Origin of the sequence: Komagataeibacter saccharivorans (assembly GCF_004348195.1) — a bacterium.
GTDB classification, from domain to species: domain Bacteria; phylum Pseudomonadota; class Alphaproteobacteria; order Acetobacterales; family Acetobacteraceae; genus Komagataeibacter; species Komagataeibacter saccharivorans.
In genome coordinates, this window is sequence record NZ_CP036406.1 from 1 (window position 1) to 56775 (window position 56775).

57 protein-coding genes and 4 pseudogenes (1 of these 61 only partly in view) are annotated in these 56775 nt (G+C 60.1%); 33 read left to right on the forward strand and 28 right to left on the reverse strand.

The genetic code is table 11. The features are described 5' to 3' along the window. The first annotated feature begins 97 nt into the window (after window positions 1-97). The 23 genes from KSAC_RS15175 to KSAC_RS15285 all read left to right on the forward strand — a co-directional run bounded on the left by KSAC_RS15175 (window position 98) and on the right by KSAC_RS15285 (window position 24023). A complete protein-coding gene (locus KSAC_RS15175; protein WP_132306564.1) occupies window positions 98-1081 on the forward strand; it encodes a TrbG/VirB9 family P-type conjugative transfer protein in 984 nt (327 codons plus the stop codon). After that, a complete protein-coding gene (locus KSAC_RS15180; protein WP_132306566.1) occupies window positions 1081-1881 on the forward strand; it encodes a toxin co-regulated pilus biosynthesis Q family protein in 801 nt (266 codons plus the stop codon). Before KSAC_RS15175 ends, KSAC_RS15180 begins: the two co-directional genes overlap by 1 nt. Next, window positions 1881-3602 (forward strand): pilus assembly protein PilN, encoded by a 1722-nt coding sequence (locus KSAC_RS15185; protein ID WP_132306568.1) that lies wholly within the window; start codon window positions 1881-1883, stop codon window positions 3600-3602. The genes KSAC_RS15180 and KSAC_RS15185 overlap by 1 nt, the downstream gene beginning before the upstream one ends. Then, the gene (pilP, locus tag KSAC_RS15190) at window positions 3599-4291 is read left to right on the forward strand and encodes a type IV pilus biogenesis protein PilP (protein ID WP_132306570.1); all 693 of its coding nucleotides are present in this window, start codon (window positions 3599-3601) and stop codon (window positions 4289-4291) included. The genes KSAC_RS15185 and pilP overlap by 4 nt, the downstream gene beginning before the upstream one ends. Window positions 4292-4298: 7 nt before the next feature. Next, window positions 4299-5483, forward strand: a complete 1185-nt coding sequence (gene pilO2, locus KSAC_RS15195; RefSeq protein ID WP_165927365.1) for a type 4b pilus protein PilO2 — start codon at window positions 4299-4301, stop codon at window positions 5481-5483. Between the two features lies 1 nt (window position 5484). Next, window positions 5485-7164 carry a GspE/PulE family protein gene (locus tag KSAC_RS15200; RefSeq protein ID WP_132306574.1) on the forward strand — a complete coding sequence of 560 codons (1680 nt, stop codon included), beginning with the start codon at window positions 5485-5487 and terminating at the stop codon, window positions 7162-7164. Between the two features lie 68 nt (window positions 7165-7232). Next, on the forward strand, window positions 7233-8357 hold the full coding sequence (locus KSAC_RS15205) for a type II secretion system F family protein (protein ID WP_132306576.1): 1125 nt from the start codon (window positions 7233-7235) through the stop codon (window positions 8355-8357). 49 nt (window positions 8358-8406) lie between these two features. Then, on the forward strand, window positions 8407-8919 hold the full coding sequence (locus KSAC_RS15210; protein WP_132306578.1) for a type 4 pilus major pilin: 513 nt from the start codon (window positions 8407-8409) through the stop codon (window positions 8917-8919). Between the two features lie 18 nt (window positions 8920-8937). Continuing rightward, complete coding sequence (gene pilM, locus KSAC_RS15215; protein ID WP_132306580.1) at window positions 8938-9411, forward strand: type IV pilus biogenesis protein PilM; 474 nt, start codon at window positions 8938-8940, stop codon at window positions 9409-9411. Continuing rightward, window positions 9411-11054 carry a shufflon system plasmid conjugative transfer pilus tip adhesin PilV gene (pilV, locus tag KSAC_RS15220; protein ID WP_132306582.1) on the forward strand — a complete coding sequence of 548 codons (1644 nt, stop codon included), beginning with the start codon at window positions 9411-9413 and terminating at the stop codon, window positions 11052-11054. The genes pilM and pilV overlap by 1 nt, the downstream gene beginning before the upstream one ends. 4 nt (window positions 11055-11058) lie before the next feature. Next, window positions 11059-11781 carry a transglycosylase SLT domain-containing protein gene (locus KSAC_RS15225; RefSeq protein ID WP_243705406.1) on the forward strand — a complete coding sequence of 241 codons (723 nt, stop codon included), beginning with the start codon at window positions 11059-11061 and terminating at the stop codon, window positions 11779-11781. A gap of 7 nt (window positions 11782-11788) precedes the next feature. Then, a complete protein-coding gene (locus KSAC_RS15230; protein WP_132306584.1) occupies window positions 11789-12232 on the forward strand; it encodes a DotD/TraH family lipoprotein in 444 nt (147 codons plus the stop codon). Next, entirely contained in the window at window positions 12225-13163 is a 939-nt protein-coding gene (locus KSAC_RS15235; RefSeq protein ID WP_132306586.1) for a type IV secretory system conjugative DNA transfer family protein, read from the forward strand. The genes KSAC_RS15230 and KSAC_RS15235 overlap by 8 nt, the downstream gene beginning before the upstream one ends. Next, window positions 13160-14320, forward strand: a complete 1161-nt coding sequence (locus KSAC_RS15240; protein WP_132306587.1) for a secretion/conjugation apparatus DotM-related subunit — start codon at window positions 13160-13162, stop codon at window positions 14318-14320. The genes KSAC_RS15235 and KSAC_RS15240 overlap by 4 nt, the downstream gene beginning before the upstream one ends. After that, the gene (locus KSAC_RS15245; protein ID WP_132306589.1) at window positions 14310-14681 is read left to right on the forward strand and encodes a hypothetical protein; all 372 of its coding nucleotides are present in this window, start codon (window positions 14310-14312) and stop codon (window positions 14679-14681) included. Before KSAC_RS15240 ends, KSAC_RS15245 begins: the two co-directional genes overlap by 11 nt. Next, window positions 14678-15796, forward strand: a complete 1119-nt coding sequence (locus KSAC_RS15250; protein ID WP_132306591.1) for a type IV pilus twitching motility protein PilT — start codon at window positions 14678-14680, stop codon at window positions 15794-15796. Before KSAC_RS15245 ends, KSAC_RS15250 begins: the two co-directional genes overlap by 4 nt. A 2-nt stretch (window positions 15797-15798) precedes the next feature. Beyond that, window positions 15799-16047, forward strand: a complete 249-nt coding sequence (icmT, locus tag KSAC_RS15255; RefSeq protein WP_132306593.1) for an IcmT/TraK family protein — start codon at window positions 15799-15801, stop codon at window positions 16045-16047. After that, entirely contained in the window at window positions 16044-16412 is a 369-nt protein-coding gene (locus KSAC_RS15260; protein WP_132306595.1) for a hypothetical protein, read from the forward strand. Before icmT ends, KSAC_RS15260 begins: the two co-directional genes overlap by 4 nt. Before the next feature lie 59 nt (window positions 16413-16471). Next, window positions 16472-16912 carry a hypothetical protein gene (locus tag KSAC_RS15265; protein ID WP_132306597.1) on the forward strand — a complete coding sequence of 147 codons (441 nt, stop codon included), beginning with the start codon at window positions 16472-16474 and terminating at the stop codon, window positions 16910-16912. Window positions 16913-16914: 2 nt separating this feature from the next. Continuing rightward, the gene (locus tag KSAC_RS15270; protein ID WP_132306599.1) at window positions 16915-19188 is read left to right on the forward strand and encodes a type IV secretory system conjugative DNA transfer family protein; all 2274 of its coding nucleotides are present in this window, start codon (window positions 16915-16917) and stop codon (window positions 19186-19188) included. Between the two features lie 299 nt (window positions 19189-19487). Further along, the gene (locus KSAC_RS15275) at window positions 19488-20663 is read left to right on the forward strand and encodes a hypothetical protein (RefSeq protein ID WP_165927366.1); all 1176 of its coding nucleotides are present in this window, start codon (window positions 19488-19490) and stop codon (window positions 20661-20663) included. Window positions 20664-20697: 34 nt separating this feature from the next. Beyond that, a complete protein-coding gene (locus KSAC_RS15280; RefSeq protein ID WP_132306603.1) occupies window positions 20698-21297 on the forward strand; it encodes a hypothetical protein in 600 nt (199 codons plus the stop codon). A 341-nt stretch (window positions 21298-21638) separates the two neighbouring features. Beyond that, window positions 21639-24023, forward strand: coding sequence for a hypothetical protein (locus KSAC_RS15285; protein WP_132306605.1), 2385 nt, complete (start codon window positions 21639-21641; stop codon window positions 24021-24023). Between the two features lie 583 nt (window positions 24024-24606). On the opposite strand, the pseudogene KSAC_RS15290 reads toward KSAC_RS15285, so the two are convergent. From KSAC_RS15290 to KSAC_RS15340, 11 genes and pseudogenes are all read right to left on the reverse strand, one after another. Next, window positions 24607-24882, reverse strand: a pseudogene (locus tag KSAC_RS15290) (transposase); the annotation flags it as partial. A 16-nt stretch (window positions 24883-24898) separates the two neighbouring features. Beyond that, entirely contained in the window at window positions 24899-26467 is a 1569-nt protein-coding gene (tnpC, locus tag KSAC_RS15295; RefSeq protein ID WP_075594768.1) for an IS66 family transposase, read from the reverse strand. Window positions 26468-26532: 65 nt separating this feature from the next. Next, on the reverse strand, window positions 26533-26880 hold the full coding sequence (tnpB, locus tag KSAC_RS15300) for an IS66 family insertion sequence element accessory protein TnpB (RefSeq protein ID WP_019092242.1): 348 nt from the start codon (window positions 26878-26880) through the stop codon (window positions 26533-26535). Next, on the reverse strand, window positions 26877-27365 hold the full coding sequence (gene tnpA / locus KSAC_RS15305) for an IS66-like element accessory protein TnpA (protein ID WP_061276868.1): 489 nt from the start codon (window positions 27363-27365) through the stop codon (window positions 26877-26879). Before tnpA ends, tnpB begins: the two co-directional genes overlap by 4 nt. A 60-nt stretch (window positions 27366-27425) precedes the next feature. Further along, window positions 27426-28361: pseudogene (locus KSAC_RS15310) on the reverse strand (IS91 family transposase); the annotation flags it as partial. 19 nt (window positions 28362-28380) lie between these two features. Further along, entirely contained in the window at window positions 28381-29292 is a 912-nt protein-coding gene (locus KSAC_RS15315) for a tyrosine-type recombinase/integrase (protein ID WP_053323831.1), read from the reverse strand. A gap of 242 nt (window positions 29293-29534) precedes the next feature. After that, on the reverse strand, window positions 29535-30047 hold the full coding sequence (locus KSAC_RS15320) for a hypothetical protein (RefSeq protein WP_165927367.1): 513 nt from the start codon (window positions 30045-30047) through the stop codon (window positions 29535-29537). A gap of 207 nt (window positions 30048-30254) precedes the next feature. Continuing rightward, window positions 30255-31472 carry an HNH endonuclease gene (locus tag KSAC_RS15325; RefSeq protein WP_132306609.1) on the reverse strand — a complete coding sequence of 406 codons (1218 nt, stop codon included), beginning with the start codon at window positions 31470-31472 and terminating at the stop codon, window positions 30255-30257. A gap of 388 nt (window positions 31473-31860) precedes the next feature. Next, the gene (locus tag KSAC_RS15330; RefSeq protein WP_132306611.1) at window positions 31861-32181 is read right to left on the reverse strand and encodes a hypothetical protein; all 321 of its coding nucleotides are present in this window, start codon (window positions 32179-32181) and stop codon (window positions 31861-31863) included. A gap of 42 nt (window positions 32182-32223) precedes the next feature. Continuing rightward, on the reverse strand, window positions 32224-35409 hold the full coding sequence (gene mobF / locus KSAC_RS15335; protein WP_132306613.1) for a MobF family relaxase: 3186 nt from the start codon (window positions 35407-35409) through the stop codon (window positions 32224-32226). Further along, window positions 35406-35681, reverse strand: a complete 276-nt coding sequence (locus tag KSAC_RS15340; protein WP_132306615.1) for a hypothetical protein — start codon at window positions 35679-35681, stop codon at window positions 35406-35408. Before KSAC_RS15340 ends, mobF begins: the two co-directional genes overlap by 4 nt. Before the next feature lie 422 nt (window positions 35682-36103). Here KSAC_RS15340 and KSAC_RS15345 point away from each other — a divergent pair, with 422 nt between their 5' ends. The 4 genes from KSAC_RS15345 (at window position 36104) to KSAC_RS15360 (ending at window position 38861) form a co-directional block, all read left to right on the forward strand. Continuing rightward, complete coding sequence (locus KSAC_RS15345; protein WP_132306617.1) at window positions 36104-36931, forward strand: hypothetical protein; 828 nt, start codon at window positions 36104-36106, stop codon at window positions 36929-36931. An 87-nt stretch (window positions 36932-37018) separates the two neighbouring features. Next, the gene (locus KSAC_RS15350; RefSeq protein WP_132306619.1) at window positions 37019-37801 is read left to right on the forward strand and encodes a hypothetical protein; all 783 of its coding nucleotides are present in this window, start codon (window positions 37019-37021) and stop codon (window positions 37799-37801) included. Next, the gene (locus KSAC_RS15355) at window positions 37789-38421 is read left to right on the forward strand and encodes a hypothetical protein (protein ID WP_132306621.1); all 633 of its coding nucleotides are present in this window, start codon (window positions 37789-37791) and stop codon (window positions 38419-38421) included. The genes KSAC_RS15350 and KSAC_RS15355 overlap by 13 nt, the downstream gene beginning before the upstream one ends. A 128-nt stretch (window positions 38422-38549) precedes the next feature. Beyond that, a complete protein-coding gene (locus tag KSAC_RS15360; protein WP_132306623.1) occupies window positions 38550-38861 on the forward strand; it encodes a hypothetical protein in 312 nt (103 codons plus the stop codon). Window positions 38862-39194: 333 nt separating this feature from the next. On the opposite strand, the gene KSAC_RS15365 is transcribed toward KSAC_RS15360, so the two are convergent. The 4 genes and pseudogenes from KSAC_RS15365 to KSAC_RS17375 all read right to left on the reverse strand — a co-directional run. Continuing rightward, entirely contained in the window at window positions 39195-39476 is a 282-nt protein-coding gene (locus KSAC_RS15365) for a hypothetical protein (protein ID WP_132306625.1), read from the reverse strand. A gap of 56 nt (window positions 39477-39532) precedes the next feature. Beyond that, entirely contained in the window at window positions 39533-40189 is a 657-nt protein-coding gene (locus KSAC_RS15370; protein ID WP_132306627.1) for a hypothetical protein, read from the reverse strand. Between the two features lie 788 nt (window positions 40190-40977). Further along, window positions 40978-41322: an HVO_A0114 family putative DNA-binding protein gene (locus KSAC_RS15375; RefSeq protein ID WP_132306629.1), complete on the reverse strand. Its 345-nt coding sequence runs from the start codon at window positions 41320-41322 to the stop codon at window positions 40978-40980. Beyond that, window positions 41319-41492, reverse strand: a pseudogene (locus KSAC_RS17375) (toxin-antitoxin system TumE family protein); the annotation flags it as partial. The gene KSAC_RS15375 and the pseudogene KSAC_RS17375, both read right to left, overlap by 4 nt. A 77-nt stretch (window positions 41493-41569) precedes the next feature. Between KSAC_RS17375 and KSAC_RS15380 the strand changes: the two are divergent. The 4 genes and pseudogenes from KSAC_RS15380 to KSAC_RS17610 form a co-directional block, all read left to right on the forward strand. Beyond that, on the forward strand, window positions 41570-41944 hold the full coding sequence (locus tag KSAC_RS15380; protein WP_132306631.1) for a hypothetical protein: 375 nt from the start codon (window positions 41570-41572) through the stop codon (window positions 41942-41944). Window positions 41945-42522: 578 nt separating this feature from the next. Beyond that, a complete protein-coding gene (locus KSAC_RS15385) occupies window positions 42523-43434 on the forward strand; it encodes a tyrosine-type recombinase/integrase (protein WP_006560376.1) in 912 nt (303 codons plus the stop codon). A 19-nt stretch (window positions 43435-43453) separates the two neighbouring features. Further along, complete coding sequence (locus KSAC_RS15390) at window positions 43454-44644, forward strand: IS91 family transposase (RefSeq protein WP_053323893.1); 1191 nt, start codon at window positions 43454-43456, stop codon at window positions 44642-44644. Between the two features lie 449 nt (window positions 44645-45093). Continuing rightward, window positions 45094-45222, forward strand: a pseudogene (locus KSAC_RS17610) (IS5/IS1182 family transposase); the annotation flags it as partial. A gap of 18 nt (window positions 45223-45240) precedes the next feature. On the opposite strand, the gene KSAC_RS15400 reads toward KSAC_RS17610, so the two are convergent. Both KSAC_RS15400 and KSAC_RS15405 read right to left on the reverse strand, forming a co-directional pair. Further along, window positions 45241-45663, reverse strand: coding sequence for a hypothetical protein (locus tag KSAC_RS15400; protein WP_165927369.1), 423 nt, complete (start codon window positions 45661-45663; stop codon window positions 45241-45243). 84 nt (window positions 45664-45747) lie between these two features. After that, complete coding sequence (locus KSAC_RS15405; protein WP_132306635.1) at window positions 45748-46881, reverse strand: AlbA family DNA-binding domain-containing protein; 1134 nt, start codon at window positions 46879-46881, stop codon at window positions 45748-45750. 378 nt (window positions 46882-47259) lie between these two features. Between KSAC_RS15405 and KSAC_RS15410 the strand changes: the two genes are divergently transcribed. Beyond that, on the forward strand, window positions 47260-48054 hold the full coding sequence (locus tag KSAC_RS15410) for a hypothetical protein (protein WP_132306637.1): 795 nt from the start codon (window positions 47260-47262) through the stop codon (window positions 48052-48054). A gap of 313 nt (window positions 48055-48367) precedes the next feature. Next, window positions 48368-48838: a YaiI/YqxD family protein gene (locus tag KSAC_RS15415; RefSeq protein ID WP_132306639.1), complete on the forward strand. Its 471-nt coding sequence runs from the start codon at window positions 48368-48370 to the stop codon at window positions 48836-48838. 198 nt (window positions 48839-49036) lie between these two features. Here the strand turns inward: KSAC_RS15415 and KSAC_RS15420 are convergent, their stop codons facing one another. From KSAC_RS15420 to KSAC_RS15470, 11 genes are all read right to left on the reverse strand, one after another. Further along, a complete protein-coding gene (locus tag KSAC_RS15420; RefSeq protein WP_132306641.1) occupies window positions 49037-49495 on the reverse strand; it encodes a hypothetical protein in 459 nt (152 codons plus the stop codon). 12 nt (window positions 49496-49507) lie between these two features. Further along, complete coding sequence (locus tag KSAC_RS15425; protein ID WP_007396083.1) at window positions 49508-49786, reverse strand: DUF2312 domain-containing protein; 279 nt, start codon at window positions 49784-49786, stop codon at window positions 49508-49510. Next, on the reverse strand, window positions 49779-50303 hold the full coding sequence (locus KSAC_RS15430; protein ID WP_132306643.1) for a transcriptional regulator: 525 nt from the start codon (window positions 50301-50303) through the stop codon (window positions 49779-49781). The genes KSAC_RS15425 and KSAC_RS15430 overlap by 8 nt, the downstream gene beginning before the upstream one ends. Window positions 50304-50313: 10 nt before the next feature. Next, window positions 50314-50802, reverse strand: coding sequence for a hypothetical protein (locus KSAC_RS15435; protein ID WP_225063437.1), 489 nt, complete (start codon window positions 50800-50802; stop codon window positions 50314-50316). A 174-nt stretch (window positions 50803-50976) separates the two neighbouring features. Then, on the reverse strand, window positions 50977-51576 hold the full coding sequence (locus KSAC_RS15440; protein ID WP_165927370.1) for an HD-GYP domain-containing protein: 600 nt from the start codon (window positions 51574-51576) through the stop codon (window positions 50977-50979). A gap of 127 nt (window positions 51577-51703) precedes the next feature. Next, window positions 51704-51895: a hypothetical protein gene (locus tag KSAC_RS15445; protein WP_132306646.1), complete on the reverse strand. Its 192-nt coding sequence runs from the start codon at window positions 51893-51895 to the stop codon at window positions 51704-51706. A gap of 23 nt (window positions 51896-51918) precedes the next feature. Next, window positions 51919-53934, reverse strand: coding sequence for an ATP-dependent helicase (locus tag KSAC_RS15450; RefSeq protein ID WP_243705407.1), 2016 nt, complete (start codon window positions 53932-53934; stop codon window positions 51919-51921). Next, on the reverse strand, window positions 53906-54589 hold the full coding sequence (locus KSAC_RS15455; protein WP_132306648.1) for a hypothetical protein: 684 nt from the start codon (window positions 54587-54589) through the stop codon (window positions 53906-53908). Before KSAC_RS15455 ends, KSAC_RS15450 begins: the two co-directional genes overlap by 29 nt. Before the next feature lie 12 nt (window positions 54590-54601). Continuing rightward, window positions 54602-55558, reverse strand: a complete 957-nt coding sequence (locus KSAC_RS15460; RefSeq protein WP_007396075.1) for a DUF3991 and TOPRIM domain-containing protein — start codon at window positions 55556-55558, stop codon at window positions 54602-54604. A 627-nt stretch (window positions 55559-56185) separates the two neighbouring features. Beyond that, a complete protein-coding gene (locus tag KSAC_RS15465; RefSeq protein ID WP_132306650.1) occupies window positions 56186-56437 on the reverse strand; it encodes a hypothetical protein in 252 nt (83 codons plus the stop codon). A 10-nt stretch (window positions 56438-56447) separates the two neighbouring features. Beyond that, a protein-coding gene (locus KSAC_RS15470) for a DNA/RNA non-specific endonuclease (RefSeq protein WP_243705408.1) crosses the window boundary here: on the reverse strand, window positions 56448-56775 show its end. It continues 497 nt past the right edge of the window; 328 of the gene's 825 nt are visible here — the last part of the coding sequence; its start codon lies beyond the right edge, outside the window; its stop codon occupies window positions 56448-56450.

The following is a 56775-nucleotide window of genomic DNA, read 5'->3' on the forward strand; positions in this document are numbered from 1 at the left end:
ACGAAATCATCAACGGCACGGGGCTGGGCACGGTCATCCGCGAAGAAAAAGCGTGACGCATGTCCGGACCCACAAACGATGCCGTGATACTGTCTTCATGAAACGAAACCACCTTCTGCTCGCGGCGCTGCCGCTCCTTGCCGGATGCGCGGCGCATCCGGACACGGCGCCCGTCGATGTGACCACACCGGGACTGCCTTCGCCCGAACTGGCGCTCCAGCACAGTATCGACCGCGTTCACAGTTTCATGGGGAGCCTGAACCAACGGCTGGACGTGCCATCCCCGGTAGCGGCCCCACCCGGCGCGGCCGAAGCCGCGCTGGCGAAGACGGCTCCCGCTGCCGCGCCATCCGCATCACCCGCGCTGCCTGCGCGGGCCGCCACGCCGCAGGCTGCCCGTCCCGATCCCGCGCCCGTCTACGGCAAGGGCGGTATCGTATGGTTCGCCTATGCGGATGGCTCTCCTGTCATCACCTGTGCTGCGGGCGATCTGTGCATTGTGCGGCTGCAGGCGGGCGAGACGGCATCGCAGGATGCGGCAGTACTGACCGGAAGTGCCGGCTGGCGGGCCGATGTGGTGCGCGGCACGAAGGGCGTGCACGCAGGTTGGGCAGTCGCCATTTCAGCGACATCACAGGCGACCGGGGCCGTCCTGCGACTTGTGACCAACCGGCGTTCCTACATCCTGCGCCTCACACCCCATGCACCGAGCATGCGGACGGTGGCCTTTGCCTATGGCGCGAATGATCCGGTTTCCCAGCCGGAACCGGCCTGGACACCCGCCAGCGGGACACAAGACAGGTCGCCTCCCGACTTTTCCTACCGCATGAGCGGTGCGGAACCATCATGGAAGCCCATGCGCGTGTATCGCGACGGCGGCCGGACATACATCCAGTTTCCACCGGGGGGCATCAATGCCGCGCCCCGCCTGGTCATCGTCTCTCCGCAGGCATCAGGCGTGCAGGATTACGCGACGACCGGAGATTCCTACATCGTCAACCGGCCCGTCGATGAGGCCCTGCTCATCGGACGCGAAGCCGGTTCCCCCACAATCCGCATTGTCCATGGAGGAAAGCAGTAATGCGACTGCGCCATCATGCCGCCGGCCTGTCCATTGCCGTAGCCCTCGGCGGCTGCGCAGGGCAGGCCCCTGACGCGACCTCCCATATTTCGGGCGCGACGTTTCGCGATACGTCGGCATTGACCGTCTTTATTGCCGATATTCTTGCCAACAGCATGGACGCGCCCCAGTCGACGATCCAGCTTCTGCCGTATTCGGGTCCGGATACGGACCACGCACAGATCCTGCTGAGCGACACACTACGCGAGCGCGGCTTTGCCATCTCACCGGAAGGCATGCGTTATCCGGGCGCCCACGGCGTGCGATACGCCGTCTCGCCGGTCGGCCAGAACCTGCTGCTCGAACTCGATGTCGATGACGCGGATGCAACCTGTCTTTACGGCCATGACGAAGACGGCGCCCTCCAGCGCGTGGGCAGTTGCACATTGCGCGCAGGCTCCACCCTGACCCTGCGCATCCCCAGGGCAGGACCGGCCGGTATGGCGATCCACCCGGTCAGTCATTCGGTCGCAACACCGACCGCACCCGCTGCGCCGCCTGTCGAAATCTGGTCGCTTGTCGAAGGCCAGCCCATCCGCGACCAGATGATCGCATGGGGCGACCGCGCCGGATGGAAAGTCATCTGGCCGCATTCCCTGAACTGGACCGTGCCAGCGATGACCTCCTTCACCGGCGACTTCGTCAAGATCATGGGCGACGTCGTGCGCACCATCTCGGACGAAGGCAAATCCATTCACGCCGACTTCCATGCCTCGAACCGCATGCTGGTCGTCACATCCCCGGGCGGAGACAGCCGATAATGAAACCGTTCCGCACCCTTGTCGGATCCTGCGCCCTTCTTGCCCTTCTCGCAGGCTGCAAGGATTTCAACACCGCGCACCGAAGCGAAGACGACATCCGCAAGTTCGCGCGAGAAAACCACGTCCCTGACCAGCCGGTCGTCACATTCAGCGACAAGCCCTGGCTTCTGGGGGACAGCATCCGGGACGTGGATCCGGTGCCCGAAACCCTGCTGCGACCGGCCGGCCTGACATTCGCACGCCCCATGTCGCTGCGCGATCTCGTCATGGCCGCAAGCCGGGTGACGGCAATCCCTGTAAGGATAGCCCCGGATGCCGACGCCGATGACAGCGGCGGGGAAACCATGGCCACTGCCATGCCGGTGGCGTTCAACGGGACGACACTCCCCCCGCCCCCGGGTGCAACGACGGCCGCCAGCGCCACGCGCGGTTCGGGCAGTGCTGCCCGAAGTGGCAGTTCGAGCTGGAGCCGGAGCGGCACATGGTTCGATTATCATGGCACCCGTGAAGGACTGTTCCAGACGATCGCCACACGCTTCGGCATCTCGCAGCGCTGGGCCGACGACCATATCGAGTTCTTCCGCTACCAGACCAGGACTTTCCCCATTCCTGCATTCGCGGGCGAAACCACGTCGAGCAATTCCATCATCGCCTATACGGGCGGCGGCGGTGGCGGTTCATCCGGCGGGATGGGCGGCGGCATGGGGAGTATGGGCGGCGGCATGTCTTCGGGCGGCATGGGTAGCGGTGGAGGCATGGGCGGCAACAGCGGTTCGTCCGGTCAGTCCATGGGCATGGGTGGCATCTACACCCAGACGAAGACCGATCGCTGGAAGAACCTCGAAAAAACCGCTCGGACCGTCTCGAACGGGGCACAGGTGGTCGCGGATGACGGCCTTGGCACGCTCTCTGTAACGGGCACGCCGGACCAGATCGCGCGCGTCGAGGACTGGGTACACGCCCTTAGCGACAATATGCTCAAGCAGGTCGCGGTCGAGGTCCATGTCTACACCGTGAAGGTCTCGCGCGAGAGCAATTACGGCTTCAGTCCTCAGGTCTCCTTCACCTCCCATGGCGGACTGGTCGGGTTGACCTCAACGCCTGCCTCCATCCCGGCATTGCAGACTTCCGACACGCCCTTCTCGTTCGGCGCTTCCATCCTCGATACCGGCAAGGGGACCGGTGGCCTTTTCTCGGGCTCGAAGGTGGTGGTGCAGGCCCTCCAGCAGATCGGCAATGTCACGGAACAGTATGACCGCTCGGTCGTCACCACCAATGGGCTCGTGGCGCCATTCCAGAACGGGATCAACACGACCTATCTTGAAAACTCCAGCTCCATGCTCGCCACCAATGCCGGGTCATCCAGCACCCTCTCTCCCGGCGTCGTCATGTCCGGGTTCATGGGGTCGGTCACTCCCAAGGTCATCGACAACCGCATTCTGCTTCATGTGAACTTCCTGCTGCAGACACTGCTGTCGATCACCACGATCACCAGTAATGGGTCCTCCATTCAGGCGCCCAAGACGTCGAGCACTTCGCTCGACGACACGGTAACGCTCCAGAACAATTCGACCCTCGTCCTCAGCGGCTACGTCGACGACGCCACCCAGCGCACCCGCAACGGCGTGGGCTCCGCAATGAACTGGCTCTTCGGCGGCGGCGGGGACGCCGTGGTCCAGAAAACCCATGTCGTCGTAACCGTGGAGGCGCACACGCTATGAAGAGGACCCTTCTGGCCGCGACCATGATGGCAGCCCTTCCGGCGACCTGTCCCGCAGCGGATATCCCGCTGCCCTCATGCGCCCTCCATCTCGCGCAACCGCCCGTCGGCGGCGTCCTGACCGAGGAGCAGATCGACACGAACAATGCCTGCATCCTGACCATGCAGCAGGAGACGTCGGTTGCGGAAGCTGCAGCCAAGATCGAGGAGGCCAACCGGCGCGCTTCAGGGAAACAGGAGAAAGCTTCCGTCGCAGCACCTGTCGGGTATCCCGCGGTCGCCAGCCGCGTCATGGCACCGCCGCAACCGGCCATGCCGCAGCATCATATGGAGGCGCCAACGCCGCAGGCCGCAAAAGCGGCCACGCCGGTCGCAGCGCCTCCCCCGCCCCCGCAGCCGCCGGTCGTCACGGGGATCATGTGGGACGGCGCGACCTACAGCGCCGACCTGATTTTCCCTGATGGCGGCTCCATGGAAGTCCGTCGCGGGACAACCCTGCCCGACGGATCATCGGTCGTCATCGTATCGCAGGGCGGGGTCTATACGCAGGCGGACGGGGCGATCCGTCCCCTGCGTTTCGAGAGTGGAGAAACCCCGGCGCCGGCCGCGTCATCCGCGCCAGCGCCCCACCCGGCGCCATCCGCCCCACCCGTGCCGTCCATGCCCCCATCCTATCCTGTAATGCACTGAGGTCATCGTGGGATTTTTCATCAAGGACGGGGCGCGGATCTGGTGTGGTGACCTGCGCTGGAAACAGTATCCGCGCAAGCCCTCCTTCCGCACCATCCGGCGTGATGCGCTGGCGATGGACATGACGCATTTCGTGCGTACTGCCCAGCTACCCAACCGGATCGGGTATCTCAGGCTGGACCAGCAGCGCAACAAGATCCATCCCGACAGCCTGCTCCTGTCCGTCGCGGACCATTTTGGCGCGCAGTATTTCGGCGAATATGAAGTCGGCCCCGACCAGCACTGGCTGATCGCCACCGATGATGCCGGGATACCGCTGCTCGGTTCGGACGGGATCTACACGAGCGCGGAGATCGACGCGGTCAGGACGTCTTTCGCAGGGCACACATTCACCCGTGAAGGCATCCTGTCGGAAGACGAGTTCGCGACGCTTCAGAAAGCACTGCCCGCCGCGCCGATCGCCCTTCGGTCAATATCCCTGCGGCCCTACTATATTACTGCCTCGGCCGTCCTTGTCTCCGTCCTGGTCGTGTTGCAGGTGGCCCGCATCGTCCAGCAACACCGGATGGAAGCCGTCCGTCTTGCCGCACAGAAAAGCCTCAACCACACCACGCGCCCGTTCAGGCCGCCGCCGCCGATTGCTCCCGCCGACTGGGTCGGTACCTGCCTGCGGGCTGCGCACTCATTCCCGGTCTTCGCCCGCGGCTGGACACTCGGGCACTGGGAATGTCTCGACCATGGCCTGACCGTCACCTGGCAGCGCAGTGGCGGCACGCTCGCCTCTGCCCCAGCCGGTGAAATACAGGACAGCGGCAATACGGTCGCAAGTCACATTCTCCTTGGTGTTCCTCCAGCAGACCCGGCCCTGCCGGCCCCGACGCTGGATGAACGCCAGTTCCTCGCCTTCATCCAGAAGGCCGGCGCGACCCTGACTGTCGGAAAGCCGTCATCGGGAGCCGCGCGCAAGGGGGCCGGTGGCCCCGTGCCAGTCCTGTCCGCCAGCTTTACCTGGCAGACCGATCCGCAGGAGATCCCGTGGAATCAGTTCCGCGGTCTCCACGTCATGCAGATCGCGCGCGTGGTGAGCGCCTCTACCGGTAGCGGATCAAAGGACACATCGACCGGCGGATACCAGATCCAGGTGATGCTCGACAGCTCCGCCGACCCATCCTCCCGACACACAGGACCATAATATGCCCGGACGGCTACTGAACGGTCTCTTCAGGAAAAAGGATCGGGGACATGGCGAGGCACTCGTCGTTCCCGGGGACCTTGAGGGGCAGATCTATATTGACCAGATCAATCAGGTGGTGCTCGCCAGCGAGAACCTCAAAAGGAAAACCAGCTTTCTGGAATGGCTTGATGACACCCGCCGTCACAGGAACATGCGTCTTGTCCGGGTGCAGTGGGTGCCACTCAGCACGGTGACAGACAGGCTGGACCATGAACACCATGCCGGCGGCGTCCACGATGAAGAGGCTGCTGACGAGGAAGTCCGGGACCACGCTCTCAACCTCCTCAGGGAAGCCGCATCCTGGCGCGCCACCGACATTCACATCATGCGCAAGGACCGCCATACGGAAATCCAGTTCCGTATCAATGGCAGCCTTGTCACGTCGAACCGGTTCGAACTCGACAATACCTACGCCGATCGCCTCATGCGCGCGATGTATTCGCTCGGGGCATCGCGTGAAACCGCGTACAGCGACCTGTCCTTTCAGGACGGCAGCATCGCGGGCGATGTCCTGCGCGGCATGGGCCTGTCCAACGTCCGTATTGTCCGTGGCCCGTGCTTCCCGGTCTCGGAAGGCGGAAAGTTCATGGTGCTGCGTCTTCAGCCAGCCGGTGAATACGCAAGGAAACCCGCCGCCCCGATCAAGGTGGATTTCAGGCCACCGCGCAGGCCGCCGGGCAAGCTCAGGCTGGAATCCTACGGGTTTTCGCCCGAACAGATAGAACGTCTCCTCAATATCGTGAACGCCCCATCAGGGATACTGATCTGCACGGGACCAACCGGTTCTGGAAAAACGACCCTGCTCTTCGAGCTTGCCCGCAACAAGGCGGATATGCAGCCCGGCCGCCGTCTGGTCACCATCGAACATCCTGTTGAACTGCCAATGCCATGGGCCATCCAGCTCGATATCGCGAATACGGGCGGTGATTCCGGTCGCGATGCCGAGGCCGTGGGCCAGGCGTTCAGGGCCAGACAGGTCACAAGCCTGCGTATGGATCCCGACGATCTCGTTGTCGGTGAAATCCGCGATGCCGAAGTGGCGCTGACAACATTCGCAGCCGCGCAGACCGGCCATTTCGTGATGACGACACTTCACGTCGACGACCCGTTCGACGCACCGCTCCGGCTGCGCAATCTCGATTATGACCGCCTGAATTTCGGGATCACCTGCAACGCCTCGGTCGTTCGCGGGATCGTGGCGCAGCGCCTCCTGCCGCTGCTGTGTCCACACTGCGCGCAGCGGTGGACGGTCAGTGACGAACGCATGACCCGCCGTGCCCGTGAGGCCGTGCTGACATGGGGAGACGACCCGTCCGCCATACGCAGGATGGGACCCGGATGTGAACACTGCAACGGCACCGGCATTGCCGGACGCACCGCGGTCGCCGAGGTGGTGGAAACCGACGAACAGCTCATGTCGGATTTCGTCGAATATGGGACAGCCGTAGCGCGCCACCGCTTCCGGGCACGGAAAGATGTCGATCCTCCCATGGTCGAGACCGCGATGGGGCGCGTGTTCCGGGGGCTCGTCGATCCCTACACCGTAACACAGACCGTCGACCGCATCCGCGCGCGCGACGTGGTGCTGGCCGAACGCGAGGCCGGTGCGAGGCATGTCAGGGGAGAGCCGAGGCGGTGATCCCCTCCCTGTCCGGACCCACAACCACCTGCGCGACACTATCGACGAACAGACGGAACCCGTGAACCATGGCTCTGAAAATTGTCTATTCGGACGTGTCACCAACAGGTGCCAGCCACAGAACAGCCGTGGCGGAATGGCTCGACGCAAACCTGTCCTTCAACTGGAAGGCGAGGGCGACCCTTTACCAGATGATTTCCCTGCGCATGGGCTGGGGGCTGTCCCCGGAAAGCGTGCTGGAACTCTATGCACGCCAGCTACGCCGTCGCCGCAAACGCTCCGTGCCAAACATTCTCGACAGCATCCGTGAGCGCATGAACACGAAAGGTCTCTCCTTCGCCGAAGCCATCCGGCCGTATGTCCCCGATGATGAATACATGATGATCGTATCGGGCGATAAGGCGAACAATATCCCTGCAGCGCTGGACCTTGTCTGTGACGTCAAGTCACGCATCCGCAAAATCATGCAGGCTATTCGTAGCGCCCTTTACCAGCCCGCCAGTTATCTGGGGGTCCTGTTCGTGTCCCTCTACGTCATCGCGAACTGGGTCGTGCCAAGCCTCGTCACGACATCTTCCATCATGAAGAGCGACGATACGTCGCTTCATATTCTCGTCCTCGCCTCAGGCATGGCGACCGGAAAAATGGTTTTCGTATCCGGGGGCGTGATGCTCGTGCTGGTCGTGCTGCTGTGGTTCAGTCTTACACGGCTGACCGGCCCGTTACGGCTGCTTCTCGAACATCTGCCGCCATGGTCCACCTATCGCAATGTCCAGGGATATGTCTGGCTGGCAGGATTCATCGCGCTGGTACGCGCCGGCATGCCCGATACCGAGGCTCTGCAGCACCAGGCCAACAGCGCAACACCGTGGCTGCGCGAACGTCTTGAAGCCATCCTCGCCAATCTCGGGCCACGGGGACAATCGCTTCCCGAGGCCATGTCCGTCACCGGATACAACTTCCCGTCGCCCGAAATGATCGACGATATCGAAGCAAGCTGGGGCGGCAAGGGCGCTTACGAGCGCCTCCTGAGCAACAGCCGTGCCTGGGCGGACGCGCTTGAGCAGCAGGCGCTGGCGGGCGCGAACATGGCACGCTCCGTGTTCTCCATCGTCATGATGCTGCTCGCGGCGGGTCTTGCCGTCATCGGAAGCAATATCGGCTCCGGATCCGGGTCAATGGGCGGCATGTAAATCCCCTCCCCCCCGAACAACCCCTGAATACAGAAAGGAAGATCACGTAATGGACACCATTGTCCCTATTGTCGTCAAAGTCGTTACAGCCCTGCTGGCACTCGCAGCCCTGCTGGGCCTCATCTACGAACTGTTCCACAAAAGCAGCGCCGAAACGGCGGCCGGCTACCAGAGCAATCTCTTCACCAATATCGAAGGGCTCTACCATGGCGGCATGTCAGCCGCCAATTACTCCGACCTCTCCAATTCGGTTGCGATCAAGGCTGCCGCTGTCCCACATGGCATGACCAACGGGGACGGCAGCAGCATCACGGGCCCATGGCCCAACTCCACCGTAACCCTGAGCAGCGCCAATGGCGGTGCGGGCTGGCAGGCATTGTGGAGCAATGTGCAGAGCGATGGCTGCGCCTCGTTCGTCCGTTCACAGGCCGCATCCAACATTACCGTCGGCGGCACGACGATCACCCCAACCGATACCTCGTCAACGAGCGAGATCGCCAACGCCTGCAACGCCATCGAGTCCGGAGCCACGACGACCATTATCTTCGAGTATGACGGCTAGGCGTAAAGGACATCCGCGATGCCTTTCCTGATCCTCGCGCTGGCGATGCTTGTCATCGTCGGCGCCCTCTCGCAAGGGCTTGGCGTCACCAACCGGCAGATCCGGCCGGTCGCTGACATCGTAGCCGACCCCGCCGCGCTCTCATGGCTTGCTTACAAGGATGCCGTGCAGACCTATGTCGAACGCAATCCCGCCTTCTCCGGTACCGTCCCCCTTGACCAGATTGGCGTGCCAGCAGACGGCCCCGGCCTCTCTACGGCCGGAAATTTCGTCACACGCGATGCCGGGACAACGCAGGTCGTCACCTGGATGGCGCTGTCCGGATCCGCCATCTCCAGTGCCCGCCGTCTTGCGGCGGGCGACCAGAGCATAGGCATCTCCGAGGGGAACACCTGGGAGACCCCTTCATATGGGAACATGGGACCTCTGCCGGTCACGGTACCGACAGGCGATGTCGTCTCCTGTGTATCCTTCACCGGAACAGATTTCTGATGGAAAATATTGTTGGTGTCCTGATCGCAACGATCGTAGGCATGATGATCCTGCCTCATTTCCAGTCCATGGTGCAGCAGGGCACCGGCTTTTCCGTCGATGCGACCACGTCGGGACAGTTCCGCTCCCTTCTCGAAGCAGGACAGAAATACACGGACAAACATAGCGAGGAACTCGCAAACTCGGTTCCGGTAAACGGCTCCGCGGTTTCTGTTCCCCTCTCGACGCTTGTCAGCGACAGCGATCTCCTGCCCGGCTTCACGTCCATAAACCCATACGGCCAGACGTGGGCGGTCTATCTCATGCAGCCCGTATCCGGAACGCTGTCCGTGGTGGTTGAATCACAGGGCGGCAGCACGATCAACGGGACGGACGAAGTCCGCATCGCCTCGGGCACAGGGGCGCAGGGTGGATACGTCCCGTATGACGGCATGTTCGGCCACCTGAGTTCATCAACCGCCACCGGGGCCAGCGGGAGCTGGAGCCTGCCCCTGACATCGGTACCCAACCCCGGCGCCGGCCATCTGGTCGGACTTCTGCAGTATTCGAACGCCCCCGTTACAAACCCCGATTACATCTATCGCGATCAGGTGCAGGGGCATCCCGAATTCCAGACCATGAACGCAGCACTCGACATGAACGGGAACAACATCAATGCCGCCAACGATGTGAACGCAACGCGTGGCCTGTTCGCAGGCGGCAACCCCAATGGCGGCTATGGCGGCGTGCAGGTAGGGAACGCCTGGGTCTATGGCGACGACACCAACGCCGCGATCCGTGCCCCCTCGTCGGGCGGCGTCTTCATGCAGCATACCGACGGAAGCAATGCGGACCTGACGGCAGGACACGGCCGTTTTTCGGGCAATATAGGGACCCACGGATATGATCCGGAGAACGGTCTTCCAGAGGGCTGGTTCGGTGGTGTGCACAGCTGGGATGGTTACTTTGAAGGGACCGTGGCAGTTGGCACGCAGGGATCGGTGGTCGGCTTCCTCGATACATCTGGCTACGGCTACGTCCATGATACAATGACAAGCGGCAACCAGATGGTGACGAAGACCAGATTCTATGTCCAGGACCCGGGATGTGGCTTTCAGGTGGGCGACGTCCAGTTCTGCGGCGACAGCTACAACGCGGTGATCAATGCTCCGGGGGCCACGTATTTCCATCACGGGGATGGAACCAACGGAGACATCGTCGCCGGTTCGGCGAGCCTTGAGGATGTCCAACTGGGAACGGCCAATGGAAGCGCGGTTCGCGGAAACGGCTGCTCGCCAAACGGCATGATCGCGCAGCAGGCGTCCGGGGATGGCACCATCATGACCTGCCTGAACGGGTTGTGGACTCCCCTCTCGGCCGGCCTGCACATAACCACATACGCACTGAATGATGGCGACAGTGAAATCGCCGACCTTGGCGAACACCTCATGTGTGCCCTTGCCGGTACATTCGAAGAAAATGCCTCCAATACGTCGCCGAACGCCACCCGCGTCCTGCCCGGCGGTGTCGCACCCGATGGCGGTGTGACATGGCTGCTTTCGCGCGGCGCCAGAAACCCTCTTGGCGGCACGGCCGTATGTATCGACCTCGACGGGACGGCCACGGTCCAGGCCACGAACGCCACCGTCAGCTATGCCAACTGACGCCGTGACGACACTTCCGGACTGTGCCGCCGTGGCGGCTGGATACTACGGCGTCCCACTGGCGATCGTGGAACATGTCAGCAGCAGCACGCCCCATTCGGGCGGCATCGGCCCAATGGGTATACAGCCCGGCTGGCTGCCCGTTCTGGAAAAGGCGGGATTTTCACCGGACGCCATAAAAACCGACATCTGCATGAACATTGCCGCCGGGGCATGGATCCTCAGATGGAGTGGCGCTGCCCAACAGCGCAAACCGCCGCCCGATGCGTCACATGACGGCCGGCCACAACCCGCGTTCGCGCCGCCGGGGAAACTTCCTCCCGGTCTCGACGCCTGCGTCTCGGACGCGGCCGGTCGCTACCGTCTGCCCGAAGTGCTGTTCCGCGCCATCCTGCTTACCGAAGGAGGACAGGTCGGACACATAAGCGGCAACCGCAACGGCAGCTATGACATGGGACCGGCACAGGTCAATTCGACGCACCTTCCCGAACTGGCCCGCATGGGGATCACACGCGAACAGGTCATCAATGACGGCTGCCTCAACATCCAGATAGGCGCATGGATACTCGCCCGTGCCCTGAACGGACAGACGCCCGCCAACCCGGCCGAGTTCTGGCGTCGGGTCGGAAACTACAACAGCACCACTCCGGAACATAACCGGGCCTACCAAGCGAAAGTCTGGAAAAATGTCGTAGTGGCGTCGCACCCACAACAGCCTGCGGGATGATCCCCGCATGATGAGATCATCCCCTTTCATGGCCTGCACGCTGCTCGCCACCGCACTGGCCCTGACCGCGTGCAGCGGACACCCGGCCGCACCGCCACCGACCACTCCGACCATGGCGCAGGACATGTCGGGCCTGCTTGAAACCATGGACAGTCTCGGACAGATCCGTTTCCCGATGGTGCGCCCGGGATCGGTCCTGCCCGCGGAAATGAACCGCCCCATGAGCTGGCACTGGTCCGGACCGCTGGACGATGCGGTCAGGATACTGGCCCGCCGGGTGGGTTACGCCGCCGTCACCCCGGCCGCCGCCCATGCCATCACGGTGCGCGTGGACGACGACAACACCACGGCGGGACGCCTGTTCGACCACCTTGCGGCTGCTGCCGATCCCCGTGCCGAAATCGACATCGACGTGCCCCGGCACACCATCAGGATAATCTGCCATGCGTAAGCCCCTGCACGCCCTGCCGCTGCTTGTCGGCCTGTCACTGCTCCCGGCCATGGCATGGGCCGCGGACGTATCGGGCAAAGGTCCTGCCGACCTGCCCGTGCCGGCGATGCCCGCCACACAGAATGCCGCGGCGGGCGCGATCAACACGCCACTGACAGGCGCGCTCATCGCACCGGTCATCACCGACGTGAACCGCCCGCCCTCCATGGAAGCCCTGATGGCCATCCGTCCCGGATACTCTCCGAAACAGGAAGCCGGAAACGGTCGTGACGATACCGTCCGTCAGGCCGCGTGGGCCTATGGGGCGCAGGGTGGTCTGGCCGCACGCTCATACGCCATAAACCTCATGCTCGAACGCGAAAGCGCCATACTGGACCGGGAGTTTGATTTCCGGCCACTGGTGCTGCCGATCAATAACGGCACACTCCTCCTGCGACCGCCGGTCGTCACCAGCGCCCAGATGTCCGTCGCCCTCGATCCATCGGGACAGACAGCACAGTTCGCCGAACAGATATACGAAGTCACGCGGCAGGCGCAGGTCGTCACCGCCATTCCCCAGTGGCGCACATGGCTCACGCGCCGGTACGCGATGCCGTCGGCCCCCAACGATGCCCTACGCCCCCGCACGACGCACGAAGTCGAAGTCTGGCGCGAGGGCGTAGCCCGCGGGTTCGCGGCGGGCGAACGGCAGGCGGTCGAAATCTTCCTCGACGATCTGGCGCGCCTCGAGCGCGAGATCATCGGCATGGCGCGCTATCGGGCGCTGCTGAAGGCGGGCAAGGTCGAAGCGCCACAGGTGGCGCTGCTCAATCATCCGACACAGGGCGGCCATGACCTCATGCGCGTCAACGTGCAGGATATCCGCATCCGCACCCAGCCCGGGCTCGATGCGAACCGTGCCCACTGGCATGTTACGGGAGACGGCCAGTGACGCCCGGAACGTCTTCGTCCAACGCATGGGATCATGGACGGGCCGCCAGCCTGATCGGCGGCATGGGGCTGGCCTGTGTCATCCTGACACTTCTGGCGTGGTTGCGCTTCCATACGCAGATCGCGCAGGTGATCCTGTTCGTTCAGGATATCGAACTGGATGTCATCGGCCTGTTCACCCACCGCTACGACCAGATCCATGACAGCCTGCATCACGCCGTCCCCGAGCTGGTGTCGTGGAATACGCTGTGGCGTCTGTGCACAATGACGGGACTGGCGCTACGCATTCCCGCCATTGTCCTCATCATTGCCCTTGCCGCGCTCTGTCTCGCCCGTGCACCCCGCAGCCGCTACCGCGAACGTTTTGGCCTCGATGGCATGCAGGCCGTGCTCGCACGCATCCATCCCCTCGGTGCGGCGTGGGTTGGCGGGAAACTGCCCCTCTCCGAGCCTGCACCGCCGGGCAGGGCACTGCGTCCCCTCGATCCGGCGCTGCGGCCCATGGAATGGCTTGACCGTTACTGCCCGGGAGATGCCGGGGCACCTGACTGGGGGCAGACGGCCCGCGACGCCCTCGCCCGTCAGCTCGGCCAGCCATGGAGCGCTCCGAAAGCCCTCCCGCCTGCCGAACTGTGTCTGTTCATGGTGTTCGCCTTCTTCGGCCAGCGCCGCAAGGAGGATGCCCGGAACCTTCTTGAAGCCCTGTCGCGGGCCGTCGCAGGCAACCTGAAGAAAGGCGCGCCAGCAGCCCCGGTCGCAGCCCCCGAACGCTTCATCCGGCATCTTCACCGGATCCATGACGCCAATACATGGGATGACGCCATCGCCATGGCGAACGCACACGCATACAGCCGTCCGGCCCTGCTTACCCTGCTGCAGCATGCCCGCAGCCGCAGCGGTGTCGTCAATCCGGGTGTCTTCTGCGCGGTGCAGTTCCTTGACCGCGATCTGTGGCTCGCGCTCTCGGCCCCTTCCTACCCCCAGCACGGCTCTCCGCCATACGTGCTGTCCACCACTGTCTGCGTGGAAGCACAGGCGCTCATCGAACACTGGCAGGCCGAAGGCATGCAGGGAGGCCCGATCGGGGAACCCCGTATCGGTCGCACCTTCACCACCCTGAAATCAGTAAAGGCTGGCATTTCTACCCATGACGCCTGAAGACACGAAAACCGGGATGCTCTTCCTCGGCGCACGCAGCGCCGTAACCGAGCTGCGCCACTGGGTGCTGCGCACCTATCTGCTCGAAGACAACCAGCTCGACACCAGCATGGTGATGACCCTGCCGCAGCTCGACCATGTGGCGCGACATGGCACTTTTTACGGCTACGACGTCTCACGCGCGCCAGAAACCCTGATTACACCGGTGCGGGACTATATGAGCGCCATCCGCGAAGGTCGTCAGCCCCGCAGCGGGCGTGAACTGCCGCGCAGGCTTTACCAGGCGCACCGGCGGATCTGCGAACTCATGGAAGGCTCGCTTCGTCCCGGCAGCCGGGGCGGCAGGAGGCCCTCGCCATGAACGCGCAGTACTGGCCCGAAGACGGGGTCTCACCGAGAGCCGACGCGCTCGACCGGATGCTCGTATGGTGCGCCCGGCAGGACGCCTCGCGTATCCAGTTGCAGACCGACAGACCCGTTGTCATGAGGGTCCACGGTCGCAACCGCACGATCACCCGCGATGTGCTGCTGCCGGGTGTCGTGGAAGACGCCATCAATTACATGTTTCGTGACAGCACCGCGGTTACCCACCTGCGACAGTCCAGGGCGCTGGATCTGTCCCATACCGTATGGCCGGACCGGCGTGCGCGACGCCACTCCTTCCGTATCAACGCCGTCTCGACCCTGGTCGGCCCGACACAGGCGGTTGGCATCACGATCCGGCCTCTGGTCGATATTCCCCGCCCGCTCAGCGACCAGAACATCGAGCCCAGTCTTCTCGAGGCACTGGAAGGCGATAATGGCATGTACCTGGTCTGCGGCGCGACAGGCAGCGGCAAGACCACGCTGCTCGGGGGGATCAACCGCAAGCGGCTCGAAGATCCCGACTGTCATATGGATCTGGTGGAGGGCTCGGCCCCGCTGGAGCTGCTCTATGATCTCGTGCCAACCATCAATTCCACCGTCATGCAGATCGAGATCCCACGCGGCCTGCCGACTTTCGCCGAATTCATCCGGGCAGCCATGCGACAGGAACCAACGGATATCGTCGTGGGAGAAATTCGTGACCCCGAAACCGTGACGGCCGCGATTCAGGCTGCGATTTCCGGGCATCGCCTTCTCTCGTCAATGCACACCTTCGACTGCGCTTCGACGATGCGCCGTATCGCCGCGCTATGTCCTGCCGACCAGCGCGACAGCCTGACCATCTCGTTCGTGGAAAACCTCAGACTGATCGTCAACCAGCGCCTGTTGCGCTCCACGGATGGACGGCGCACGCCCGTACGTGAATTCCTCCCCGTCACCCGCGCGTTCCGCGACCGGCTGCTCGACGCGGACCTGAAACGCTGGCCTGAACTGACCCGGGAGGCGGTCGAGACATCGGGACAGACATTCGCGCAGTCGATCAACGCGGCCTTCGGTGAAGGCCGGATCACCGAGGCGGTTGCCGCCGCCGCCCTGAAACAGGAGGCATAACCATGTGGCGCTTTACAGCCGACCCCGTGCGGCTACTCATCATTGACTGTCGTGCGATGGCGCCCATGGCACTGTGGCTGGTCCACATGCGCGAATGGACGTTCATCACCGCAATCATCGGCGTAGCGTTCTTCGGTCTGCTGGCATGGCTGGGCCTGACCCTTCCGGTCGCATGGCGCATGTTCCGGGTCTTCGTGTCAGGGCCGCGACGCCCTCTCCTGCCTGCGTGGAAACGGCGGGACTACGCGTGAGCGACATGGAAACCGTAATTGACGCCGTAAGCGACATGCTCCGGACAGGCGGTTATGTCTTCACCCTGGAGGGTGCGAGTCAGTCTTTCCTGACGCCCAGACAGATCGCCGCCCCCGACTCCCTGCTGCCGGTTCTGACCCGGCTGGCCGAAGAACTGTGGCGCCGGGATACCGGAAACGGTTTCGGACTGCTGATCGAGCCAGACCCGGAAGCACTCGCGGGGCATGCGCTGGTCGCCATTCATCATGCGCCGCTTTCTCTGGTCGTATTAACCATGGACGAAGTCCTGCGCCGCGTGGGCGATGGTGGTTCAGAGATCCCACTTGAGGCCCTTCATCAGTACGCAGCCGCACTGTACCCGTAAACGCACCCACAACCGTCCGCCGCATAACAGGTTTCCTACATCGTGCAGAGGAACGACCTGTGATCATCATTCTGAAGAGCGGCGACAGTCCTGTCACCATCGTGCCGGGCGAGGGCGGTGTCAGTATCATAAGCGAACCCGATATGACATGCGGCAGCGCCGCCACTGCTGCGGCGCTTATCCGCCAGCGCGGCACGGCCGTCTCACAGCCCGCCGGTCGGAACGTGTCCGTGGCGCATGGAAAACGGCGTCTGGGGGTTGGCCTGTGCCTCCTGTCCTTCTGTCTCATCGGGCTGGCATTCGGTCGGGGGCTCCTGTCCGGCCATGCCAGTCCGTCCGTCCCACCAGCCGCGCCCGCCCATAACGTCGCGGGTCCTCAACGACATGCGGAAGACCTGCCCTTCCCGCCGCCCGCCCCCGGCGTGCCACGCACATCTGATCCGGCGCCATCACGGCCGGACACGCCCGCCACCGTCAACACCCCGTTCGGGCTGCAGTAGCCATGGCCGTCATCCAGCGTCGCATCGACGGTCCGCAGGATTTTCACGAACAGCGCGGCGGGATCGCCTACCGTGACACCCGAACCGTCGGCGTACACCTTAAGGAATCCCTTACAACCGGCGCATCCGCCATCGGACTGGTGGGCATGGCCGCGACGGTTTTCGCGGCACCCGCACTGACGACCGCGATCCTGCCCCTTGCACTTGCCTATGCGGGCTATGTCATGACCCGCCCCATCACGATGCCGCTCCGCCTGCCCGCCGATACCCGGCGCAAGGATTACGGCAATCCCGTACCCGACCCGAAACGGGTCGGCGTCCAGCGCCCCGGTCCCGCGAAAGGAGACTGGTTCCTCGGCTGGGATGATACGACCGGACAGCAGATATGGCTTGCGGGCGAGGACATGACGATGCACGCCGTCCTGCCTGGTGCTACGGGATCGGGCAAGACGCAGTTCCTATACAGCCTGCTCTGCAACGCCCTTGCGCAGGGCAGCGGCTTCACCATTGTCGACGCGAAAGGGTCGAACAATCTTGTTTTTTCCGTCGCCGCACTCCTGCAGCGCTGGGGTATGGGGGCCAATCTTCGCATCATCAACCTGATCGTCTCGGACGGCGACAGGAAAACCAATACGTGGAACCCGTTTGGCAGCGTCAATGCCGAGGGCATGACCGAACTGCTCCTGACCCTGTTCCTGCCCGAAGATGAAAACGGCGGTGGCAACTCGCAGCACTTCAAGGATCGGGCGGATGCCCTGATCCGCAGCATGGCGCATGTCTTTGTCTGGCTGCGCGATCACTGCGGCATACCCGTTACGGCGGAGACGATCCGGGCCAACTTCTCCGACATCCAGTCCCTTATCGACCTGACGCGTTCTCCCGACCATTCAAACGCACAACGCCGGTTCCACTTTTACAATGATACCGCGGGGAAGATCGAGACGATCCCCCTGCCCCCGGAGTTTCCCGCGAAAGTCCTCAACCCCGTTCGGGCCTATGTTGCGGAAACGGGTGGGTATTCATCCGAAAAGGGCGACGCATCCGGTCAGGACAAGGTGCGCGAACAGCATTCCTATGTCGTGGGCGGCTTTGCGCGGACATTCACCCAGATGACCACGACACTGCGCCATATCTTCCAGTGCGCGGTGCCCGATATCGACTTTCGCGACATCATCTTCAACCGGCGTGTCCTCGTCGTCCTGATCCCTTCGCTCGAAAACTCGACCTCGACCAATGCAGCGCTGGGCAAGACCATCATTACCGCCCTGCGCTACGCTCTCGCCGGCGCCCTCGGCACATCGCTGGAGGGCAGTTACGAGGATCTGGTCACCAACCGCCCGTCCGCATCCGCCACACCCTATCCGATCATCATCGACGAAGGCGGATATATCGCCACCCGTGGCCTTGATGTCATGATGGCGCAGGGCCGTGAACTCAACATCAGCCTGCTCCTGTCATTTCAGGAAGTAGGATCGTTCTACGCAACGCTGGGGCGTGACCGGAGCGTGCCGCTCCTGGGCAACCCGAAGCTCAAGATCATCGAAAATCTTGAGGATTCCGGTCCCACGCGCGAATGGATCGAGCAGACGGCCGGCACGATGCAGGTCAGTGTTCTGCCCGGCTATGACACGTCGACGGCGCTCGGCGTCTATACTGACCAGACACGCGCCGATATCCGGGAAGTCAAACGGGTATCATGGAGTGACGTCCAGTCCCTGCAGCAGGGGCAGGCGATCGTCCTGTTCCGGGGCAAGCGTATTTATACCCGCCTGTTCTATGCAGGCGTAAAACCGTCCGGCGTCAACCGTGTCTTCCCGATGCTGTCCCTTGCGCGACCCTCGCAGACCGCATCCGCCATCACATCCGGCAACGCCCCGGACCCGGACGCCGCCATCCGGCAGCATCTCGTGGCAGGTGATGACATTGTCACGGCATCGCGCCTGCCTGCGCTGCCCGGATCACTCGGCGCGGTTTTCGACCGGCTGGCGACAATCATAGAGGTTCAGGCGACACCTTCCGAAGACGTGCAGGAACTGTTCGGCTCGGGAATGCCATCTCTCCCGGCAGCACCCTATGCCTGCCTGTTCCAGAGCCTGCCAACGCCCTATCCGCGACGCCATGATGCCGCCGTCAGCCTGATCGACCCGGAAATCAACCGCGCACTGTTCGAGACGATGGTTGCTTTCGAGATCCGCATGGGTGCCGCCGAGGCGCAGGCCCGTAACGCCGTAGCCACCGCATTGAATGCGGCCGCAGGTAGCCCGGCCCAGAAATGATAAAGATGAAATCGTTCTTCCAGTTTTTCCTGCCGCCCCTTTTCCTGCTCGGGTTTGCCGCCGCTCTGAGGATCAATACCTTCGGAAATCCGATGCTCGACTGGGACGAGCAATATTATCTGTTCGGCGGGGGACGGCTCCTGCATGGAGACATTCCCTATGTGGACTTCTGGGACAGGAAACCGGTCGGACTGTTCCTGATCTATGGGTTTTTCCATCTGTTCGGCCCTTACCGGATCGTGGCCTATCAGACGGGTGCGCTGCTGGCTCTATGGGCTACCGCGCTGCTGATCCGCCGTATGGCCCGGATCATCGCGCCTCCCGGCGGGGCATTCATGGCCGCCGTCATTTATGAAATCTGGCCTATACTTGCGCGAGGCGAGAGCGGACAGTCGCCGATCTTCTATAACCTTCCTGTCGCAGGCGCGATGGCGCTCATCATGACGCATATCGCCGATCTGCGGACCACCGATACTGCGTATCGCAGGAAGATCGGCACACTGGCCATGCTCCTCTTCGGGCTGGCAATACAGATAAAATACACCGTCATCTTCGAAGGTATATTTGCCGGGGTCTATCTACTGTATTTCTCCATCACATCAAGGGATGGTTTGTACCGCACAATGCTGAATGCTCTGGTGTGGATCAGTGTGGCCCTTGCCCCAACCGTTGCGGTCTACCTGTTCTATGCCGTGATCGGCCACGGGCATGAATGGATCTACGCAAACATCCTCTCAGTCTTCGGCCGCACCCCCGAAAGCGCGCAGGTCCTGCTTCACAGGGTATACAGAATCCTGCTGCTGATCGCGCCGTTTGCCGCCGCGATCCTGCTTCGGCGGGCACTTCGCATCCCGCAGCCACACGACAGGGCAGCGGAGATCGGTTTCCTGAACATGTGGACCGTGGTCTCCATTGCCGCCGTCGCTGTCTTCGGCACCTGGTATATTCATTATGTCCTGCCGGTTTTCGTGCCGCTGTCGATCGAGACTGCGCCGCTATTCTGCAAGGGCACCGGCAAGGTCATGCTGTACCTGATGTGTGGCACGGGCATCATCTGGGGGCAGTTCATGATAGCCAGGCACCTCGGAAGCGAGGGCAACAGCGCCCTGTTCCACACACTGGAAAAGCAGGTCGCCTATGGCAGGGACGGATGCTTCTTCATCTACAAGGGGCCGGTGTCGCTCTACGACGACCTGCCTTACTGCCATCTGACGGATCATCCCTTCCCATCCCATTTTTCCCTTGAGAAGGAAGCACAGTCCACAGGTATGGATCCGGTAAAGGAAATGGGCGCAGTCCTGTCCCAAAAACCGGCATATATCATAACCGGCGGAGAGGAAGTCCCCGGGGAAAATCGTGCGGTCCGGGCTGCCCTCTATGACGCCCTGACACGACAATACACGATGATATATGGATGGACGCCAAAGCACGCGAGTTCGAATGATCGTGTCACGGTCTATAAAAGAGTGGACTGATGCCCGTCGACCTGCGTGCATGTCGTAACCCGCAGTGGCTACGCAGGATGGTGGTTACAGGGCCCTTCGGCTGCCGCTCGCTTTACAGAACGCGCAGGTCAGCAACAGTCCGCCTGCAGCAGACAAAACAAACTGGATGCTATCGCTCTCCTGTCAGGTATATGACGTCAAATCCATTAAGCAGATACCGGTTACTCAGGCTTTCTGCGCTACCATTGCATTGATGCGTTCGTCTGGCGAAAATGGATATATGACCGACCGCTTGAACACGCTCGCCGATAGTTATCTCGATCACATTCGGATCGCAGTAAAAGCCATGGCGATCATGGCCCACGCCCGGAGTGCTCCCGATGAATATCGACTCAAATATGCTGCGCGCGACAAGGCAGCCAAGTTGATCGTCGATCATGCCGTTCCTGTTGCCGTTATGGTCAATATGTTTTTTCAGCCGCGCGCCGATCTCACCCGCGATGGTCTTCGTGCGCTCCTGATCAAGTGGCACCATTTGGGTCTTCTTACTCACGAAGAAAATGCTCGGCTCAACGCAGCCGGGCTGAATTCAAAAATGCCTTCCGACTGGGATTATATGGATGTTTTTGCCCGCTATCGTAGTGTGGGGATTGAAGCTTCCTGACTGAAATCGCCTCGTCCCAGACATTGGGCGCTTTTACCACCATCCTGATAACGGACATGGCTCTTGGAGAAACGACGCTGACCAGCTTAAAATCGGACTTTGTATATATCGCCCCAGATTTCGATGGATTGTCGAATACAATCGAACAGCGACAACGTGTCATTAGTCATTGAACATGAAGGCTGCGCTCAACTAGGTTGTAGTGATGATGAGACACTACTTCGCCGTCCCCTCTCGACGCCATGCCAGCGATGCATGACCTTTCCGCAACTCTGAAGCTGCGGCCCGTCCGGATCGCTCTTCTGACGCGCCCAAACGATCTCCGCTCGATCCGGAAATTTATGCGCTTCTCCGTATGCTTCTGGGGGGGAGCTTACAACCCGATCATTCCGGTCATGAAAAGCCTTCCATCAGCTTGGCGCAACCACCACGGCCTAAAGGCCAACACGAGAGACATAACGCGAGGATATATCCGCTATTTTGAACCCGACGCCTATGTCGAGGCGGAAGAAGGGTTGTTGGAGGCGGCCGGTCTAGAGGGGTTTCGACGCAAACATGTGATCGGCACGCGGGTGCTCCCACTCAGCGGCCTAATGGCGAAGCAGCACAATCGGGATTGGGCTGAACCGTCGTTCGGCCTGACCATTTTCGACGCCATGCGCGACATCTATACCAAGGAGCTCCAATTCGAGACCAAGCAGCCGCGGCCTGCTAGCCTTGTGAAGCCTGATAGCAAATCACTCGTAACCGAGGCTGTTTTCGGTTGTTATCCGGGTGACAAGCTGCTCGAATATTTCCAAGCGAACTACCAGACGATCTTCAAACCCAAAGAAATTCCAGCGTCGCCGGATGCATGGCGAAGCGCATTCAGGATGGGCCATCTCACCCCACTGCGTTTCACGCGCTATAAGATCGAAGCGGAAGCGGAATGGAACGATGTCCTGACGCTGTTCGTCTTCGATCCTGCGAGTACGCTCGATTGCATCGATATCTGGAACGTGCGCTCTGAGCAGCGATCCGTGCTTCCCGTTCCAGTCGACTGGTGGGCGGACCTGTTGCCCGATATCAGGGCTCTCCTGAAACTTGAACATCGGCCCATTAAGGGGAATCTGCACGGCCTGATGCACGACAGCATCATCGAATTCGCCCGATCCATTTCCGAGGATCGCGCAAACGAATTGACCAAGGAAATCGTCGGCGATCTTCCAAAGGAAGCCGCGATTTTCAAACTTTGGCGCACGCCAGTCTGGCGTGCGCCGACGAAGCAGCAACATTCGCGAGACGAAGTTCCATTGGCCCTAAAGTCGGCGGAAAAGTACATCACGCTGTCGGTCGACGAAATGTCACGTGCCGCAACCTTCGAAACGCTCGCGCCTGAGTTCGCCTATAAATGCGGTTTCGGCAAGCTGCGCTGGATCAATACGGTCCAGCCTTCTCATTTCCATGGCGACCATCTGGGCACGACGTTGCCGTTCAATACCTTCGACCCGTATTCCACAATGATCCAGGGCTTTGGTGAGTCTGTCCTGATCGGTCGAGAGGGCTGGTCGATCGGCCTCCAATACAAGGATATTAACGCGCGGCTGACTATCCCGTCACCGGAGAGCGCAGTGATTTCAGCGTTAAAGCGGTTCGGCATTGAGGCGCGCCTGTCGGAGCCGGGACACATCGCCAAGCAGATTCTGGGTCATATCGACGGCCTTCGGGGTATGCGGTTGCTGGCCGATGCCCGAACCCTTGAGACTCTGAATACTATGGCTGGTGGCATACGACGGAAAGGCGTCGGCGATGACGAAACGGAAGAGCTGTTCGACCGTCGCTCAAAGCCTGTCCGGGAGTGGCATGCGCTGGTCGAGCGGCGTAAGCAGCAGGATCTTGGCGTGTTAAGCCTCAACGACTTCACCTCGCGCAACATCATCCGTCTGGGCCTCCAGTCGCGATGCCCGAACTGCGCAAACCTCAACTGGCACACGCTGACGGCGGTCGACTATGATGTGACCTGCGAGCGGTGTCAGCGCTCATATCCGTTCCCCCAATCCAGTCTTCAGAAGAACAACGGCAACTGGTCGTTTCGTGTCGTCGGCCCGTTCGCGGTTCCAGATTACGCGCGCGGCTCCTATGGCGCGTTGCTCGCGCTTAGGGCGATCAGCAATTTGAACGTGGGTCATAGTCCAATGGTCTATTCGACAGCGCTCTCGCTAAGCTTCGACGGTGTCGAGGCAGAAGCCGATTTTGTGGCCCTGCGTTCGCCCGAAAGTCATGGACTGCAGAGCGATCCTGAACTCATCATCTGCGAAGCCAAATCATTCGGCGCGGGTCCGCTCATCACCCAGAAAGACATCGCTAAGCTTCGCACGATCGCGAGGAAGATCGAGGGCAGCACCATTGTGATCTCGGTCCTGAGAAATCACTTCGTTGACGCGGAACTGAAGCTGATCGAGCCGTTTGTCAGGTGGTGCCGGCGCCCCACCGCGAATGGCCAGATGCACAACCCGGTCATCCTGCTCACCGGACACGAGGCCTTTTGCCGCATTAACATAGATCACACCTGGAAAGAGCTGGGCGGCAAACACGCGAAGTTTGCGGCTTTCGAGCACCGCGACAGTCTTATGGCGTTCGCGGAGGCCACACAATCGATCCATCTCGGCCTCAAGTCCTACCACGCCGAACTCCGTGAAAAGAGGGAGGCAAAGCGGGCGGCGCAACCAAACATCGTTGGCGAATGAATGCGCTCTTGTGAAATCAGCAGACGAATAGCGCCCAGAGCTGATAGAATGTCCAGTCGCTAATCGAGAACCATGGCGTGCAGAGTTGCGGCTGACAGACAGGTACCGGCCATTCGTTCCTACCGCCACGAACGACTGCTCTCCGTCCTTCGTGTCGGTCCTGGAAGAAACACTGCGCCGTGCCCAACCGTCCGCTATAGGCTGGCAGCCGCCCCAAGTGTTATTCATGTAAATGTCAGCTTTCTGGTCACCTCTCTATCAGCCGACCTTCTGTTTCCCTGAAGGGTTTCGGGCGCCGCGAGGCGTACGAAAGTCTGGGAAGACCGAACCCGCGACACCGGGACTCAGTTATGGGGAATTTGCAACTGGCGCTACCCGGGGGAGAGGCTGAGCCAGAGCATACAGGTGCGTTTGTGGAACTGGAACGGGTTTTTGTGACCGGATCTGCATGACGCGATGACAGAACTGGCAGTGTAGGCAGCGATTTTCCCGGGTTTTCCAGTGATGCGTACAGGAGATACGGTTTGCCGGGGCGGAACCACTCCGACATCGGGATCGGTCATGCTGTAATCTCTGCGGGCTGTCATGGTGATCCCCCGGTCGGATCAGTCGCCCGTGGTGGCCCTCGGGGCTGGCACCATCGGGGAAGGATCTGGATGACGACCATCGGACCACCACAGCATGGGCACGGCGGTGGCGTGGCCGGTTCGGCTTCCGGGACTTCTGGCGCTGGTGTGGATATGACCTTGAGCAGTTCCCGCACCCGGGCGAGGCTGGCCTTGCGGCTGGAACTGGCCAGCAGGCCATAATGGCGGATGCGATGAAATCCCCGTGGCAGGACATGCGTAAGCATCCGGCGGGAGACGCGGGCGTATTCAGGCGGCGATGGTATTGTGGACCTGCTGGTGGGCTTTCCAGTGCCAGGGCAGGAGTTCATGGAGGCGTGGATTGGGGATGTCATTGATCCGTGCCAGGACATCAGCGAGCCATGCATGGGGATCGACATCGTTCAGGCGCGCGGTGACGATCAGGGAATACATGGCGGCGGCGCGCTCTCCGCCACGATCGGACCCGGCGAACAACCAGGCTTTCCTGCCCAGGGCGATGCCGCGCAGGGCGCGTTCTGCTGCATTGTTTGAGAGGCAGATCCGGCCGTCAGTGAGGAATCGTGTGAATGTATCGGCACGTCTGAGAAAATAGTTCATGGCGTGGGCAACGGGATTTTTTGTCGACATGCGCCGGCAACACTCCCGCATCCAGTCGAACAGATCGTCGACCAGAGGGGCTATGTCTGTTTGACGGACTGCCAGCCGATGTTCTGGGGGCGTACCGTTGATGGTGCGCTCGGCTTGGAATATGGCGTCGATCCTGCCTACTGCCTCTATGGCGAGGGGCGCCTTGTCCCTCTCGGCGATTTTGAACAGTCCCCTGCGTCCATGCGCCCAGCATCCGGCGGAGACAACCGGCGCGGGTTGGCGTCCCGGTTTCGCCAGAGTATTATAACCCGCATAGGCGTCTGACTGCAGAATGCCGGTCCAGCCGGTGAGATGGTCCGTGGGATGTTCGCCCTTGCGGTCCCGGGAATACCGGAACCAGACGGCTGGCGGTGCTGGCCCACCAAATGGACCATCATCACGCACATAATTCCACAATCGTCCGGTGACTGTCCGGCCTTTCGCCAGAACCGGCACGGTGGTGTCGTCCGCGTGCAGGCGTTGTGCCGCCAGCACATGCGCCCGGATCAGCGTAGTCAGGGGGGCCAGCGTCGCGGTGCAGGCTCCCACCCAGTCGGCCAGCGTTGATGTGTCGAGATCGATCCCTTCGCGGGCAAAGGCATCGCTCTGGCGGTTCAGCGGCAGATGCTGCAGGAACTTGTCGCACAGGATGGTCGACAGCAGCCATGGGCCGGCGCGTCCGCGCGCGATCGGATGGAAGGGGGCGGGTGGCTGGGTGATGCTCTCGCAGTCCCGGCAGGTGAACTTCTCCCGCACCGTCTGTATGACCTTGAACTGGCGCGGGATCACCTCCAGCGTCTCGGTGACGCTCTCCCCCAGTTTGCTCAGACGATCGCTGCCACAGCACGGACACTGTGTCGGTGCGGGGATGACGACCCGCTCGCGCGGCAGATCGGCACGCAGGGGCTGGCGCCCCCGGTTGCTCCTGGGTGCTGTCGCACGGACGGCGGGATCCGCCGCATTTTCGGGCGCGTCCTCGGCGAGTGTCGTCTCCAGCTCTTCCAATTCGAGTTCGAGCTGGGCCAGCAGGCGGCGCCCCCGCTCCGACGAGGCGCCGAAACGGTCCTGGCGCATCCGCGCGATAAGATGTTTGAGATGGGCAATCTGCGCTTCGGCGCTGGCCGCACGGGCTTCCGCGACCTCGGCACGCGCCTCGGCAGCGGCAAGTGCCGCGCGCAAGGCGATGATGTCGTCCGTGTCTCCCGTCATGAAGGCAGTTGATCACATGGGCGCTCAAAAGGGTACCAGTATATGCTGACCTGGCGCGGTTTTTATTATCCCGCCAGTTCAGGTCTCCATGTTTTCTGCGGATTGCGCCAGTCCACACCCTCCAGCAGACAAGTCAATTGTGACGGGGAGAGATGGATCGCTCCGTCCTTTGCCGAAGGCCACAAGAAATGCCCGCGCTCGATCCGCTTCGCATATAAGGAAAGGCCGATCCCATCGTGCCAGATCAGTTTCACCAGGTCGCCGCGTCGGCCCCTGAAGGCATAGACGTCACCCGCGAAAGGGTCACGACCCAGTGCTTCCTGGACCTTCAACGCCAGCCCGGGCATCCCCAGGCGCATATCGGTTACACCGGCCGCCAGCCATATCCTCAGCGTGGAAGGAAGCGGGATCATGATCGTAGTGCGCCCACAATCTCACGCAGACGATCAGCGGACAGCCCTGCGTCGAACTCCAGCCGCACACCGTCCGGAAAGACCAGGCTGACGGCTTGGCCGGACAGCGTTCCCTGTTCTCTCCGACGCTCCGATGGCTGCGGCTCGGGGGCCGGGGCTACCATGACAGGTATGAACGATGTCCCGCCTTTGGCCTGCGCTTTGGCCCGAGCCTCTCGCCGCCAGCGAAACACCAGACTGGGATGGATCCCATACTGTGCAGCCACCTCCCTTATGGGGCGTCGGCTCTCGTAGGACGCGATGACCACTCGCGCGCGAAATTCAGGGGCGTGCCAGCGGCGGCGATCCGAAACGATCTCGATCCGCGAGGCGTCCGCCAGCCTGTCCCGCTCATCGGTCTCTCTACCGCTCCTTTGGAGCCTCTCTGCGGTACTACCTGCGACACTCGCAGGTAGTACCGCGTCCCTATCTCTTAAATCGTTCATGCTTCATAGCTGAACCAGGCCAGAAGTATTCAGCAAGGCGTCAGTCGCCGGGAGCTTACGGACATGCAGCATGAAGCGGCGGATGAACTCATCCGTGGCGAGTGTCATGACCTGCTGCTGGTGGGCCGTGTCCCGCCGGTAGTCCTTGTAGCGGAACGTCACACCGTTTTCGTTGAACGCCAGGAGGCGGCGGTTCGAGATGGCGACACGGTGGGTATAGCGCGACAGGTAGGCCAGCACTGCTTTAGGACCGGCAAAAGGCGGTTTGGCGTAGACGACCCAGCGCGTGCTGCGCACAGGAGCCAGATACCGCATAAAGGCACGGCGGTCTGCCAGAGGGGCAAGCTGCCCCCGAAAGACCAGCCGGTCGGCATCGAAAAGTGCGCGCAGCCGGGTCAGGAACAGGCGGCGGAACAGTTTGCCCAGCACGCGAACAGGCAGCAGGAAGGCAGGGCGTGACGAGATCCAGCGCTGGCCATCGGGCGAGAGACCGCCACCCGGCACGATCATGTGCACATGGGGATGGTGGGTCAGCGCCGAACCCCAGCTGTGCAGCACGGCGGTAATGCCGATGCGGGCACCCATATGCCGGGGATCGGCGGCGATCGTCATCATCGTCTCCGAGGCGGCCTGGAACAGCAGGGCGTAGAGAACGGCCTTGTTCTGGAGCGCGATGTCGGCGATCCGCGCCGGCAGGGTGAAGACGACATGGAAATACCCGACCGGCAGCAGATCGGCCTCCCGCTCGGCCAGCCATGTCCGCGCGGCGTTCCCCTGACAGCGCGGACAATGACGATTGCGACAGCTGTTATAGGCGATCCGCCAGTGTCCACAGTCCCCGCAGGCCGCGACATGACCACCAAGGGCCGCCGTACGACAGTGTTCGATCGCCGACATGACCTTGAGCTGCTGCAGGGGGAGACGGCCGGCATGGGCTGACCGCCAGGCAGGGCCGGCAGCCCGGAAGATGTCCCCCAGTTCGAGGGAGGCGGACATGACCGCCCCCGCCCGGGGATCAGCCGTCGGGCCTCGCCTGCGTTGTCGCCAGCATGCCCAGTCTGTCGAGCGGACTGATGACGGCCCGCACGGTCCGTGTCGCAACTTTTGTATAAAGGGCCGTGGTCTCCAGACGGGAATGACCTAGCAGAACCTGGATTACGCGGACATCAACACCATCCTCAAGCAGGTGCGTGGCAAAGCTGTGCCGCAGGGTATGAGGCCCCACACGTCTGGTGATCGAAGCAGCCCGCGCGGCATCGACAACCACACGATGGAGTTGCCGTGTGCTGATGGGCCTCATGGTGTCCTGCCCGGGAAAAAGCCAGCCACCGGAATGCATCACGCCCTGCTGGCGTCCGGCCTTCCACCACTCCCGCAGCAGGGGCAGAAGGTCTGCAGGAAGCATGGCGTTGCGATATCGTCCCCCTTTGCCCCGTTCGACCCTGAGCAGCATACGCTCGCTGTCGATATCACTGATCTTGAGAGCGGCGACCTCGGCCACCCGCAGGCCTGCCCCATAGGCGACCGACAGGGCCGCCTGATGCTTGAGGCACACGGTCGCGTTGAGCAACCGGGCAACTTCATCGCGGCTCAGCACGACGGGCAGGTTGCGGGGCTGCGCCACCCGGACCAGCCTGCGTGCAAGGTCGGGGCGGTCGAGCGTCTGGGTGAAGAAAAACCGCAGCGCCGACACGATGGCATTCATGGTCGGTGTCGGCATGCCAGCCGCGTTCTGTGCAATCTGGAACTGGCGCACATCCTCGACTGTTGCCGTGTGGGGTGAGCGGCCCAGAAACGTGGCGAAACGGCCGACATCGCGAAGGTAATTGCGCTGCGTCTCCCGGGAGAACCGCCGCACCGCCATGTCATCAAGCAGGCGCTGGCGAAGGGGACTGATTGCAGCAATGCACAGGGACTCTGTCATCATCCGGCTCCTTCTGGTGGGAAGAAGCCAGAGTGCTTGGCCCGATCAGGGCAGTTCCAAATAAAACAGATCGCTCACGCCGTGGTGACAGACCTTCACATCGCACCAATCCCGCGCAGCGGGTTCGTTCTCCCCCCCTGAACTGCCTGTCTGCTCAGTAATATGGAACCAGACAGGCAGCAGTCGCCTTCTTGTCGGCCCTTCTAGCATAATTCGTTGTGCCCAATAGCTGACATCGTATGGCTTCAGCTTCTGGAAACAGAAACTGAAGCGCTTTTAGTTTCATTCCAAACCGCTGGCCCATTGTATTTAAAAGGCACTAGTATTGAATTATCGAGTAGTCGTCCATAACATTGACCCTGAATATTTTTCCCACTCACAATAACAACAGCCTCGTCTAAATTATTGTATTTACCTAACAAGTTAATTAATTTATAAATTCCACGAGGATTCCCATTAAACATGAATAGACATTTCCCAATTAATATATTCCCAATATTCGTATAACAAGCGCGACTTATATTTAGAGAAGCTATATCGCCAGACATCATCCCATATTTATTACGTCTATTTGTAAAGTGAAAAAGTTCCATTTTGGATAACTTTTGTTTGCTTATTGGGTAAGGTGCAAGTAAGAAAGCCAGTATACCTGTGATCGAAAAGGCCCATATCATTATGTGCCGAGCAAGCTCATACCACCTATTTCCTAATTGTGGTGGGATACAAGAGCAACACATTGCAACAAGAAAAATCGCCATAATAGACACAAGATATCCGCGATATAGATGTAATCTCATTTAAGACTGTTCCGTCTGTCCAATGAAAGGAAATTTAAAAAAATCTTATGATACCCGAATATGATATTCCATATTTTAACAACAGATCTTCCGCTTCCCTTCCCAAAGCGATCCGCAGGATGCTGCGCAAGCGGCATATGCCATGATCAAAAGGCACCTATTTTCCGCTCACACTAACGGGTTCCGAGTTTTAACTTTCGCACTTTGAGATTCGGCCAAATTTAGAACCTCCAAGCCGACGATTACTGCTCTTGTTAGAGCTGTATGAGCGTCAAGTCCCCAGACTTGCGTCAAAAATGGAAATATTTTCGTAGAGAATAGTCTTACGATATTAACCTTATCTATGATCGTAAGGATGGCGTCAGGTTTTGCTCCGCAGTTATCCCATGCATACTTGAAGCCTTCTCTAGCTACACGCTCCCATTCTGCGTTTCGCCGTGCCTCTAATATGGCAGGCCATACAGCATCATATGCTGCCTTTCTGCCTGCATCATTATCCATCTGATAGTCGTAGATTGCTTTGATAGCTTCTTCATTGAAAGGAAGATCAACAGCCAGATCTAACTGCATGCCTGTACGTGGATCTATGGCATACACCTTTCGAACAGGCTCTCCTTGATATCCGTGTCCCAAACAAACAACGGCACGATTAATGCCGAAATATTCCGCGTAACCGAGAATCAAACCAGTGTCTGGTCTGGCTTCAATGGCAATGCAGTGTAATGGGACACCTGTCGGCCGTTCGACGATGAGATCTCCTATGTAGTAGTAACCGAAGCACGGTGCTTTAGAGCCACGTAAATATCCCACGGCATCCTGACACAAATCGACAGGCAGACCTGCGTCGTATGCGAGAGCAAGTGTACTTTTCACGAGAGACCGTCCGGATTCTTCTCCGCCGAACTGCAGATTTAACTGAATGGGAGCTTTTAGGTATGTTTCTTCCACTCTGATACAAGCCAACGACGCTTCAATATCAATCTCTGGATGCTTTCTCTTTAAACCGTTTAATACCTTGCGACCATCTGCTCTCGATCCTACCTGAATCTTGTAGGTGTTTCCTATCGCAGGATCTGCTTTCTCGATGATTGGTTTTAACATTTCTAACGAGCCACCTGGGCCGAGAAGAAACTCTTCACCGGCGGTGGTTGCAACCTTCATTTTGAGTGCTTGACCACCCTGACGTTTTACGCCGAAGTTCAGGATCAGGGGCTGAAGCTGTTTTGCCAGTTCACCGTCCCAAGTCGCACCGGCTTCGTTGTTACAGTGACCATGAAGAAAGTCGCTGACTGTGCGACGTCCACCGAGTGATGCGGGGATGATATGCTCTTCTGAATTGTCAGAAGCTGTAATTTCTTTACCACAGATGGCGCAAACAGGTTTCATGGGCAGTCCAGTTCTTCGCTCTAAGAAGTATTATATGTCTGTCGCTAACTGCTGTGAAATCGGGGCATATCATTCAGACAGCGCATCCCAAAATCAACGCCATGAGTTCCCCTCTTGCCGCAGACCGATAGGTCTTTTGTCAACGTGACCTAGCACTACAGTTGCAGTTTGTTTCGTTCCGTAATTGTTCATGGCTTCCATGCTTTCCAGAAGGCTCGAATGTCAGGCGGTCTACGTTGAGAAAAACTGTAAATTCTTCGTCTTTCTAGACTGGAACACAAAGTGCAACTGTAGTGCTAGGCTATTTTAATTGAATACCCTGACTTTCAATCTGACCGCTTTTGCTCTTTATCGTCATCAAGCGGACCTTCTGCCCCCCCCGTTGCCGTCATTTTGTCCAACCATTCAGCCTAACCCACGCTTCATTCAGGATCGCACTGGTAACAGCGCGATCTGAAACAGTGGCAACCAGATCTGGATGATCCAGCAGGACACCATAGAGTTCCCGCATATCATCCAGATCGACATCCGGGATTTGTGCGACCATAGCCCGGACGGTCCCCAGAACGCTGTCATTCAGGGGCTTCTGCCCCTCTCTAAATCGTAGATAGGCTTCGTGGGTCTCGATAGTCTCTGCCTGACGCTCGGCCAGCACCAGCGGTTTTAACACATCAACAAACGCGGTTACGGCTTCGGGTCCCAAAATCATATCTTTTCCTTTTCGTGCGATGAACTCAACGGATACCAGTAGCTACATATCACGCCCTGCCGTCCGCGTCGGACGCCGATCGCGTTCACGCACCTCCTCTTCCTGACGCTGTCTGGCCGCCTGCGCCTGCTGACGCCGCTTTTCGTCGACAACACGTTCCAGTTTCTCGGCCACGTCCTGCGTCTGAAACGCCATACGCCTTAACGTGCGGTCGATATCGTCCCATTTTTCCTGCGGCACCGCAGTAACTTCCCGAGCCGCCATACGGGACCTGAACCCTGCCCCCGGTGTCTTTCCCTGCTGCCGGGCCGCCTCATTGACATGGCTCTGGCGGATCCACCGCGTTGTGTTCTTTTCATACCGGAGCCGAACCTGTTCAAGGTCGATCGCCAGGTCCTTGTACTCGTGCCGCCCCATGTCGCCGGCAATCCGATCCAACAGGTCCTCCAGCGTCACGGGTGTCGCGTCCCCCAGCGGACGGGAAAATGATTCCGCCTCCCGTACCGGCGCTTCCGCCACCCGGGTCCAGCACGTATGAACGTGCCGGCTCTCGGCCACATAGGCGGTAAACCCGGTGACGGACGAGCTGCCGCGCGGCATGGCGTTGATATGCTCGTCAGATGTGATGCCCTGCGCGGAATCAATCGTCATCGCATGGCCCGGACCCAGCCTGATACGCCCGGTTGCCCTGTCCGCCAGACGCTCCCACGGTACCATGCCGGTCACGCCGCGGGTGTTCCTCAGGACAATGCCTTTATCATTCCAACCCTCCACCTCCACGAAATCGCCATTGGAACCAAGGTCGCGCCAGCGCCACCCCCTTCCATCAGCCCGTGCCACCTGACACTGGATCCGTGAGAACAGCCTGACACGGTCGCCCTTCGAGATGGGCAGGTCATAGGTTTCCCCGCGCTGGTCGATGGCCGCGCGAATGATTTCCTCGTGCCCGATCTCGTTACGGGCGCGCAGCCGTTCGCGCACGGCCAGACTAAGAGCAAGAACATCCTCATTCGTCGGCGCTGACATGGTTATGCCACGCTTCGCGCCACTGGCGCGCAGCATGTCCCGCCGCCTGAGATAGAAATCGGCCAGTTCGGCCACGACCTGGGCGTGGTCGCCACCAACAAGACTGAACGTGCCGTCGCGGCGCTTCATGTCGATCGCCTCCCGGGCGCGCGCGGTGTCCTTCGCTTTCTGCTCCACCTCGCTGAGATCAAGCTGCCTGCCGGGGCTTCGGAACAGCCCGGCAATTTCGCGGGCACGGGCCGATTTCTGACGGATGGTGCTGAGGAGTTCCGGCCGTGCCTCGGGTGGCAGCACACGTTCCAGAATCTCGACGCTGTCGCCTGCCTCAATCGCCTGCGCCTGCTGGCGGTCTCCCAGAAGGCGGACCGAAAAGCCGACTTCCTTCTGCAGCCGCAGGATTTCAAGGAGCTGGCGCGGGGCGATCTGACTTACCTCGTCCAGCACCAGAACAGTATCCCGGTCGACCGCCAGCGTGCCCTTCGCGATGCCATCAAGAAGTGGAGTGAGAGCGAGCGTCCGGGCAATGCCGGCATCCTTGAGCGCATCCGCCTGCCGCCATGCGATGGCCGCCCCGATCAGGTTCCGGCCGTCCTCCTTCCATGCCGAGACCAGCGGCCTGAGAAGCGTGGTCTTGCCTGATCCCGCAACGCCCGTCAGGAAGCCAAGGCCGCCTGCCCGCCCCAACGCATAGATGGCCGCAAGCTGGGCACGGCCATGATCGGGATCGCGGTCAAAATCCAGTCCCGACCCGGCAATGGCGCGGGTGATCGCCTCATCAGACAGGGCGCCCTCCTGCGTCCGGGACGCAAGGCCCGCCAGATCACCCATTTCCGTCTCGATCGCAACCTGCCTCGATGTTGCAATCCGCACTTTCCGGTCCTGTTCACGGATGACGAACCCGACCCGTTCACCGTCGACTTCAATGCCCCGCCTCTCAATCATGTCGGCCACATGATCGACATCCTGCCGCCCCTTGATGCCGGTTGCGATCAATGCATGCGCCGCGTGCATGCGAAACACATCGCGATCGAGTACAGCCGCCGTCCTGAACTCTTCGGCGATGAGGCGGGACGCAATCCCGTAAGCCTTTTCGTAACGCTCCGGGTCAGGCAATTCCCGGGAAACGTCGTCGGTCAGGACCGTGCTGTGGTGCCACCCGAGTTCCTCGGCCTGCTCGCGCCAGATTTCCCGGTCATTGGTGCCGGTATATTTCTTCGAGCGATAGGCAAGGTTCGCCTGATGCAGCACCCTGAACTTCTGTTCGGCCGACATGGTGTTCCAGTCACCACCCTGTCGCTTCACGAATGCCTTTGCCTGCGTTTCGGCCTGATGGCTCCGTTTCGAGAAGGCGTCACAGACGGATCTCGGAATGCTTTCGATGACAATGGCCTTGCCCCGCTCGTCAGGCCGGACCCTGACGCCAAGCCCGCGAAGCTGCTGCGCCAGCTCCGCCTGAAAGTAGGCCCCAAACAGATGGGACGTGGTCTTCGTGATCCGGGCGGTATCAAGGGAACCCAGATGCCCGCTTTCCGTCGCAACGGCATTGAAGACCGGATTATGAATATGCGCCTGCGGATCACCCGGGATCGGAATCTCCACGGACGCCGTGGCACCGCCCGCACCATCCTGAATGTGCATCGCCGGTCGGGCAGCATAATGCCGAAAAGAGACCCAGGCGACCTCCCCTTCCTCGGTCCAGCCTTCGCCGCCCTTACCCCGGCGTGCGACCCCGATCTCCTTGCCGATGAATGCCATGGCCCGGTCATTGGCCTGCTGGATGGCATGCCAGATCAGGGCCTGTTCGGCCTTCGTGGCGGCAAACTCGGCGGCCAGTGTCACCGACTTGTCGGGCGATGCGGTGAAATCCACGCCTGATATCGTGCGGTTCGCATGCGCGCCGGGCCATTCCTTGCCATCAGATGCGCGCTTGCACTCGAACAGGCGGGCCAGCGCTTCATCGCTTGGCGGAGCCGTCACGTCTATTCCCAGCGCGTCCGCAATCCGTCCGCCGAGACCTGCCCCCCAGGCGCCGTGCCCATCACGCCCCGTATAGTAGCTGTTCAGGCGACCACCGCTCTCCACGTCACGGGTCGGATCACGGTCGGTCCGCACATCCGTCTCGGGCTCGGGCATGTGTTCACGCAGGTAGGCGACGATCAGCCTGCCGGCGCCGTCTGCCGCGAGCTTGCGATAGGTAATCATGGTGCATCGCCCGCGGTTACCGGCGCAGGCGACACGAGGGTCTCAAGGGTCGCCTGAACACTGCGCAGCACTTCTGTCTGGGTAACGACAGCGGTGGCCAGTGCTTCAAGGGCTTCACTCACCCTGTTGGTATCGTCCTCTTCGGAAGGGCTCACCAGCCGAAGGATCTCCTTCACCCCCTGCTCCGTGCTTTCCGTCTGGGTGCTGATCTGCAGAAGCATCCGGACCAATGCCGGGTCAACAACAGGCTGCGGGTTACTGGGGTCCGCCATGTTCAATCCACTCCCTTGTAAATGGGAGCCACTATCGCCCCGGCGTTTGTGGGTGCTGTTCCGGATGACCGCCTCCCTTCCATGAGAAGGCAGGCGCGGACGGTCTGTGGCGATGTCTGGAACGCTCTGAGAGCCACGGTGAGAGGACGCATTCGCAACCCACCATCGGGCCACGGCGTCAGGAAAATGACTAGGGCGAGGACGACTACAGCCCGCCACCAGGCGGTCTTCCTGTCGCCCCCGGCAGGGGGCACCCGGAACGGGTGCATTTGTATATGGACTTAAGAATTTTCTGTAGTCCTTTTGTAGTCCTCATATAGTGATGGCGTAGCCGAACCGTGGTCTTATTGTAATCGTGGCGTGATCGTGATATGCCTCTGGCAGCGCCACAGGGCGCGCTCCAGTGGGATCAGGAGAGTGAGATGTCTGCGGGAACCATCGGCATTGAAGGGGCACTGACGGCGCTTGATGAAGCGCGCGGAACGCTGTCGTTGCGGGCATGGATGGAACGGCATCGCGCGGAAATCCTGCGTCATTGCGATGGTCGCCGCATTGACTGGGTGGCCCTGTGTCGATGGTTCACCGAGGTCGGACTGGTGAATGCGCGGGGGCTGGCTCCGACCGTAAAATGCGCCAAGATGATGTGGTACCGCGTGGGCAAATGGATGGCGGCCCGTAAGGAGCGCGCTGATGTCCACGCCACAGAAGCACAGCAGACCGGACCAGCAGCCGTTCAGGTGGACGCACGACGCTCCAGTCCGGCAACAGATCGGCGCACGCGGCACGAAGAAGATGAGCATCTTCGCAACAGAATGGCAGAAGCCGAGCGTGCAGCAGCATGGGCACGCGAAAAGCGCGCGTCTGATGAGGCAGCCGCACTTCAGCAGAAGCGACAGGCCGAGTTTGATGCACGGAAGCCCATCGGCGCCGCAGCAGATCAGGCAACCACCCCCCCGGGTCAATATCCCAAACAGAAGATCCTGAGCGACGCGCGGGGCATGGCCTTACCGCCCTGCGAGGAAGAGAATTTCCCTCCCGCCAAAAAAGGGGAAATCAGCGGTGCAACAGGACATCCATGGAAGTTTGATGACCTTCCGGGCTACCCGAGCAAGTGGCATTTTGAATATGAACTGGACTGGGTTCGCGTCGTCTCGCGCATGCTGCGCGAGCGTCACGAAACAAACCGTACCATGACGATGGATGAGGAAGATGTCGTCATGTGTGGGCAATCCTACAAATACGTCATCTGATCTCCCCTGTCCGGACCCACAACCGGATGACCGATATTCCCATGAGGCAGGCAACAGGGCCTGTCCATCATGAGGAGTCAGTCATCCATGAGTGCTGGAAATTCAAAAGCCGAGAGCACCACCAGCTATCGCGCCGTATGGCGTCTGGGGCGCGGTCGTGGAGGCGGCAGCCTTGGGTGCGCCGTAATTGCCCATAATGCGATTGAAGCCGGTCGGCCCACGCTTGTTGCTGACGGCGACGTAAACAACCCTACCCTTTCGCGAATTTTCGATCCGAACGGGAAAAACGGAATCGAACGACCGCTTGATGCCGAGCTGGAAACCAGCAAAACGTGGCTCGCTGCATCTCTGGCCACCGCCATAAGCCGTCAGGCCTCAATCATCATTGATATGGGCGGCGGGGACCGCGTGAGCGAAGAACTCGCCAATGAAGTCCCCTTGGCCGACTTCCTCAAAGGGAACGGATTTATCCCGACATTCATGTATTTTACCGGGCCCGAACGTGATGACTTTGATCATGCCTATCGCATCTGGTCATCGTCTGCATTTCGGGACGTGGACTCTATTCTGATCATGAACGAAGGGTTAAGTCGGACGCACAGCAAAACCAAAGACCCTTTTGAATGGGTGAGGGAGGATAACCGCTTTCGGGAAATGCGACAGAGTGGGGTTCTTCCGGTGAAGATGCCTGCCCTGACATGCATGAAATATCTTGAGGAAGGTGGCCTGACAGTTTTCGATGCAATTGCAGGCAAACCAACGAGCAACGGAAAGCCGCTCAACCCGCTGTGGAAATTCATGGCCGAGAAATGGCTGCAAGAGTTCACGGCAGCCTTAAAAGCAAGCGGAGCTACAAAATGGCTTCCCTGACCGACAGTAACGGCAATCCGTTCCAGCAGGCGCGCGAGCGCCTGCTGATACGCCTTCATGATGCAGGCATAACGCCTGACAGCCCTCTAGGCGTGCTGTTGCTGGAATATCTTTCGATGATCCAGACCGGGGCTGCCGACACGTCGACCGCGTCACAGAGCGCTCGTGACAGCCTTCACTCGGCCGTCACGCTACTCGAAGCGTTCCGGCCCGAAATGGATAAGGCGCTAGCTGCCGTTACCCAGATGGAACAGGTTGGCAGAGGCCGTATCGAAAGACAGGTACTGTTTCTGGAGCGCGAGAAACAGAACATTGTCGGAACAATGGTGAGCGCAGTTACGGAAGACCTGCGAACGCAGGTGTTCCACAGGATACGCGAGGCACTGCCGACGCAGGAGGTCAAGTTCTACCGCGAAGCGCGATGGCGCGCCTATACGCGGCTTGTCATGGGCGGGGTCATTCTGGTGGTTCTCGGCTCGGCCCTGACGATGGCTGCGACGTGGCCGCAGTTCAGGCGCGGCGAATACTGCACCAGCCACACGTACATCAACCCGAACACCAGCCGGGCCTGGTGCGATCTGGACGACGACACGCCCCAACCCCAATCCACGGGATCGTAAAGATGTCCGCCTCCCGCGTCACGCGGGAGGGCCGCACCCACAATGCGAACACACATAACACCAGAAGGCGGGGCATTACCCCAATGAGACAGCCGGGCCGTCCCGCATGGCAACAGGCAGTAGCAGCGATGGCCGCAGAACGGAAAGCAGCAGAAGAATGGATGATCATGGAGGCGCAGGGGGAAGGCAGGGCGTATCGCGGGAAGCGTCTCGCGCTGCGGTTCGTCCGCGAAATCCCGATCGCCGGACGGATCGAGATGACACGGGCCGGTTGGCGCTACAGCGCCGCCCGGGAGGAATGGAGCGTTGTCGTGCTTGCGGAGACGGCAGCACGACGTGAGGCTGAACTGGACCGGTTTTCAGCGACATGGAACGGTCGTCGGGCGATTGCCGAAGGACCTTCCGGCGCTGTCCGCGCGGTCAGGTCCGAAGCATCCTGAACAAGCCCGACGGTCATGCGTATGGGGCGAGGCCGCGCCTTGCGCCCTACGCATGACGGCCGGAGTGCGGAGAGGGTTGCGCAGCCGCGCGAGCGGGGCCGAAGGCCGACTTGACGGCGCGGACGGCGCTACCCACGCTGGACCATGGCGTATACGCGCTGCACAAATAAGAAAGGCGACCCGTGGGGCCGCCTCTGCATGGTAGATCGTTTAAAGGGATTTGCGTAGTCGGGCCAGCCGGTCGGCTATCGGCCCAAGCGCTACCGCCACGATTCCAGTGAGCAGGCAGAAGGGGACGGCAATCGTAAGGATGGAATGGGTCAGGTCCATGTTTCAGTCCTCCTTTGTGTCATTATACGGGATATAGAGCAGGAAAAGCAAAGAAACGATTTCGAGGACCACAGCCGCACAGAGCGCCAGCCCTGCCCGATGAGGCTGAAAGACTCCGACCCCGGCGAAAAACGGCGTTATCAGGCCGACCCCGACGATGCCAATGGCGACATTCTGAAAAACCGTTGCAGCGGCCTTGAGCCTGTCTTCCCTGTGCTTTGGCGTCTGGGGCGGGGGAAGGATTGCCCGCAGGATACGGCGGGCGGTGGGGTAGGTGTCTGGCATTTTGTGTCCATTTTGGCACGGAAGGGGTGCCGGGCCGTCTGGCCCGGCTGACTGGATCAGAAGCCCAGCGCGTCATTCCTGAGCGCCGCCGCCTGTTCCGAGACGCTGCGGGCGTTGCTGGCCACGTAGGGCTGCCACGCCTGCCCCATCAGTTCTTCATATGCGGCGCATGCTCCGGCGGCGATGCAGGCAAGGGCGTAGGATTTTGCGGCGTGCTGCGCTGCGATTTCACGCAGGCCATCCACCCGGTTTGCACCGCCATCAATGCCCATGCGATCCTCGTCGCGGTGTTCGTTGGTAAAGGCGTTGACGGCATCCCGCGCGATCTGGCGGCGCTTTTCGTAGAACTCGGCCGCGCCATAGGCGGACCGGACGACGCCATCAACCACGCGATCAAGGTGGATTTTGAGGCCCTGATAATTTGGTTCCCCGCGATACATGGTAACAAGGATCGGGCCCAGCGCGGTGTACTGGTCGCGAATCATGGTGCTTCCCAGCCCGGTCAGCTCGTCGGCATCTCCGGCCTCGATGCCAAAGGAGGTTACGATCTTCGCCATCTGGTCGTCATTGGGCGCGAGGTCCAGAACGGCTGCCAGCGAGGGGGCGGCATAGCCCTTTGCACGGGCGCGTGCTTCGTTCGCACGGCGGGCCTCGGCGGGAGAAGCCTTGCCAGCGGTGGCGTTGTGGGCGATGGTGGTTGCAACGTCGGACATGAAACTAACCTTCATTTCTGGCGCAGTCCCGGCGTGGTGTTCGTAGCACCTGCCGGGGCGCTTGAGCCGGAAGGGCCAATCCCTCCCGACAAGAAAAACTTAGTACGAATACCCAAGCATAGCAAGAGAGAAGCCGAAGAAAACGGCTAATAACGTCCGTTTTTATTTGTTATATTCGGATATTTTTTACTTGAAAACAAATAAACATCTGTCGTTTTACTAGACCATATCCTGCCGGGGTGCGGGGCGGCGGCGCCCGTGACGGTGACGGTAGTGGAGGGGATGGAGGCGTTTTTCTGAGCCACATCCTGCCCCCGGGCAAGACGGTGGCCCGGACAGGGAGTCAGGACCGAAGCGGCCTGAGCAAGCCGGTCGGCCTGCGCCTGACGCGGGGCAACGCCCTGCGGCAGGCGCGGGACGGCAAAGGTGCCGCGAGGGTCGCGAAGCCGCGCCAGCGGGGCCGAAGGCCGTCTTGGCGCCCTGGCCGGGACACTGTCACACTGAAGCTGGATGCGCGGCCGTAATCCCCGCAACGGGCCACCCTGATACGCCGCAGGCGTGTCAGGGTGGTTGAGGAGGCGTCCCGCTCCCCGTGCCGTTTTTCGACTTCATGCCGATCATGGACAAGGATGTGGGGGAGCATTAGCGCGAATGCGGACAGACCCCGCAGGGGGCTGGACTTCTCCTGGCGGCGCAGCCGTCTGGAGAAGCTTGGCGAGCGAACCCGAAGGGCCACCCGTATTCAAGAAGATCGTACGTCCACGGTTTCTGAACCGGACGGGACCTGCTCAGGCTGCCTTGCGCAAAGTGAAATCTACATGAACGGCGTCATAGGGGAACAGCACGCGACCGCTTTCGGTACGGTCGAGGACGCCGGCCGACAGGAGAGCCTGCACGTCGCCATGAACGGCCTTGACGTCACGTCCCACCCGGCGGGCGACTTCGCGGATGGTCATTTCACCCTGCCCGGTCATAGCCCTGAGTATATCCCAACGCTTCGTGGTCAGGACACGCCACAGGAGATCCACACTGGCGAAACTGATGAACTCCCCCACATGTTCACCACGGAACGCGGCGGCTGCCCGCCGCCTCGTGTCCTCCAGGGAGGATATTCCAAGAGTTACCGTTCTCACTGTCTTTCCCTCCAGGTTTCCACGTCTTTCCAGAAATCCGCCAGCAGCTCCTCGATCCCGAAGAAACGGTATGGAACTTCGTTTTCGGCGATATGCTTGTGATCACCCTTCCCCGCTTCATTGTCGTAGCGGATCACGCAGGCGCCATCCGCAACGAAAGCGAGGCGATATCCCGTCCCTGTACTTTTGCGACATCAGAGGTTAACGTATGGAACCCTTCCGCCCAGCCTGTTTCCCGGAGCGCGCAATGTCGGCCCCTTCCCCCAACCGTCGCCCCATTTTCTGTACGCTCTACCATGTTCTTGGGGCGCTGTGGCACGGCGTAGCGGCCTATTTTGCGTGCCTTGTTGTGCTGTTCGGGATCTGTGGGGTCGTGGCAGATTTCGTGATACGGGGCGTCGACCTGCGCGCGGATATTCTGCTTCCCCTGACCTACTGGCTTCGGGGTCATACAGGCCTTGCGCTTTTCGAGGCCGCAGAGGACAATCTGATCCGCCTCGATACGATCATCCATGCGCTGGCGCTGGGCTCGGCGTTCGCCGTAGCCACCTACCAGCTCCTTCGACGCGATCAGGCCACGACGCAACGCAAATTGCGCCCTCGTTGGCGCGTGCCAGGTTGAGCAGGTAGTCAACGGCAGCACTGGAGTGGCGCAGGATGGGCAGCACACCCACGACAGCGGCGAGTTGGGCGGCGGCGATCTCCGCCACATATCCTGCCTGTCTTCGCTAGCCTTTTTGGACGTGCGCTCCATTTCCCTTTTTCCTCCTGCTACGCTGCCGCCACGGGGCAGCCGATGCGCAGATGGAGGGAGGCGTCACAGGCGATCATGGCATGCGCAGCACCGCAGCACCGCAGCACCGCAGCACCGCAGCACCGCAGCACCGCAGCAAAGCGAAGGACCCGGCGCAGCCGGGTTGCAAGGATCGACGACGCCTCCAGACAGACGCGTCGGTCGCCCCGTGGCGGCTCATTCAGCCGTGTCTTTCGCTTTTTTGCTCCCGTTGACGGTTATCGTCACAGGCGGGTCAGGCGCTGCAGTGATTGCATTTTTTCGTCTTCTTGGGGGGGGAGAACGAACCCGCTGCGCGGGATTGGTGCGGTGTGCAGGTCTGTCACCACGGCGTGAGCGATCTGTTTTATTTGGAACTGTCCTGATCGGGCCAAGCACTCTGGCTTCTTCCCACCAGAAGGAGCCGGATGATGACAGAGTCCCTGTGCATTGCTGCAATCAGTCCCCTTCGCCAGCGCCTGCTTGATGACATGGCGGTGCGGCGGTTCTCCCGGGAGACGCAGCGCAATTACCTTCGCGATGTCGGCCGTTTCGCCACGTTTCTGGGCCGCTCACCCCACACGGCAACAGTCGAGGATGTGCGCCAGTTCCAGATTGCGCAGAACGCGGCTGGCATGCCGACACCGACCATGAATGCCATCGTGTCGGCGCTGCGGTTTTTCTTCACCCAGACGCTCGACCGCCCCGACCTTGCACGCAAGCTGGTCCGGGTGGCGCAGCCCCGCAACCTGCCCGTCGTGCTGAGCCGCGATGAAGTTGCCCGGTTGCTCAACGCGACCGTATGCCTCAAGCATCAGGCCGCCCTGTCGGTCGCCTATGGGGCAGGCCTGCGGGTGGCCGAGGTCGCAGCTCTCAAGATCAGTGATATCGACAGCGAGCGCATGCTGCTCAGGGTCGAACGGGGCAAAGGGGGACGATATCGCAACGCCATGCTTCCGGCAGACCTTCTGCCCCTGCTGCGGGAGTGGTGGAAGGCCGGACGCCAGCAGGGCGTGATGCATTCCGGTGGCTGGCTTTTTCCCGGGCAGGACACCATGAGGCCCATCAGCACACGGCAACTCCATCGTGTGGTTGTCGATGCCGCGCGGGCTGCTTCGATCACCAGACGTGTGGGGCCTCATACCCTGCGGCACAGCTTTGCCACGCACCTGCTTGAGGATGGTGTCGATGTCCGAGTGATCCAGGTTCTGCTGGGTCATTCCCGCCTGGAGACCACGGCCCTTTATACAAAAGTTGCGACACGGACCGTGCGGGCCGTCATCAGTCCGCTCGACAGACTGGGCATGCTGGCGACAACGCAGGCGAGGCCCGACGGCTGATCCCCGGGCGGGGGCGGTCGTGTCCGCCTCCCTCGAACTGGGGGACATCTTCCGGGCTGCCGGCCCTGCCTGGCGGTCAGCACATGCCGGCCGTCTCCCCCTGCAGCAGCTCAAGGTCATGTCGGCGATCGAACACTGCCGCACGGCGGCCCTTGGTGGTCATGTCGCGGCCTGCGGAGACTGTGGACATTGGCGGATCGCCTATAACAGCTGCCGCAACCGTCATTGTCCGCGCTGTCAGGGGAACGCCGCGCGGACATGGCTGGCCGAGCGGGAGGCCGATCTGCTGCCGGTCGGGTATTTCCATGTCGTCTTCACCCTGCCGACGCGGATCGCCGACATCGCACTCCAGAACAAGGCCGTTCTCTACGCCCTGCTGTTCCAGGCTGCCTCGGAGACGATGATGACGATCGCCGCCGATCCCCGGCATCTGGGCGCGCGCATCGGCATTACCGCTGTGCTGCACAGTTGGGGTTCGGCGTTGACCCACCATCCCCACGTGCACATGATCGTGCCGGGTGGCGGTCTCTCGCCCGATGGCCAGCGCTGGATCTCGTCACGCCCTGCCTTCCTGCTGCCCGTTCGCGTGCTGGGCAAACTGTTCCGCCGCCTGTTCCTGACCCGGCTGCGCGCACTTTTCGATGCCGACCGGCTGGTCTTCCGGGGCCATCTTGCCCCTCTGGCAGAGCGTCGTGCCTTTCTGCGGTATCTGGCTCCTGTGCGCAGCAGGCGCTGGGTCGTTTACGCCAAGCCGCCTTTTGCCGGCCCCAAAGCGGTGCTGGCCTACCTGTCGCGCTATACCCACCGCGTCGCCATCTCGAACCGTCGCCTCCTGGCGTTCAACGAAAAAGGTGTCACGTTCCGCTACAAGGACTACAGGCGGGACACGGCCCACCAGCAGCAGGTCATGACGCTCGCCACGGATGAGTTCATCCGCCGCTTCATGTTGCATGTCCTGCCACGGGGATTTCATCGCATCCGCCATTATGGCCTGCTGGCCAGTTCCAGCCGCAAGGCCAGTCTGGCCCGGGTGCGGGAACTGCTGAATGTCATATCCACACCAGCGCCAGAAGTCCCGGAAGCCGAACCGGCCACGCCACCGCCGTGCCCATGCTGTGGTGGTCCGATGGTCGTCATCCAGATCCTTCCCCGCTGGTGCCAGCCCCGAGGACCACCACGGGCGACTGATCCGGCCGGGGGATCACCATGACAGCCCGCAGAGATTACAGCATGACCGATCCCGATATCGGAGTGGCATCGCTCCGACAAACCGTATCTCCTGTACGCATCACTGGAAAACCCGGGAAAATCGCTGCCTATACTGCCAGTTCTGACATCGCGTCATGCAGATCCGGTCACAAAAATCCGTTCCAGTTCCACAAACGCACCTGTATGCTCTGGCTCAGCCTCTCCCCCGGGGTGGCGCCAGTTGCAAATTCCCCATAACTGAGTCCCGGTGTCGCGGGTTCGGTCTTCCCAGACTTTCGTACGCCTGGCGGCGCCCGAAACCCTTCAGGACAGCGGAAGGTCTGCTTTCTAGCGAAAAATTCGAATAGCTGTCGCAACGCCTCACAGATTGGCGGCTATGCATACGGAAAGGCGTACAAAACGCTAGAGAGTGTTATGTAATTTTGTGCGTGATTAGTTCAGTAATGCTGAATGACGGAAGTTCGCAAGCCGTGTCCCTCTGACGTATCAGACGAAGAGTGGTCGTTGGCTGTCCCGTATCTGGTTCTGATGCGAGAGGGCGCGGAACACCGGCGGCATGATTTGCACGAACTGTTCAACATCTGACCTTTTATATTATTAAAACTTACAAACCGGTATTATTGAAAGTTTTTCAAGTAATTCTTCATCTGTTACAGATTTCCTATAATACTCAAACATAATACGGCAGCTCATGAAGTCAATCTCATCCACTTGACCTATTTTTTTAACAAAGTTTTCTTCTTTTAATATGAATGAATTATCCACTCCAATTTGAGACAATTTTTCTAATCCATTGCCTTGACGTGGTTCTATACCAAGTCGACCGCAAGGAGCTTTCCAACCTTCTTTCACACTCGAATACAACGGCAAAGCTATTCTAAGATTGTTTCTGATACAAAAAACCACGCTCGGACGAGAACCTTTTCCTTCTGAGAATATTTCCCCACTGACTTTTTCGATGGTTTTTTTAAACAGTACAACATCTCGAACATCAACGGTCATAAGTTTATTCTCTGTCATATTGCGCTCCAATGATTATTTTTATCCACAGAAAAACTGTCTTCTATTTACAAAAACCACTTTTCATATCAATTAGGCCGTATATTACTTCGGACGCCTATGTCCGAACAATCTCCAGAAAGCGTTAAAAACCGGCGTAAGCGTCTCTACGGTGATACTTTCAAGTCGTGAATAAGGGAGAGCCGCCTCGTCGCGGTATGCTGCGGTTCCATGAAAATTGTCGCGATGGAGATTATATCCTCTAATATTGAGGATCGTGATAGCTACGAACCACGGTCCAGAAATGCCAACCTGAATTAAGCGATTTGCTGCTGTCATCGCTTGATCACACAGGCCATCTTCGAACTGCTTGGCAAAAACGAGCTGCGCTTCGGTCTCCGGTGATATCCGGCGGGGACCACCAAGTCTCCATGCCGCCTCAACGCGGCCAGATCTGTGCGTATGGGCATATCCTTCGACAATGGAATCGCCACTTTCATTTAGGAGCCCGTGGATAAGCGTTCCTTCTAGCGTAGTCATCCACGATGTGGACGCAGGCCGCTTCAGGTAGGGCTGCTGGGAATTAAATTCGTCAAGTTCAACTTCTCGCATTTGTCGAAAGTAGTCCAACGGTGTCAAGGACAACACGGCAGCCGGCAACGCCCCGATCGAAAACGGCATATTCCTGCCTTTGGCTGCAGCGACAGCTTCCTCGTGGATTGCGGTCAAACGGTTGACGAGACGTTCTTCGCCGGCAAAAGCTACCCGCAGCTCTTGGATGTCCATTTCATACTTTCCCGCACTGTTGCGGCGATAAAATTTACCACCTTTACTTATGACTGCGCGATGCGGAGCAATCATACTCGCTGGTATCCTCATAATAATGACCAGCTTCCCAGATGTCAGTCTCAATGCGCGTGATCGTATACCCGCTACACGTGGCTCCAGACCATCTCTGATAATGCTCTCCAGTCGTAGGATTTCTGCATCCACGTCGGTCACATTTATGCCTGGAAGAGCATTTGCTTGCCCAGCCTGACCCGCCACTCCAAGGAGAAGGTCACCCCCTTGTGTGTTCGAAAAAGCAGAAATATCAGAAAGTAACTCGCGTTTTGCCTCATCATTCTTGCCGTAGGTCTCAGACTTGAATTCGATGTAAAGGTCTTCTGCGACCGCATCTTCTACGAGCGAGCTAATATGTTCTTCTTTAATATCTTCAAATAACACATCTCTTAGCACTTAGATTTCCTCCTGCCGATAATCTTTGTAGCTATGTAATTCCCGCTATCTCTTAGGGTTCGAGTAATTCATATCAGTGGCTCAGAATACACAAATTGAGAGCGTTGCGGAGCAGTCTTACCGACGATCCGCCGTCCGCTTTCCAACTATTGTTAATATGCCGCCTTCGTCCGACATGAGGCGACCACCGCTGGTCTGCTTCATGTGCGTTGAACTGACAGACAATTTTGTGCGGGGGAAGAGAAAGAGTCTGCTGTCCAGGAGAAAATATGAATTGCTAGTCATTCCAATTCTTGTCTTAGTGGTTTTTTCGTGTAGGTGAGATATGAATATATCGGACAATAAGACTTTAACTCATACCATAAAATAGGCAGACCAATGCATTGTAAAAAAAAATCTATCATAAAAAATATATTTCAGAAAAATAAATTATTACATTCAAAGCATACGCAAAAAGACATTAGTGATTTTATACGCCTAGCAATTCCTAATATAAAAGAAATATCTGATTTTATTTCCATAAAAATTAAATCAGAACAGTGTATTCGCATGTCAGTAGTAATTAACAAGACACGTATATCCAACTACGATGTGGAAATTGTTATAGATAACGATCTTACAAAAGATAAATTTAATATAAAGGAAATAAAGGGAGAATGCTCACAGTATGAAGCAATGAAAGTAACTATAAAAGGACTTGCCCATCGTCACGGAAAAGATGACAGGTTCTATGATTCTGTCAATGAAACCCAAGAAGAGATTTCATATCGTATTTTTCATGTTGTGATTCATGAGCTTGTGCATGCGTTGCAAATTCAATTCAATGAAAACTATTTTCGTGATGGTCATGGATCAAATGCTGTTAGACTAGGGCGAGAAGCAGAACGGGCCGAACACAAAAATTCTTGTTATAAAGAATATAAATATCTTAATTACCTCAATTGTGAGAGTGAACATGAAGCTCATTCGTATCAAATGGCTTCAGAAGTATATATTACACATGTTACAAAACTTTCAAAAAACGAATATAAACAAAAAGCAAAAAATTCTGACTTGGCAGATCACATATATAGAAAAAAAACTGGAAAATTTTGTCCTATTAGTAGATTTATATTTTGGTATTCATTGAATCGTCTTGTAAAAAAATCATGGAAATTTTATTCTACATTGTAGTTTATCTATAAAGTAACGATAGCAACGTATAATTTATTTAAAAATTACCTATACTTATAAAATTCACAATATGAATATAGGATCAGTCGCAGGTAAGTTAGTTGACGAAAGTTGGTTATGCTTATGTTGACACCCAAAAACGGAGTTCTCAAGCATCTCTAACCTCTCGTGGATGGATAATTTTTTTATGTCTGCTGTAGATAACATCCTGCACAGCTTTCTATGTCCGACATGAAGGCGAAACCAGTCATCTGCGTCAGTGGTCAAGTGGCCCGGGGTTTGCGGTTCATGCGATGCTACGGCAGCTTGGGGCATGGTCCGTATTTTCATCGATTCTGATGCCTGCCCCGTGAAAGACGAAGTGTATCGTGTGGCCGGGCGCTATGGCTTGCATGTTTTCGTTGTCTCCAACCGGATGATTGCGGTGCCGGAATCGCCGTTAATCGAGCGCGTAGTGGTAGATTCAGGACCTGACGTCGCAGATGACTGGATTGCCGAGCGCACCGTGAACAGGGACATCGTCATTACGGCGGATATTCCACTGGCGGCGCGCTGCGTTGAAAAAGGCTCGTACGTTCTCGAACCGAAGGGGCGCCGTCTGGACCGTGATGCGATTGGCATGGCGTTGGCGATGCGCAATCTGATGACAGATCTGCGCTCGGTGGGCGTTATGACCTCGACCGGGACTGCGTTTGGGAAGGCGGATCGATCTCGCTTCCTCTCGGAACTCGATACGTTGGTTGTAAGGGCGCGCAAGCCCCGATGTGGCCCGAATGCCGGCTAATGCATTGCAGTCCGTTTGAAATTCCACCCGGAAATGTCCGGTTCCAGGTTGACTGGATGACCCGTTGAGCGACCGAAGTGAAAGGCCACTGCAGCCTTTTCCTCGTGTCATACCCACATATTTTCTAATGTGGGTATGTATCCTGCGGGAGGGATCCGCTCACGCGTCTGGCTGGTAGATTTTGATCTGACGTCAGATTCAGCATAGAAAATGCGCCATAAGACACCCGAGCGCCGCACCACTGAACATCCCAAAGCGTAAAAAATGCCGCAACCGGCCAACGACCGGCATGGATGCACGGATGTCGCGCAATTCACGCCCGGCCCAAAGTCCTGCCACAAGGGAAACCAGAACAACCACCACCAGTAATGGCCATGTCATGGGCAGGAACGGCGCATGGACGAAGGGAATGACGGCCGTACCCAGCTGATCGACGGCTGAAAAACCATCGAATGCATCACTCGCCAGGAGAAGACACAGCGCGGCAATCTGTGTCCCGCGCCGGTCCGCACCCCCGGTACCTCTATGGGGGACATTTTCCCCAAAGCTGTGAAGCCTGATGGATATCTGCAGGTGCGCATCACATCTCGCTACTGGCGAGCTGCCGCCTGCCATTGGAAAACCGAAACCTGCGGCACCGCGGGGCAATGTTTGCATCGACAGGCTCCCTTACATTCCCAGCGCACGGCGATAGAGATCCAGAAGCATCTCGTGCTCTTCCACAGCCGCAGGCTCCAGCCTGCGGATCCGGATGATCTGGCGTATGGTCTTCACATCAAAACCTGCCGATTTTGCTTCGGTGTAGATGTCCTTGATGTCGCCAGCCAACGCCTTGCGCTCTTCCTCAAGGCGCTCCACGCGTTCAATTATGCTACGCAGCCGGTCGGCCGCGATCCCACCGACGGCAGCGGCACCCGCGCCGCCATCCGCTTCACCCTCATCAAACATGAGAGGACCCTTCCGTATCTGTTGTAAAAACCCGACATTCCGGACGGGGATAGGTCTCATGCCCCGTTTCAAGCTGCTCCAGCCAGCGCGACGAGCGCGGCTCCAGCGCGCCTCCCCGGTCAAGGTGGCGCAACAGGGCCGTGCGGTGCGCGCCCATCCGTTCAGCCAGCAGCCGGGTCGACCAGCCGATAACCGTAATCGCCCGGTACACCTCTCGTCCCCGGTAAGGCGGCCGGTTGCCCGTGACATTGATCGACCGGGCGAATGGCGAAGAAAACCGCTTATGGATGGCACGCAACGCGCACAGCCACGCGACGAATTCCGGATCGGCGGGCTCCCCCGCCGCAAACTCCCCGACGCGGTTGCGGCTGAATCCTGACCGCCGGGCCGCCTGACGAAGCGGCCAGCCGATATCGAACAGACAGGCACGGATGAGGGTACCTGCCCTGATCCGCCGACCACTGTCGTAACGCCCATTCGCCGCAGGCACATGCCGCAACGGGAGCGGGAGTGTCACCGCCGCCCCGTCAGGCATGGGACAGCACATCAGCAAACACACGGCCCGCCGCGCCACGACGCACATGGGATGCCATCCGGCGGCTTACCGGACGGTAGCGGCCCGGTATGCGGCTTTCATGAACCACCCCTTCACCTTCAAGGGATTCGAGCGCGCGCTCCACCTCCCTGACGGGCAAAACCAGCTTCTCCGCCAGTTCGGAAGGCAGACTGCCTTCCCTCGCCAGTTCCGAGAGGGCCGCAAACACCATGTCCTTGACCGGTGATGCCACGACCTTCCGCGTCGCAGGCATCCATGGAACACGCGCGTAGACGCTGTGGCCCATGGACGCGATTTCCCCCGCCTCCACCATTTCACCAAGGACGACCGGGAATGCACCGAGGATCTCGGCTGGCAGTCCCTTCCTCAGTTCGAGGACTGCATGGGGACCTGCCACGAGCGCGTTACGGACATGGGCGAGTATCAGCCCCCGCGCCCGCTCCCGGTCTGTCTCGTTCATGCGTGCATATGGCACCGGCACTGGCCGGCGCACCGAACGTCGCGCCATTTTTTCCTCCAGGTTTGTATGCCTGAAGTATGGATCGCTCGTTTGTGGGTGCGGACAGGGACTGCAGGATCGCGTCGCGCACTCCCTTTGCGTCATGGTGACACGCCTGTCCGGATCAGGGGGGCCTTACCTCTCGGCGGTAGCCCGATCCCCCTCCACTCCGGTATCAGCCTGCTCCGCAAGCCGGGCTGCGATGATCCGGTCGTAATGCCGTATCGCCCGGTCGGTCAGATAGGGATCGAACATCCTGCCCCGCTCGCGCAAAAGGATTGAGCGCACCACATCCATGGGCACAGGTGGCTTGTAGCTGCGCCGGGAGGCCAGTGCGTCGATGAAATCGGCAATGCCGACGATACGTGCCATGACCGGGATATCCGGCCCGGCCAGACCATGCGGATATCCACTTCCATCCCAGCGTTCGTGATGCAGCAGAACGCAGTCCCGGACGATGCGGGGGATGTGCGAGACATGCCTGCCGACGATCGCCATGCCGTAAGCGGGATGGCGCGTCATGATCGTCCATTCGGGGGCTGTCAGCCGACGCGGCGCATACAGGATGGCAGGCGGAACCCACCGTTTGCCGATATCATGCAGCCGGGCGCCAATAAGAAGCAGGTGGCGCAGTCCCGTGGGCAGACCGGCGGCATCGAAAACGATCGGCGCGATGGCGGCAACCCGGTTCCCATGTCCATCAAGTTCCCGTCCCGCAACCTGTGCGAGCTGCATGAGCCTTCCATGGGCATAAGCCGGCGAACCGCCCGCATATGCCACACATGTATCGAGAGAGTTTTTCATGATGGCAGTATTTCCCGCCCGGTTGTGGGTCCATGCAGCCGGGCAGGAAAAAAGGGCGTCACACGCGCCGGGTGCGTCTTTCGCCCTCCCGGCGATGATCGCCGCAGAACCAGTGCGTCACGCCCTGGCGGTCGGCGCACCCGAACGCTGCACCTTCGCCACAGATTTCGCATTGATGGGCCCATGCGTGGCCCGGCGTACGGGGCGCCGTCGCCTCGGTCTGCATTGCGGGCTTTCCTGTAACGGACATGCTGACGGCGTTCCTTCCTGCATTCAGACCCTGTGCCCCGACGGGGACGAGGCCGTGCCACTGAGGCGGTTTCTCAGCCAGCCACGGCATAGGGCCCGGGGTGGTATTTCCGACAGGAATACCGAAGGTTCGGCAAACCTGCCACCTCGCCATGCACACCAGGTGACCGCGACGCGCCGGCGGCCCCGCGTCAGGGCGACATAGGCCAGCCTGCGCTCCTCATCAGCGTCCGGATTGGTGGCGGACGGAAACAGCCGGTCTTCCCAGCCCATCAGGAAGACATGGCCATATTCCAATCCCTTCGCGGCGTGGATCGTCATCAGGCGGACCCGTCCTTCTCCGGATGCCTGCCCCGAGACCGATCCAAGTGCCGCATGATCGAAGAGATCCGCAAGGGTCGCGAACTCAACACAGAGACCGACCAGTTCCTCAAGGTTTTCCAGCGCGGCGCGCCCGTCCTCACCCGCCGCTCGGTACATGTCCGCATACCCGGTCCGGTCAAGCAGTTCACGGATACGCTCTGCCAGCGGGGCATCCCCCGACGCGCTGATTTCGCGGATGGTGGACAGGAATGTCCGCACCCTGTCAGCAGACCTGCCCCGTGCGGTGCCAAAGAGCTGCTCGGCCGCCCGAAACAGCGACACATAGTCCTGCTCCGCCACCGCCTCGATCTTCGCCAGCGTTTTTGCGCCAACCCCACGCGCGGGCTGGTTGATCACGCGCCGGAACGCCTCATCACTCTGCATGTCGTCCGGGCATGAGGCCAGCCTGAGCAATGCCAGCGCATCCCGGATGACCCCGCGCTGCCAGAATGCGGTGTCATTGACCAGTTCGTAGGGAATTTTCGCTTTCAGAAGCTGTTCTTCGAGCAGGCGCGACATGAAATTGAACCGGTAGAGGATCGCGATGTCGTCGGGCGCCACGCCTTCGAGCAGGCGGCGCCCGAGTTCCAATGCGATGCCCTGCGCCTCCTCGAGACCGCCACTGAATTCCATGGTCTCGATCGGGTCCCCTGCCCCGGTTGCGGTAAACAGGGTCTTTTCCAGGCGACCGGAATCAAGGGCGATCACGGCATTGGCCGCCGAGAGGATATGTCCCGTGGACCGGAAGTTCTGTTCCAGCGCGATCATCGTGCCGCCGGGAAAGTCATTCAGAAAATTGCGGATATAGCCCACATTGGCCCCACGCCAGCCGTAAATCGACTGCGCGTCGTCGCCTACCGCGAAGATCTCGCCATGGTCCCGGCTGAGCAGCTGCAGCCACTGGTACTGGAGGCGGTTCACGTCCTGAAACTCATCGGCAAGGATCGCGTCAAAGCGACGCCCCCAGTCACGCCGGTAATCCTCGTCACGCTGCATCGTCACCGTGGGCCATAAAAGCAGGTCGCCAAAATCGGCCATGTTCGCTTCACGCAGCGCTTCCTGATAGGCCGGGTAGAGGGCCGCAGCCAGATGCCACGCCATGACGTCTTCGGGCGTCTGGCCCGGATAGCGCTGCATCAGGGCATCAACACCCGCGGCGGCCTGCTGCGGAAGCACCAGATCATCCTTGAACAGCGCAATGCGCGTGGTGACGGACTTCACCCGCTGCCGGAACGTATCGCCGTCCTGCGCGTCCAGCGCCCCGTCCGCCATTGCCGCCTGCAGCAACCTGCGCACGATACGCCTGCTATCCTCGGCATCGGCGATACCGAAGCCGTCACGCAGCAGCGCGATGTCGGGGTCGGTGCGCAGCTGGCGACGGCCATGCGCGTGGAAGGTGCCGATCCATCCGGGGGCACGGTCTACGCCCACGGCATCCGCAATGCGGCTGCGCATTTCCTCGGCGGCCCGGTTGGTGAAGGTAACGGCAAGGATGCGCGAAGGTGCGATATTCCGTCGCCCGATACGGTCGACCACGCCGGCCACCAGCGTACGGGTCTTGCCGGTTCCCGCCCCGGCCAGCACGACAACCGCACCTTCCTGTCGCGCGGCCTGGCGCTGCGGCGGCGTCAGCCCCGCCAGCATGGCCTCACCGGGAAAGGTCTGCATGCCCGCCATGGACCAGTTCCTCCACCATATCCGCCTGCGCCGCATCGAGATCCACGATCCTGCCGTCGGGCAGCAGCAGCGTCACGACCCCGCTATAGTCCCAGCGGTCATCGCGGTCCTTTTCACCCCCGATGACAAGCCCCCGGTAACAGTCCGCCCCGAAGCGCAGTTCAACAAAGGTCTGGGGGAAAACGCCGTCTCCACTGACCGCAGCCCCGGCCGTCCACTGGCGGACCAGCCCCGCCTTGCGCGCCCATTGGAATGTCGCGCCTACAAGCTCGGCCTGCAATGCAATCAGATCCGGACGAAGCGGACCGACGCCGGGCACGGTGCCTTGCGGACGTATCCGTCCGGCCCGTCCGGATATCTCCACAAACTTCCCCTGCGCGTCGCCATCACAGGTGAACAGGGTAAAGCTTCCGGCCAAATCCCAGCCCTTGCCATCCCATGTCCCGCCTACAACGAGGCCCGTCATACTCGACTCATCGCCATCGCAGGCAACCAGCACCCACGGGATGTCATTGCCCAGACGTGGCGTCCGGACCAGATGCCTCGGGGCATCCGGGTGGCGAAAGAACGCCTCCAGCAGGGTATCCACCGCTTCACCGAGATTGGTCAGCAGGGAAAGTTCGTAGGCCACGCGGGCCTGGTCAGAACCGGTCATGATCTGTTTCCTTCAGGCCGCCGCAGCAGCCATGTTCTTGAGTGTGCTGTTGAAATCCTTGGAACGGTCGGGCGGCAGGCGCCGGGCGAACTCGACACCCGCATCTTCCGCCAGCCCGTAAAGCGTGTCGGCAAAACCGTCGCCCGCATCATCGTCATCCGTCGCAACGATCAGGACCGCATCGGGAATCTGCCGCATGTCGGCCAGATGCGCCCGGATCGCCGCCTTCGTCTCCGGCCCCATGGCGCCACCAGTCGAGCAGTACATCGTATCCGGGGTCCGGACCCGGTCGAGGGCCGCAAAGGAAAGCGCATCAATGGCCGCCTCGCAGACGACGAGGCGACGCACCTGCGCCGCACTGCCGGGCTGGAAGCGGAACAGGCTCTTGATCGTGCCGCCAAGACACATATGCGTCTCCGGCCCGCGCAGCTCCGCACCGCATACTTTCCCGTCCGCATCTGTATGGGCGAACCAGGCGGCGTGATACCCGTCGCGGATGCAGCCTTTCATGGCCGCGCGCCGCACGACGTCTTCAGGCAGGCAACGCTCGCGGACCAGGTAATCCCAGACCCTGCCACCCCGACGAAGGCTCTTCTTCTGTGCCCAGCGTTCCGCGGGCGCGCGGGTGTCGGTGGTGGCGGGACGGGACCGGACATAGGCGGCCCCTTCCGGTTCCACGCCGATGAGCTGGCCCAGTTCGAGACAGACATCGCGCCATCCCATTTCCGGGTGCAGGTGACGCATGAGCGCAAACACATCGCCCTTTTCGTCCCCGTTTGCATGCCACCAGCCCCGTCCCTCGTGATTGACGATGACGTTGCTTGCTCCGTTGCGATATTTGAGGCACTTGCGCGTGCTCTTCGCCTTATCAAGAAGATAGCCGTTTTTCTCCAGAAGGGCCGCGCATGAAACACCTGAGACGATCTTGGTGCGGTCCTGATCGGAAAGCCGGAAACGCTGGTATTTCATGGAAGCCAATCCTTTTTACCGGAGACAACGGGAGCAGGACACAACTGACGTCCCCTTTACATGAATATTACTACATCAATACTGGATCTACCGCAACAGTAAACGTGCAGGAAGAACCAATAAACGCCAATTAAATACAATAAAAAAGGCGTCAAATACCTTGCGGACAGCGCGATATGGTGACGTTTTACTAGACCATATCCTGCCGGGGTGCGGGGCGGCGGCGCCCGTGACGGTGACGGTAGTGGAGGGGATGGAGGCGTTTTTCTGAGCCACATCCTGCCCCCGGGCAAGACGGTGGCCCGGACAGGGAGTCAGGACCGGAGCGGCCTGAGCAAGCCGGTCGGCCTGCGCCTGACGCGGGGCAACGCCCTGCGGCAGGCGCGGGACGGCAAAGGTGCCGCGAGGGTCGCGAAGCCGCGCCAGCGGGGCCGAAGGCCGTCTTGGCGCCCTGGCCGGGACACTGTCACACTGAAGCTGGATGCGCGGCCGTAATCCCCGCAACGGGCCACCCTGATACGCCGCAGGCGTGTCAGGGTGGTTGAGGAAGCGTCAGCTCCCCGTGCCCGCTTCCGATGGACCGCACGACGAGCCGCCGAGGCACGATCCGGATGAAAAACATCGGTATCAGGCAAATGGATTACGGACCGGATGCGTATTCAGCCCTGTCCCGATTTCCTGCGGAAGATCAGGCTGGCGCTCCAGGTCATCGACAATGGCGTCCAGCACCTCCTTCAGCGCCCGCGCGTCATCGAGCCCCCTGCGGTCCCGGGTGATGGACATCTGCCCGTAAACCGCTATCCGGTCGCTCCCGTTTTCCACGGTAAGCCCGCCAACCGTGCTGCTCTCGCCCTGGTCGTCAAATGGTGTGAATGGCATGTCTCTCTCCTCATGGCTCCTGTATGTGCAACGGCTGGTGTGAACGGGGCCGGTACGGACTGGCCTGTGGTGCGGGAAGGGTCATCATGGTGGCCTTCACATCATCGGACAGCGCCGGAAACGGATCCACGCCGACAACACGGATCAGCGTCGCAACGCTCACGGCCGCGCATGTGGGCTGTTCATTATTCTTGCAGACATAGACGCCCGCGCCTTTGCTGACCGGGTCATAGACCGCTTTCCATGTGGACGTCGGAACCAGTACATCACGCCCGATCCCCTGCGTGCTGCCGTGGAACGCCGGACCGGTCACCACGTAGAGATCGCCTTCACGCGAG

What these genes read in the sequence shown, in the direction of transcription:
- KSAC_RS15175 (WP_132306564.1), top strand. Translation starts at nt 98, where the DNA reads ATGAAACGAAACCACCTTCTGCTCGCGGCGCTGCCGCTCCTTGCCGGA.
- KSAC_RS15180 (WP_132306566.1), top strand. Translation starts at nt 1,081, where the DNA reads ATGCGACTGCGCCATCATGCCGCCGGCCTGTCCATTGCCGTAGCCCTC.
- KSAC_RS15185 (WP_132306568.1), top strand. Translation starts at nt 1,881, where the DNA reads ATGAAACCGTTCCGCACCCTTGTCGGATCCTGCGCCCTTCTTGCCCTT.
- pilP (WP_132306570.1), top strand. Translation starts at nt 3,599, where the DNA reads ATGAAGAGGACCCTTCTGGCCGCGACCATGATGGCAGCCCTTCCGGCG.
- KSAC_RS15200 (WP_132306574.1), top strand. Translation starts at nt 5,485, where the DNA reads ATGCCCGGACGGCTACTGAACGGTCTCTTCAGGAAAAAGGATCGGGGA.
- KSAC_RS15205 (WP_132306576.1), top strand. Translation starts at nt 7,233, where the DNA reads ATGGCTCTGAAAATTGTCTATTCGGACGTGTCACCAACAGGTGCCAGC.
- KSAC_RS15210 (WP_132306578.1), top strand. Translation starts at nt 8,407, where the DNA reads ATGGACACCATTGTCCCTATTGTCGTCAAAGTCGTTACAGCCCTGCTG.
- pilM (WP_132306580.1), top strand. Translation starts at nt 8,938, where the DNA reads ATGCCTTTCCTGATCCTCGCGCTGGCGATGCTTGTCATCGTCGGCGCC.
- pilV (WP_132306582.1), top strand. Translation starts at nt 9,411, where the DNA reads ATGGAAAATATTGTTGGTGTCCTGATCGCAACGATCGTAGGCATGATG.
- KSAC_RS15230 (WP_132306584.1), top strand. Translation starts at nt 11,789, where the DNA reads ATGATGAGATCATCCCCTTTCATGGCCTGCACGCTGCTCGCCACCGCA.
- KSAC_RS15235 (WP_132306586.1), top strand. Translation starts at nt 12,225, where the DNA reads ATGCGTAAGCCCCTGCACGCCCTGCCGCTGCTTGTCGGCCTGTCACTG.
- KSAC_RS15245 (WP_132306589.1), top strand. Translation starts at nt 14,310, where the DNA reads ATGACGCCTGAAGACACGAAAACCGGGATGCTCTTCCTCGGCGCACGC.
- KSAC_RS15250 (WP_132306591.1), top strand. Translation starts at nt 14,678, where the DNA reads ATGAACGCGCAGTACTGGCCCGAAGACGGGGTCTCACCGAGAGCCGAC.
- icmT (WP_132306593.1), top strand. Translation starts at nt 15,799, where the DNA reads ATGTGGCGCTTTACAGCCGACCCCGTGCGGCTACTCATCATTGACTGT.
- KSAC_RS15270 (WP_132306599.1), top strand. Translation starts at nt 16,915, where the DNA reads ATGGCCGTCATCCAGCGTCGCATCGACGGTCCGCAGGATTTTCACGAA.
- KSAC_RS15275 (WP_165927366.1), top strand. Translation starts at nt 19,488, where the DNA reads ATGGCCCGGATCATCGCGCCTCCCGGCGGGGCATTCATGGCCGCCGTC.
- KSAC_RS15285 (WP_132306605.1), top strand. Translation starts at nt 21,639, where the DNA reads ATGCGCTTCTCCGTATGCTTCTGGGGGGGAGCTTACAACCCGATCATT.
- tnpC (WP_075594768.1), bottom strand. Translation starts at nt 26,467, where the DNA reads ATGACGGGAGACACGGACGACATCATCGCCTTGCGCGCGGCACTTGCC.
- tnpB (WP_019092242.1), bottom strand. Translation starts at nt 26,880, where the DNA reads ATGATCCCGCTTCCTTCCACGCTGAGGATATGGCTGGCGGCCGGTGTA.
- tnpA (WP_061276868.1), bottom strand. Translation starts at nt 27,365, where the DNA reads ATGAACGATTTAAGAGATAGGGACGCGGTACTACCTGCGAGTGTCGCA.
- KSAC_RS15315 (WP_053323831.1), bottom strand. Translation starts at nt 29,292, where the DNA reads ATGATGACAGAGTCCCTGTGCATTGCTGCAATCAGTCCCCTTCGCCAG.
- KSAC_RS15320 (WP_165927367.1), bottom strand. Translation starts at nt 30,047, where the DNA reads ATGGCGATTTTTCTTGTTGCAATGTGTTGCTCTTGTATCCCACCACAA.
- KSAC_RS15325 (WP_132306609.1), bottom strand. Translation starts at nt 31,472, where the DNA reads ATGAAACCTGTTTGCGCCATCTGTGGTAAAGAAATTACAGCTTCTGAC.
- KSAC_RS15330 (WP_132306611.1), bottom strand. Translation starts at nt 32,181, where the DNA reads ATGATTTTGGGACCCGAAGCCGTAACCGCGTTTGTTGATGTGTTAAAA.
- mobF (WP_132306613.1), bottom strand. Translation starts at nt 35,409, where the DNA reads ATGATTACCTATCGCAAGCTCGCGGCAGACGGCGCCGGCAGGCTGATC.
- KSAC_RS15340 (WP_132306615.1), bottom strand. Translation starts at nt 35,681, where the DNA reads ATGGCGGACCCCAGTAACCCGCAGCCTGTTGTTGACCCGGCATTGGTC.
- KSAC_RS15345 (WP_132306617.1), top strand. Translation starts at nt 36,104, where the DNA reads ATGTCTGCGGGAACCATCGGCATTGAAGGGGCACTGACGGCGCTTGAT.
- KSAC_RS15350 (WP_132306619.1), top strand. Translation starts at nt 37,019, where the DNA reads ATGAGTGCTGGAAATTCAAAAGCCGAGAGCACCACCAGCTATCGCGCC.
- KSAC_RS15355 (WP_132306621.1), top strand. Translation starts at nt 37,789, where the DNA reads ATGGCTTCCCTGACCGACAGTAACGGCAATCCGTTCCAGCAGGCGCGC.
- KSAC_RS15360 (WP_132306623.1), top strand. Translation starts at nt 38,550, where the DNA reads ATGGCCGCAGAACGGAAAGCAGCAGAAGAATGGATGATCATGGAGGCG.
- KSAC_RS15365 (WP_132306625.1), bottom strand. Translation starts at nt 39,476, where the DNA reads ATGCCAGACACCTACCCCACCGCCCGCCGTATCCTGCGGGCAATCCTT.
- KSAC_RS15370 (WP_132306627.1), bottom strand. Translation starts at nt 40,189, where the DNA reads ATGTCCGACGTTGCAACCACCATCGCCCACAACGCCACCGCTGGCAAG.
- KSAC_RS15380 (WP_132306631.1), top strand. Translation starts at nt 41,570, where the DNA reads ATGTCGGCCCCTTCCCCCAACCGTCGCCCCATTTTCTGTACGCTCTAC.
- KSAC_RS15385 (WP_006560376.1), top strand. Translation starts at nt 42,523, where the DNA reads ATGATGACAGAGTCCCTGTGCATTGCTGCAATCAGTCCCCTTCGCCAG.
- KSAC_RS15400 (WP_165927369.1), bottom strand. Translation starts at nt 45,663, where the DNA reads ATGACAGAGAATAAACTTATGACCGTTGATGTTCGAGATGTTGTACTG.
- KSAC_RS15410 (WP_132306637.1), top strand. Translation starts at nt 47,260, where the DNA reads ATGCATTGTAAAAAAAAATCTATCATAAAAAATATATTTCAGAAAAAT.
- KSAC_RS15415 (WP_132306639.1), top strand. Translation starts at nt 48,368, where the DNA reads ATGGTCCGTATTTTCATCGATTCTGATGCCTGCCCCGTGAAAGACGAA.
- KSAC_RS15420 (WP_132306641.1), bottom strand. Translation starts at nt 49,495, where the DNA reads ATGCAAACATTGCCCCGCGGTGCCGCAGGTTTCGGTTTTCCAATGGCA.
- KSAC_RS15425 (WP_007396083.1), bottom strand. Translation starts at nt 49,786, where the DNA reads ATGTTTGATGAGGGTGAAGCGGATGGCGGCGCGGGTGCCGCTGCCGTC.
- KSAC_RS15435 (WP_225063437.1), bottom strand. Translation starts at nt 50,802, where the DNA reads ATGAACGAGACAGACCGGGAGCGGGCGCGGGGGCTGATACTCGCCCAT.
- KSAC_RS15440 (WP_165927370.1), bottom strand. Translation starts at nt 51,576, where the DNA reads ATGCAGCTCGCACAGGTTGCGGGACGGGAACTTGATGGACATGGGAAC.
- KSAC_RS15445 (WP_132306646.1), bottom strand. Translation starts at nt 51,895, where the DNA reads ATGTCCGTTACAGGAAAGCCCGCAATGCAGACCGAGGCGACGGCGCCC.
- KSAC_RS15450 (WP_243705407.1), bottom strand. Translation starts at nt 53,934, where the DNA reads ATGGCGGGCATGCAGACCTTTCCCGGTGAGGCCATGCTGGCGGGGCTG.
- KSAC_RS15455 (WP_132306648.1), bottom strand. Translation starts at nt 54,589, where the DNA reads ATGACCGGTTCTGACCAGGCCCGCGTGGCCTACGAACTTTCCCTGCTG.
- KSAC_RS15460 (WP_007396075.1), bottom strand. Translation starts at nt 55,558, where the DNA reads ATGAAATACCAGCGTTTCCGGCTTTCCGATCAGGACCGCACCAAGATC.
- KSAC_RS15465 (WP_132306650.1), bottom strand. Translation starts at nt 56,437, where the DNA reads ATGCCATTCACACCATTTGACGACCAGGGCGAGAGCAGCACGGTTGGC.